This window comes from Streptomyces sp. NPDC057280 (assembly GCF_042668605.1).
Lineage (GTDB): Bacteria > Actinomycetota > Actinomycetes > Streptomycetales > Streptomycetaceae > Streptomyces.
In genome coordinates, this window is record NZ_JBHUYR010000002.1 from 741,990 (window position 1) to 799,660 (window position 57,671).

Consider the following 57,671-nt stretch of genomic DNA (forward strand, 5'->3'; position numbering starts at 1 on the left):
TCGTACGGCCCTCCCGTTCGCCGAAACCGCAGAGCATGCCGGGGTCGGTGCCGCCGCAGCGGTCACCTGAGAGTGGTAGGCGGTGGGTGAAGTAGGCGTCCAAGTAGGCGACTGCGCGTGGGCGTTGCGGGGAACGGGCCCGGCTCACCGCCTCCCAGCCGGTCGCGGGCAGGTCCGGTGCGCCGAGCGGGGCTGGCACCGGGGCCGGGGCATCGCTCGGGCACGTCAGCAGCCGCAGCCAGCGGCCCAGCACCTCCCGCAGCTCGCCCGGGGGTACGACCGCGTCCACCGCGCCCGCCGCGAACTGCGCCTCCGCCGTGTACGCCGCCGGGTCCGCGTCCGCCGGACGGACCCGGGAACCGGCGAAGCCGACCTGGGCGCCGGGCAGGGCGAGGGTGACGTCCGCACCGGCGCCGAGGGTGGCCCAGCCGCCACCGGTCGTCGGGTCGCGCAGCACGGCGATCTGCGCGAGGCCCGCCTCCCGCGTCAGCGCCGACTGGCGTGCCACCCGCTGGAGTTGGGTCAGCGCGAGCATGCCCTCCTGCATGCGGCTGCCGCCCGTCGCCACCAACGGGACGACCGGCAGCCGGTGTTCGCGCGCGTACGCGTACGCCGCCTCCAGCCGGTCACCGGTGCGGACGCCGAGCGAGCCGCCGAGGAAGCCGAACTCGAAGGCGATCAGCACGGCCCGGGTGCCCTCGACCCGCCCCGTGCCGCACACGACCGACTCCTGCTCGCCGGTGCGCTCGGCGGCGCGGGCGCGCGAGGCGTCGTAGCCCTGCCAGCCGAGCGGCCCGTCGGGCGGGACATCGCTTCCAGAAACCGGGAGTTCGGTGAAGGTGAAGTCGTCGGTGACGAGGGCGAGGGTCTCGCGGGCGGAGAGGCGCTCAGGCATGCAGTGCCCGCTTCATGATCTTTCCCATGTCGTTTCGGGGGAGGGCGTTCAGGTAGTGGACGACGCGAGGGCGCTTGTGGGGGGCCAGGCGGTGGGCCACATGGTCCGCCAACTCGTCCGTCTCCGGGGGCGATTGAGGATCGGTCGGCACGATCCAGGCGACGATCCGCTCACCCAGGTCCGCGTCCGGCTCGCCTGTCACCGCCGCCTCCCGCACTCCCGGGTGTTCCAGCAGCGCGTTCTCGATCTCGCCCGCCCCGATCTTGTAACCCCCGCTCTTGATCAGGTCGGTGGCCTTGCGGCCGACGATCCGGACGTACCCGTCAGGGTCGCGCACCGCCATGTCCCCGGTGCGGAACCAGCCGTCCGCCGTGAACGCGGCGGCCGTCGCGTCGGGACGGTTGAGGTACTCCGTGAACAGGTTCGTCCCGCGCACCTGGATCTCGCCCACCGTCTCGCCGTCGTACGACGTGATCGGCGTCCCGTCCTCCTCCACCAGCCGCAGCTCGACGCCCGGCAGCGGCACGCCGACGGTGCCCGCGCGCGGCTCCCCGTCCGCGCGCACGCTCGTGTTCATCAGGGTCTCGGTCATGCCGTACCGCTCGATCACCCGGCGGCCCGTCGCGGCCGTGATGCGCTCGTGGTCATGGACGGGCAGGGCGGCGGAGCCGGAGACCAGGAGGCGGGCTCCGGCCAGCGCCTTCGTCAACTCCAGGTCCTCGGGGAGGGCTTGGGCGATGCGGTGGTACATCGTCGGCACCCCGAACAGCATGGTCGCGCCGGCGTTCAGCTCACGCGCCACGCCTTCCGTGGTGAACCGGCCCAGGTGGCGTACCGAACCGCCGCGGCGCAGTGGGCCGAGGATGCCGAGGACCAGACCGTGCACATGGAACAGGGGCAGCCCGTGCACGAGCACGTCCTCGCCGGTCCACTGCCAGGCGTCCGCGAGCGCGTCCAGGGTGCTGGTGATCGCCCGGCGGGGGAGGACCGCGCCCTTCGGCGGGCCGGTGGTGCCGGAGGTGTAGACGATCAGGGCGGGGTCGGCCTCGGTAGCGTGCTCGGCGGGGCGGGAGCCGGTGGCCCGTACGTCGACGTCCGACCGGGCCAAGTCCCGGAGCGGGGCCGGGAGTTCGTCATCCGGGGCCGCGAGCACGAGACTCGGCGCGCTGTCGGACAGGATGTGCCCGAGTTCCTTCTCCCCGGACTTGGGGTTGAGCGGTACGGCGGCCACACCGGCCTCCAGCGCCGCCACCACCGCCACCGCGGTCTCCAGTGCCGGGGTCGCCCAGACGGCCACCCGGCCCGCCCCGCCGATCCGCGCCGCCAGGGCACCGGTGGCGGCGGCGAGCTCGCCGTACGTCAGGGAGCGGTCGCCGAAGCGCAGGGCCGGCCGGTCGGGCGGGCTGTCGGTCAGGGCCGGGAAAAGGGAGGGCACAGGGCGTACTCCTTCACTGTTGCCGTACGTCGTCACGATCCCTCCGTACACCATCGGCCACCGGAAGAAACGCCGCGGCGGCGGTCAGGCCCCCAGCGCCCTCACCACGTCCGCCACCACACAGCTCACGTTGTCCGGGCCGCCCGCCTCGTTCGCCGCGCCGATCAGGGTGTGGACGGCCTCTTCCGGAGAGGTCGCGGTCGTGAGGGCCGTGCGGATGCGGGCGTCGGGGACGACGCTCGACAGGCCGTCGGAGCACAGGAGGTAGCGGTCGCCGGGGGCAGCGTCATGGACGCGGAGGTCCGGGGCCGCGGTGCCGAGGGCCTTGAGGAGGAGGGTGCGCCGGGGATGGGAGCCGGCCTCCTCCGGGGTCAGCCGGCCCTCGTCGATCAGGGACTGGACGAGGGTGTGGTCGTGGGTGATGCGGAACAGGGCACCGTCCCGCAGGAGATAGGCGCGGGAGTCGCCGATGTGGACGAGTGCGAGACGCGAGTCCGTCCACAGGAGGGCGGTGAGGGTGGTCCCGGAGTCGTGCGCCACGGCTTCCCTCGCGCCGCTCACCGTCTCCTGAAGGAGGTTGAGCACGTCACCGGCCGGGATCTCCCGGGTCTCCAGCGTCTTCAGCGCTTCCACGGCCGCCCGGCTCACCGGCGCGCCCCCGGGCCCGAAGCCGTCCGCGACGGCGAGCAGACGGGTGCCCGCGTACGCCGTGTCCTGGTTGTGCGGGCGGACCCGGCCGATGTCCGAGTGGGCGGCGTAGCGCAGTTCCAGCATGGGGGCCTCGTCCCGGCGTCCGTCCGTCGTGAGGTGGTCGATCAGGAAGGCGGCCAGGTCCCGGCGCTGGGCCGTCTCCGCCTCCACCCGCTGCCAGTACGCGCGGATCTCCCCGGCGGCGGCCTCCGGCGACAGCGCGCACACCTCGCGGATACGGGCCAGCGGCATCCCGATCCGCCGCAGCCACGCCACCAGCCGGGCCTGCTCCAGCTGCGCCGCCGCGTAGTAGCGGTACCCGGTGTCCGGGTCGACCCGGGCGGGCCGCAGCAGGTCCAACTCGTCGTACAGCCGCAGGGCCTTGGGCGACAGCCGGCACGCCTTCGCGAAGGCGCCGATCGTCAGCACGCGCCACCACCTCCCCTTCCGGTTCGCGTCCCCGATGCTGGGGCTTCACCGTGGGGGAAGGTCAAACGGGTTGCCGCGGTTGCGTGCCCTCCGGTTAGCCTGCCGGGACTGTGCAGGACCCATCTGCAAAGCCCATCCGCAAGACCCGTCCGAAGGGACCCACCCGTGCCCCGAGTCGCCCTCGCCACCTACGACCCCCGGCCCGAGCCCTCCCGTGACCGCGACCTGCCCGTGCTGGTGGACGCCCTGCGGGCCGCCGGGGCCGACGCGGAGGCCGTGTTCTGGGACGACACCGAGGCCGACTGGGCCGGCTACGACCTGGTCCTCATCCGGTCGACCTGGGACTACAGCTGGCGGGCCGCCGAGTTCACGGCGTGGACCGAGCGGGTCGGGAAGGTGACCAGGCTCGCCAATCCCGCCGAGGTCGTGCGCTGGAGCAGCGACAAGCGGTACCTGGGAGAGCTGGCCGCGGCCGGGGTGCCGACCGTGCCCACCTCGTATCTCGCGCCGGGTGACGCCGTCGCGCTGCCGGATGATCACGAGTACGTCGTGAAGCCGACCTCCGGGGCCGGGGCGCGCTATGCCGCCCGGTACACGGCCGAGCAGCGCGACACGGCCGTACGGCATCTGGAGCGGATGCACGCGGAGGGGTTCACCGCGATGATCCAGCCGTACATGCGGGGCATCGACGCCGGCGGGGAGCGGGCGCTGCAGTTCTTCGGCGGGCGGCTGCTGCACGCCAGCCGGAAGCGGGCCGTCCTCGCGCCCGGCACGGCCTTCGACGCGGACAAGGTCGCCCACCCGGGCCTGGAGCCGTGGACGGCGACACCCGCCGAGCTGGCCGTCGCCGAGCGGGCCCTGGCCGCCGTACCGGACGCTCCCGAGCTGCTGTACGCGCGCGTGGACCTGGTGGACGGGGACGACGGGGCGCCGGTGGTGATGGAGCTGGAACTCGTCGAGCCCAACCTCTTCCTGTTCCTGCACCCGGGATCGCTGCCGCGGGTGGTGGAGGCGGTGCTGAGGGCGGCCGGGGCCCCGTCCGCAACCCCTGGTCACCCGTAGTGGCGGCAATTCCGCGAACCGCGCCTCACCCGGTCGGCAGGTGCCTACCCTGCGGGGGACAACAGCGCGTGCGGGGACCACTACTAAGGGCGTGACTGGTCGTGGGCGGATCGGAGGCGCGGCGGACGTCCGGCTTCCCCACGGAGCTGACGAGCTTCGTGGGGCGGCGGGACGAGGCGGCGGAGGTCAGGCGGTTGCTGTCGGCGGGCAGGCTGCTGACGCTGACCGGGCCCGGCGGGGTGGGCAAGACGCGGCTCGCCGGGCATGTGGCGCGGCAGGTCGCCCGGGTCTTTCCCGACGGGGTGTGGCTGGTGCCGCTGGCCGCGTTGCAGGACGAGGCGTTCGTGCCGCACGCCGTGATCGAGGCGCTCGGGGTGCGCAACGAGAGCGTACGGCCGCCGCTGGACGTCCTGGTGGAGTATCTGCGGGAGCGGCGGCTGCTGATCGTCCTCGACAACTGCGAGCACGTGCTGCGCAGTTGTGCCGTGCTCGCGGCGACCGTGCTGGCCGCGACCGAGGGGGTGCGGGTGCTGGCCACCAGCCGGCACCGGCTCGGGCTGGTCGGCGAGCGGCTCTTCGAGGTGCCGCCGCTGTCCGCGCCCGCGCCGGAGGAGGTCGCCGCGGGTACGGTGGCCGCCGAACGCTTCCCGGCACTCCGGCTGTTCGCCGACCGGGCGGCCGCGGTCGTCCCCGGCTTCACCGTCGGCGAGGGCAATCAGGCGGCCGTGGCCCGGCTGTGCCGGCGCCTCGACGGGCTGCCGCTCGCCATCGAACTGGCCGCCGTGCGGGTCCGCTCGCTCGGTGTGGACCGGCTGGTCGAACGGCTCGACGACCGCTACCGGTTGCTCACCGGCGGCAGCCCCGCCTCCGCGCCCCGGCACCGCACCCTGCGCTCCGCCGTCGACTGGAGCCACGAACTGTGCACGGCACAGGAGCAGTTGGTGTGGGCGTGGCTGTCGGTGTTCGTCGGCAGCTTCGACCTGGCCGCCGCGGAGGCGGTCTGCGCGGGCGAGGGCATCGACTCCGCGGACGTGCTCGACGCCGTCGCCGGACTGGTCGACAAGTCGGTGCTGGTGCGTGAGGAGACCGGCGGGCAGGTGCGCTACCGGCTGCTGGTCTCCCTGCGCGACTACGGCCGGGAGAAGCTGGCGGAGCTCGGCGAGGTCACCGCGACCCGGCGCCGGCACCGGGACCACTTCGCGCGGCTGGCCGCCGAGTACGAGCGGAGCTGGTTCGGGCCCGACCAGGCGGAGATCACCGACCGGTTGCAGGCCGACCGGCACAATATCGGCTCCGCCCTGGACTTCTGCCTCACCACCCCGGGCGAGGCCCAGCACGGCCTGCGGTTCGCCTCGTCGCTGTGGTTCCACTGGGTCGCCGACGGCATCTGGGGCCAGGGCCGGCACTGGATGGACCGGGCGCTGGGCGCCGGGGCGCGGCCGGACGACGCGCTGACCCGGGCCATGTGGGCGGGCGCGATCATGTCGCTGGTGCACACCCGCTCCGCCGCCGTCCTCGCGGGCACCGCGGCACCCCGCGCGGCGGCCGACGACGAACTGCCGGTGCCCACACCGCCGCCCGTGCCGGCCGGGCTGCTCACGCCGGGCAGGTCCCGTGCCACGCTGGCCAGTTTCGTCGTCCTCACCCGCATCGAACTGGCCTGCACCCTGGTCAGCCGGGGCCGCCCGGAGCAGGCCGTGCCGCTGTGCCGGGAGGCGATCGCGCTGTGCGAGGCGTACGGCGAACAGTGGGCGCGGGGCTGGGCGTTGCGCACCCTCGCGCTCGCGCACTGGGCGACGGGGGAGTACGACAGCGCCGCCGAGCAGGCGCGGGCCTGTCTGCGGCTGCCGTACACCGTCAAACAGCACCAGAGTCTCGCCCGCACCCTGGGCCTGCTCGCCGCGGCGGAGGAGTCGGCGTCCGCGGGGCCGGCCGAGCGGGTGGGGGTGCTGCGGGGCGCGGTCGACCGGATCTGGCGTGACATCGGCGGCAATCCGGTGGAGCCCTTCCCGCCGGGCCGGTTGCGGTGCGCCGGGCGGCGGGCCCGGGAGGCGCTGGGGGATCCGGCGTACGAGCGGGCGCATCGGCGGGGCGGCGGGCTGACGGCGGACGAGGCCGTCGCCTACGCCCTGGGAGAGGCGGCGCCGCAGGTCCCCCGGCAGGGGAGCGAAGTCCCGCCGGACGACGTGGTGTTGACGCCTCGGGAGACCCAGGTCGCCGAGCTGATCACGCAGGGCCGGACCAACAGGCAGATCGCCGACGCCCTGGTCATCGCCCAGCGCACCGCCGAGGGGCATGTGGAGCGGATACTCGTGAAGCTGGGGTTCAGCAACCGGTCGCAGGTGGCGGCGTGGTTCAGCGCGCAGGGGGAGGGGGCGGCGGGGTAGGGGGCGGTCGCCGCTGAGTGCTGAGTGCGGCGCCGTCGTGGCTGGTCGCGCAGTTCCCCGCGCCCCTTGGCGGGGTTGTCCGACCGCAGCCGACTTCGCTCCGCCACGTCAGTGTCTGCGCAGGCAGACCCGGCCCCGCCGCCATGACCGGGTACTCCAACATGCGCGCCACCACGTGTAGTTCGACCGCGTCGCATCCTCCCCCGTGCACCACCGCACGTACGAACGCCCGCTCACACCGCCACCTCATCGCCCTCCACGCCGATCACCAGCTGCGGCACCTCGTCGGCGCCCAGCTGCCGTAGCACCATCCCGAGCAGCTCCCCGCACCGCACGGTGACCTCGCTGCCGGCCGGCAGCGAGCCGGCGAGGCTGATCAGCTGCCAGGCGCAGTGCGCCTCCATGAAGCACAGGTCCCGCAGGTCGAGGACGTGCCGGACGGGCCCGGAGGAGTTGCCGTGGCTCAGCGCCTCGCGCAGGGCCTCGACGAACTCCGTGCGGGTGTCGAGGCCCGCGGACCCGGCGATCCGGCCGCCGTCCGCGGTCCGGGTGACCTCCAGCTCGTCGAGGTTCTCCATGACCCGCAGCGGATGCACCTTGCCCATGTCGTGCAGGAGCCGGTCGCCGAAGCGCTCGCGGTCGTACCAGCAGATGGCGGTGAACAGCGGATCGGCGAACAGCGGGGCCACGGAGGCCTCGTAGTCCAGCAGCCGGTCGTGGCCGATCCCGACCCGCGGCGCCCAGCTCATGTCGGCGGTGAGCCGCAGCCCCGCCCAGCCCTCGCTCTGGGCGCGGTTGACCTCGTCGGTGTAGCGGCCGATCGTGCGGTCCTCGCGGAAGCGACCGTCGGGGACGTACATCTCGGTGTTCCGTCCGAGGGCGAGCTGGCCGCTGTTCCGGGCCTCGGCGACCCGGCCGTCGCCGCCGTCCAGGAGCGAGACCACCTCGTCGTCGGCCAGGTCGTCCGGGTCCATGACGAGGAGGACCTTCTCGCCGCGGGCCAGGCTGGTGCGGGTGTAGGCGGTGAAGACCTTCCACGGCGGCTCGCTCCCGCGCAGGGCCATGCAGGCATGGTCGCCCAGCTTCAGCCGCTCGACCGGCACGGTCCGGCCGGGAGGGTCCGGATGCTCGGTCGTCTCGGTCATCGGGTCGCCTCCCACGGTTTGCCTCGGCTCAGAACTCACCTTCGGACCGTAGGGCGATGTGGAGCGAGGGCTGCCGCATGTCCGGCATTGTCCGTTTTTCTTGCCCGTTCGGGAGCGGACATGGGGCAGAGGTGATCGAATACGTCCGTACGAGGGCTGCGCGTGACCATGCCGGTATGGTGCTCAGCGCACCGCCAGCCGTTGCAGCAGGCCCCAGGTGAACTCCGCCGCGCACTCCCGGCGTACGCCCCTCGCGTCCGGCGCCGTGAACGCCAGCCCCCACCTCGTCGGGGCGGTGCCCTCCAGGGGGCGGGCCGGGGCGAAGGCGCGGGCGGCCTCGTCGACCGTGCACGACCAGGGGGTGAGGTCCTCCAGGGTGCGCAGGGCCGGGCCGGGTGCCCCTGGTGCCCGGACCAGCCACTCGTTCCACACCGCCGATCCGGTCGGTGCCAGCAGCACCTCGAAACGCAGGTCGGGCCAGAGCGGCAGCGGCCACAGCCAGGCCTCGCACTCCATGTCGCCGACCTTGCGGGTGAGGACCGACTCGGGGGTGCCGAGGACGGAGCGGTAGCGGGAGACGGCGGCGCGGGCGCGTGGGGAGCGCAGCATCGCCTGCCAGCGCTTGTTGGCCTCGCGCATGTCGGCGAGCGAGGCGCCGAGTTCCCGGCGGGCGTCCTCGACCAGGTCCGGGTTGTGGTCGGCCATGCGGCGCAGCAGGACCAGCTGGAAGTCAGCGGGGCCGAAGGGGCTGGCGGGACTGGCGGGGCGCTTTGCGGAAGGCATGCGTCCCATCGTCGCCGACGGGACCGGCGGGACGGCGGCCGTCCGGGAGAAACAGGACCGAGTTGACGTACCGCGGGCCCCGGAACGGCAGCACGCGCCGCAGCAGCCCGTGGGAGACGACGTACGAGGCGCCCTCCTGGTGGGCCTCCAGCGGGAAGGAGCGCAGCGGCACCCAGGTGTCGCCCGGCAGCACCCAGCCCTGGTAGTCCAGCAGCTCCAGATACGTCACCACCGGCCCGATCGGCTGGATACGGGACTCCAGCTCGACGAAGAGCGCCGGGCGGTCGCGGGCCAGGATGCCGGTCGCGCCGCGCAGCACCGCCAGCTCGCTGCCGTCGACGTCGACCTTCATGAACCCGACGTCCTTCAGGCCGAGTTCGTCGAGGGTGACACAGCCGACGTGCAGCGCCCGCTGGTGGATGTCCCGGCGGACCAGCGAGGACACCCCGCGTTCGCCCGTGTCGTCCGGGGGCAGCCAGAGCCGGGCGGTGCCGGGGCGTTCGGCCGCGGCGGCCTGCACGACCCGGACGTTGGACGGGGCGGTGGCGGCGAGCAGCCGGGCCAGCCGCGGCACCGGCTCCACGGTCACCACCCGGCTGGCCCGCCCCGCGAGGCGGCGCGTCCAGGGGCCGTACCAGCCGCCGACGTCCACGGCCGTGCCGCACCCTTCCGGGCACAGCTCGGGCAGCCGGGCCAGCTCCGGCTCGAAGCGCGGGTACACCGCCCGGGCGACGGCGGCCACCAGCCGGTCGGGCAGCAGCGGGGCGATCCTCGCGGCCAGTGTCATGAGGCCGTCCCCGTCGTCCCCGTCTCTCCTGCTGTTCGCGCCATCCGCTTGATCAGGTCCTCGTGCTCGTCGTCCGACACCTGCTCCCCGGAGGCGGGCAGCAGCTGCGGGATGCCGTCCACGATCGGGTAACGGCGGCGCAGCCGCGGGTTGTACAGGACCTCGTCCGGTGCCGCCGGGCCGTCCGGCAGGACAAGGTGCAGCGGGCCCTTGTCGAGCGGGCACGCCAGTATCCGCAACAGCGGGTCATCGGGATTCATGGGGGTGTCAACTCCTTGGCACCGATGGGGGGTTGAGGGTCGAGTTGCTGGTCGTGCCGGGGCATGGACAGCAGGACGGCGACGGCGAGGACCGTGCCCGCGAGACGCAGCGTGAGCCGCAGCGGGTCGTGCGGCAGCGTCTCGCCGAACGACAGCGTGCCGAGCACCGCCGTGAACAGACACGTCACCGTCGTGCACACCGGCACGATGAGCGAGGCACGGCACCGCTGCAGCGCGGCCTGCGACATGACGAGCCCGAACGCGCCGGTGAACAGCAGGAGATACGGATAGGGAGAGCGCAGGACGTCAACCACCGCCGTCCCTAGCCCACGTGAGGTCAGCCGCGTCGACACCCCCTTGATGGCCAGTGAGCTCACCCCATAGAGCAGGCCCACCGCCACGCCGTACTCGACGCCGGTCGTCGGCAGCCGGTGCCGGTGCCGGGAACGGCGCTCCGCCGCCCCGTACAGCCACACCCCGCCCGCCAGCGACGGCACGCACACCAGCAGGATCAACTGATACGGCGCGGCCTGGCTCACGGAGTCCGCGCGCTCGTCCAGCGACAGCACCACCATCAGCAGCGCCCCGAGGATCGCCCCGAGCGCGTACCGCTCCCGCCCGGTCGTCTCCTCGCCCAGCAGCCGCGCCGACAGCAGCACCAGCAGCACCAGACCGGAGACGAAGATGCCCTGCGCGGCGGCGATCGGCAGCGTCCGGTAGACCACGAGCTGTGCCCCGAACCCGGCGGCCAGCGCGAGCGAACCGCCGATCCACAGGGGGCTGCCGAGGACGAGGCGCAGCAGCCGGGCGGGCTGCCGGATCGACACCTCCGGCAGAGCGCTCAGCGCCCGTTTCTCCAGGACGAAACCGATGCTGTACAGGGTGTTAGCCAACAGGGCCGCCGCCACTCCCCACCACATCGTCCACGCCCCCTAGGTCTTCCGCGCGTGCAACAACAGGATCGAAGCGAGCGACGGTCTGCGACACGCCAGCCGGTCCAACGGCCGCAGCGGACGCGGTACGCCGTGGAAGGGGGCCCCTTCCAGCCGTACGACGGTGAAGCCGGCCGCGGCGACGAACTCCCGCAGCGCGCGGGCGGTGTAGAGCCGCAGATGCCCCACGACCTCGCGCCCCGGACGCCCGTGGATCGCCCGCAGGCTCACCTCGGAGAACACCGGCTGGACCCCGGCCAGCAGCAGGGCGCGGTTGTACCAGGCGGCCAAGTTCGGGGTGGACAGCATGAGATGACCGCCCGGGCGCAGTACCCGGCGGATCTCGTCCATCGCCGCGTCCGGGTCGACGAGATGCTCGACGACCTCGCTGAACAGCACGGCGTCGACCGAGCCGGACCCGAACGGCAGCCCCCCGCCGGTGAGTTCACCGCGCACGGCGTACGGGATCCGGGTGCGGGCGCGGCGCAGGGCGTCCTGGGACCAGTCGACGCCGACGAGGCGGTGACCGGGGAGGAGGGGCGCGGCGGTGGCCGCGGCCGTTCCGTCGCCGCAGCCGATGTCCAGGATCGTCTGCGCCGGGCGCGTCCGCAGGGCCGTCGCCAGCATGCGGGCCTGGCGGAGGCTGCGCGGGGTGCCGGAGGCGACCGGGACGGCGGGGTTCTCGTAGAAGTCGCGCAGTTCACGGGGCTGGGCGGCGGCACGGTCGGTCTGGGCGGTGGTCATGACTGCTCCACGTCCGTGGTGTGCAAGTAGTGCTCGAACAGGTCGCGCAGATGGGCGCCGTCGCCGTGGCTGAGCAGGGACCGCGACCAGCGCAGGGCGAGGTGCAGCCGGCCGGCCGTGGACGCGGTGGTGACCGTCAGACCGCGCGGCATCCTGGCCGGCGCCGAGAACCACACCGCGTGCGCGCGGCCCGCCTCCTCGCCGAAGTCCAGGGGGTACGGGATGCGGCCGATGTTGCTGAGCAGGGTGGTGGACGTCCAGGGGGCGGCGGCGCGGCGCAGGCCGCGGGTGAGCGCCGCTCGCCAGGCCACGGGGGTGACGGGGGCGGTGAGGAGGGCGGCGCCGTGGCCGAGTTGGGGGCGGGGGAGGGACTTCAGGGTTCGGGTGCGGGTGGCGGTGCGGGTGAGGAGGCCCTGGATGTCGGAGGTCTTCAGCTCCTCTGGCGCGAAGGGGACTTCCACCAGGCGGGTGCCGTTGCCGATGGGCATGGTGAGGTCCCGGGGGCGGTCGTCCACCGGCATCGTGATGCGGAGGGGGCGGGGATGGGCGCCGTGTTCCCTGTTCCAGTGGGCGATCGTCAGGGCCGTGGTGACCATGAGCTGGTCGTTGACGGTGTAGGGGGCGCCCTTGGGGCGGTGGGGGAGGGGGAGTTCGGTGACGAGCAGGCCGTTGCCGGGGGAGGGCTCGGGGGTGCCGGGGGCTACTCGGGCGGGGGGTGACCAGTTGGAAGGGGTGTCCGGGGAAGCGGGTTGGGGGTCGGGGGCGCGGGTGGGGGGTGCGGCGGGGGAGTTGTCCTTGCCGCCGTAGATCTCGGCTGCGGTCGCGAGGACGCGGAGGCAGGCTGGGCCGTCCAGGGCGGTGTGGTTGACGGTGAGGAACAGGACCGTGCCTTGGTGCTGGGCGGGGGTGGGCTCCGCTTGCCCGCGCTTGCGGGGTGCCGCTGCGCCCACCCGTGCCGCCCCAGCGGCACGACTGCCCGCAGCTACGGCAGCGGGGTCGGCAGGTGCGGACGCGGAGCCGGCGGAGCCGACGGCGTCGGTCGCCTCGCTGCCCTCGACTCGGCCCGCCCTCTCCACCACCTCCAACCGCACCGGCGGTGAATCCGTGAGCGGCGGAGCCGTCGTCAGTGCCCGCGTCCGCGCGTCCCTCAGCGTGTCCCTCCCCGGTGCCGGGAACGTCACCACCTCCACGTCCGGGCGCTCGGTCAGCTCCCACTCGTAGCGGCGCCGGTACCACCGCCCCCGCGCCTCCCGCATGAGGATGCGCGGGTGGCGCAGCAGGGCCTCGTGGAAGGCCTTGCGCAGGCCCGCCGGGTCCAGACGGCCCGGGAGGTGGACCTCGATGTGGACGGTCTCCGGTTCCTCCTCCTGGAGGCAGTGCCGGGCGACCTCGTCCACGACCGGGAACGGAATGGTCCGCACGTTCACGCCTTCTCTCCCCCCTCGGCCCTGGGCAGCACCCGTGTCGGTGCCTCCGACCTGTCCGCGCCCCCGTCGTCGTCCGGTTCGCGCACGCTCACCACCGCCGCGAACAGGCTGATCAGCGCCAGCAGTTGGGCGACGCGGCTGAACGCGCCGTCGCCCGCCGCCACCGGCTCACCCGCCCCCGTCGCCGCCGCGATCCCCGCCCCCGCGAGGGCCACGAACGCGATCGGCACCAGCCAGGCGTGGCGTCGGTGTGCCAGCAGCGCCAACGCCGGGACCAGCAGGGCGAACCAGCCGGCGATCACCACGCCCACCACCGTCAGCGCGACCGTCCCCAGCCACAGCCCCGGCGGCGGCGCCACCGGCTGCGGCTCGTCGGGGTTGGGGGCGTGCCGCCGCCACAGGGCGAGGCTCAGCAGGAGCAGCAGCGCCACGCCACTGCCGATGAGGGCACCGTCGTAGGTCACCGCCGGTTCGTAGGACAGCTTGACCGTGCCGCCCGCCCCGGCCGGTACGCGCCAGCCCTGCTGCCAGCCGTCGAGCCGTACCGACGACAGTTCCTTGCCGTTCAGCGTGGCCTTCCAGCCGTCGTTGTAGTTCTCGTACGTCGTCAGATAGGTGGCCGCGCCCGAGCCGACCGTGACCTCGCGCCGGTCGCCGAGCCAGTCCCGTATCCTCAGGTCCCGGCCCGCCGGGGTGGGCTCGGTGACCGTGCCGCGGGTCAGGGTCAGGTCGGTGAGGGCCAGGGGGCCGGCGTCGCCGCCCTCGACCCGGTGCGTACCGGCGGTCAGCTCCAACCCGGCCTCAGAACGGCCTTCTTGACACAACGTCACCGACACCGGGCGGCGCTCGCGCAGGTCCGCCACCGTCCCCTTCACGCTCGTGCGGTACAGCTCGCCGTCCACCGAGACCACCGGTCCCTCGCCGCACGGCAGGGAGAACGTGCGGGTGTCGCGGGGCTGGGGCGTGCGGTACTGGTCGAGGGAGGGGATGTAGGCCTCGGTCAGGCCCACCGGGAGACGCAGGTTCTCGTCGACGACCGGGTTGTAGAGGGTGACCGGGGCCGCGTCGGTGATGGTGATGTCGAGGCGGTCGGTGGTGATGGCCGGGAAGCGGACCCAGCCGTTCTCGTCGACGCCGGCGGTCGTGGAGCCGTCGGGGGAGCTGATGTCGACCTGGGTGGGGCGGGTCGCGAGGCCTCCGGCGGGGGCCAGGACCAGCTCGCTGACCGGCTGTTTTCCGTCCCAGCTGAGGTGGATGGTGGGGCGGTCGCCCGCGATCCACGCCGTGGTCAGGTCGCCGTCGGTGAGGTTGCGGGCCGACAGACCGGTGCCGAGGGCGGCGGTGGAGTCGGCGGTGGCGACGATGCGGTTGTCCTGGTCGGGGGCGACCTCGTACAGCAGCTTGTCGAGCTCCGCGCCCGGCACGGTGGTCGCGCTCGCCTTCACCTCGTACGTACCCGCCGTGGCCGTCGAGAAGCGGCGGTGCAGGCCGGCCTCGGTGCCGTCGGCCGCGCGGTGCAGGGAGATGAGGTCCGCGCCCGCGTCGGTGTCCTCGGCGTCCGTGGGCAGCCGGAGGAGCCGGGTCACCTGGACGTCCGGCAGGCCGATCTCGGAGAAGCCCGCGCCCAGCAGGCCGGAGCGGCGTTCGACGGAGTCGAGGATGGTCAGCTTCATCCAACTCGTCGGCCCTGGCGGTGCCTTGACGCTCTGTGTCATGCCGTCGGGGCGCAGGAAGCTGGTCCGCGAGCCGTTCTCGGTCTCCACCCGCACCTTGGTCGGCGCCGCGCGCACGCTCTCCTGCGGCAGCGGCGTCACCTTGAACGACGACGGCATGTCGTACGCGTCGTCCGTGAACCCGATCCGCAGCCACTGCCCGTCCGCCGAGCCCAGCGAGCCCTCCACCCACGCGGTGTCGGGGTTGCCGTCGAAGGCGTTGACGGGGTCGAACTGCGGGAGGTGGAAGAGCCAGTTGCCGTACGAGGACGCGGTCACCGAGCGCGCGCCGCGCAGTTGGGCGACCGTCTGGTGGTCGAGGCCCTTGGTCGGCAGGATCTGGTGCGGTTTCTCCCCGGCGTCCTCGGACGCGTCCGCCGCGTTGCGCTCGTCACTGGTGTACGTGTACGACGTGTTGGAGTCGACCAGCCCGAACCGGGTGTCGGCGCGGCGCAGTCCGTCGCCGGTGATCTGGAGCTGCGGAGTGCCGAGCCCGGGGTGGTTGTCGCCGGTCAGGACGGTCGCCCGGCCGCGCAGCTCGGAGGCCAGCGGCAGCAGCGACTCGGGGCCGCCGGAGACGGTGGCGGTGTCCGCGACCGGCAGCAGTCCGGCGTGTCCGGGGTTCGGGGTGCCGTCGGGCGGCATGTAGATCTCCACCGCCCGCTGCCTCGGGTACAGCCCCTCCACCGCGAGCGGCGCGTCGTGCACGATCCGGCCCCCGGTCATGATCGGGCCGTAGCCGATGACCCGCTTGTACCCGGACTGCTCCAGGGTCCGCTTGACCACGGTCGTCGGCACATAGCCGATCTGGTCGGGGTCGAGGTCGTTGCGGACGACGACGTACCGGATGCCGGAGCGGGCCAGGAAGTCGGCGAGCCCGGGGACCTCGCCGCCGCTCGTCAGGGCGTCCTCCACGGCGTCCATGGCGCGCCGGTTGCCGGCCGTGCCGAAGGGGACGTAATCGCGCTGCGCCCAGCGGGACTCGGCGACCACGTCGAGGGGCTGGTCGATGGTCGAGCCCCAGGTGTAGATGCCGTGCGCGGTCGCCGGGACGACGAGGGCACGGGCGTCAGGGGAGAACTTCTCCAGCCAGGTCGCCGTCGACTTCCAGTACTTGGGGATCTCCTGGAAGGAACCCGGGTTCAGGATCGACCCGTTGAGGTACGGCCACATCAGCCCCGGCAGGATCAGCACGGCGGCGACCAGGGGGGCGAACCGCCGCCCCCGCACCGGCCGCGCCCCGCGCGTCTCGGCGGCGACCCCGGCGAGATGGGCGAGCCCCAGCACCAGGGCCAGCGCGAGCCCCGTCTGGAACTTGTAGATGTTCCGGAAGGGCGCGAGCCCCCCGTTCAGCCAGTCCTGCACGACCCCGTGGAAGGGCGCCCCGAACCCGCCGCCGTACCCGGCGAGCAGGATCAGCGCGGCCACGATCACCGTGAGCGTCAGCCAGCGCCGCTCCGGCAGGTCCCGCCGCGCGAGGCCCGCGAGCCCGAGCCCGGCGGCCAGCGCCGAGCAGACGATCACGATCACGGACGACGCGACCGTCCACCCGGCCGGCAGCCACGCCTCACCGAAGTGCAGATAGGCGACCCAGTTCCCGGCGCCGCGCAGCGCCTCGGTCGCCGACATGGTCTCGGTCGTGGTCTGCGCGCTCTCGACGTACGGCAGGAAGTTCTCCCCGTAGACGCCGAGCAGCAGCAGCGGGATCCACCACCAGGCGGTCGCCAGGATCACCCCCGGTGTCCACCAGGCGAGCAGCTTTCTCTGCCGTGGCCCGGACGGCCGGGTGAGCAGATACAGCCCGACGGGCAGCAGGGAGGCGAGCGTGGCGGCCGCGTTCACGCCGCCCATGAAGGGGACGACCAGCACCGACCGCACGGCGGCGACCCGCGCGCTGTACCGCTCGTCCGCCAGCGGCAGCAGCACCCAGGGCAGGAACGCCCCGGGCAGCGCGGCGGCGGACGTCGACCCGACGACGATGGTGAAGACCGGCCACAGCGCGTACGCGACGGCGGCGAGCAGCCGGGAGGACGCGCTGCCGATCCGCAGCCGCTCCGCGAGCCGCAGCGCACCCCAGAAGGCGACCGACACGATCAGCGACAGCCACAGCCGCTCCGCCAGCCACACCGGCAGCCGTACGGCGTCGGCCAGCCAGTAGAACGGCAGCATCGGCCACAGATAGCCGGTGTACTGGTCGGAGATCCCACCGAAGGACCCCTGGTCCTGCCACAGCTGCCCGAGATCGTCGAAGAACCGGCCCGGGTCGACGGTCACACCCAGCTTGGTGTCGAAGGTCTGCCGCCCCGGGTGCACCGCCAGCAACAGCACGAACACCACGGCCCAGAACCCCACCAGCCACCGACGTGACCGCGGGCCCTCCGGCGGGCCCGACATGCGCGCGGTGGAGGGGACGGCGGCCGGAGGAGGGGCCTGGACCGTGGATGTCGTCATGGTGGACACCGCCGGAGAATGAGGAGGAGGTTCCAGGTGGCCACCTCACGGATCCCGGGCGCCTTCACCACGGTCTCGGCGAGGAACGGCCAGTAGCGGGAGCGCGCCGAGACGATCCGTACGTCGTCACGGGCGCGCACCTGCCGCAGGGTGGGGCCGATGTGCACGGCGAACAGGTTCTCGCCGAGGGTGTGCTTCGCGGCCCTGCCGGTACGGCGCCGATAACGGGCCCGCGCCCGCTCGGCGCCCAGATAGTGCCAGGGCGCCCACTCGTGACCGCCCCACGGGGACAGCCAGTTGGTGAACGACAGATAGATCAGCCCGCCGGGCCGTGTCACCCGCACCAGCTCACTGACGAAGGTCTGCGGATCGGCGACGTGCTCGAGGACGTTGGAGGAGAAGGTGACGTCCGCGACCCCGTCGTACAGCGGCAGCAGATACCCGTCGGCGATCACGGCCCCGTCGGGCGGCTTGGCCCCGAGCTCTTCCACGTCCGGTTCGAAGAGGTAGGCGTGGGCCCCGCGCCGCCGGAACTCCTCGGTGAAACACCCGCTGCCGCCCCCGACGTCGACGACGGTCCGGCCGGCGACGGGCCCGTCGTAGGCCTCGACTTGGTTGACGGAGTCGCGGGCGAGGAGGGAGTAGCAGGCCTCGGGGTCGTCCTGTTCGTGGCGGAAGGCGCGGAACAGGGCGAGGGATCTGCGGAACGACGGGTCTTTGAGAGCGGTGCCTGTCATGGCGCCCAGCTCCTCACCGCCTCGGCGGCCACCGCGCGAAACTGTCTGACGGTCCGGTCCCAGCGATAGCGTGCCGCGTGTTCCCGGGCGCTCTTGCCCATCAACTCCCGCCGCTCACCGGACAACGCGAGCGTGCACCAGGCGGCAGCGAAGGAGGACTCGCCCCGCGCCAGCACACCCGTCTCCCCGTCCACGACGGAATCCCGAAGCCCGGGCACGTCGAAGGCGACCGTCGGCGTCTCGCGGGTGGCGGCCTCGGTCACGACCAGCCCCCACCCCTCCACCGCCGACGGATGCATCAGCAGCCACGCCTCGCACAGCAGCCGGTGCTTCTCGGCCTCGGAGACATGACCTCTGAACTCCACACCAGGACCGGCGAGTTGCTCCAGCCGCTCCCGTTCAGGACCGTCACCGACGATGACGAGCCGCCCACCGGTCACGGGACGCACCCGCTCCCACAGCCGCAACAGCAGATCGATCCGCTTGTACTCGACCAGCCGGCCGACGGCCACGAACAACGGCTCCGGCGACCGGTCGGCCCGCGGCCCCGGCTCCTCAACGCCGTTGTGGACGACACGAATACGATCACGCTCCACGCCGATCGCCCGCAGGGCGTGTGCCGTGGACGGTGAGACGGCCACCAGCAGACTCCGGTGCTGCGCACCGGTCAGCGCCCAGTGCTCGAGTCTTCGGCCGAGCCGCGCGGCCGGGGCCATCGGCCCGCCGAACCGCATCTTCCACAGGTCGGTGTGGACATGGTTGACCAGGCACAGCGTGGGACCGCGATGCCAGACGGGCGCGAAGTACGGCATCCCGTTGCAGACCTCGACCAGCAGATCGCAGTCGCCGACCTGACGGGAGAAGGCGGAGCGGGCGCGCAGAAAGTGACCGAGCTCGCCGCCCGCGGAGACGACCCGGTAGTCGCGGTACGACGCGGGACCGCCGCACAGCAGGGTGACCTGGTGGCCGAGACGGGTGAGGCCGTCGGCGAGCCGGTCGACCAGGAGCTCGGAGCCCCCGGCGGCCGGGTTGCCCAGGTCACGATGGGCGAGGAAAACGATTCGGCGCGGAGGTGGGGGGAGCGCCGAGGGGTGCTGCGATGCCGCGGGGTGCGTGGCGTGCAGCGACGAAGGCACGTGCTGGGGCATGCGTGCTCCAACTCGTCTCAGGGTGCGGAACTCGAAGCGTGGGGAAGTGCTTTACGTTCCTGTGGGGGATTTGAGTGCTTCCTACGAGGAGGGTGTGGGCGGACTGTGCTGGGGTGGGGGTGGACAGTTTTCGCCCACCCGTTCCTCATTGCTACTCACGAGGATGACAATTTCCGGGCTTATTAGAGCTGACGTCACGTCACATCGTGAGCACGGGATCGGGCGTATCGGAATTACCGGGATGCCGCCTCCCCCGTACCAACAAAACGGAACCGGCCACCACCAGGATGAACCCGCCCACAGCCGCCCCGATCGGCACCGTCACGCCGATCGCCTTCAGCTGACCGCTGTCCCGCTTGGCCAGCCGTACGGCCTCCTTCTGCGTCGCCGTGGTGAACGCGATCTTCTCGCTGTCCAGCAGCACCACCGCGTCCTTCTTCGAACCCGGCGCCCGCAGCGTGCGCTTGGGGCCGACCTGCGCGTAGATCACCCGGCCGGTGCGCTGGTCCACGACCAGCTCGATGCCGTGGTTGGAGTACCACTCCTCGGCCAGCACCTGCGGCTGGTTCTTCAGGCCGACGAGCGTGCCCGGCACCAGCCGGGTGCCGACCTTCGCCGGGGCGACCGTGCCGGTGAACCGGTAACCCGTGTACCCCTGGATCTTCCTGGTATCCCGGTAGCTCAACACGACCGTGGAACCCAGCGAGTTGTCCCACCACTGGTACGAGCGTTTCTGCACGTCGAAGGGGAACTTCAGATAGGCCTCCCCCTCGATGTACGGCTTCTCGCCGCAGCAGTGCACCGGCTTGGTCGTCTTGCGGTTCATCACCCAGCGGTGCGGGATGAACTCCAGCGCGTCGTGCGGATCGGCCGCCGGCAGCGACTTGTCGGTGTCGACCGTGGTCGTCACGTCCCAGACCGCGTCGCCGCTGCGTTCGCTGTCCTCGACGTTGCCGCGCACCCGCTGGGTGACGGTGATCTCCTGGTCGGGCACGGTCTCGACCTTGTCGGTGTCGAAGACGCTGCCGGTGCCCTTGTAGACGGCGGTCTGGTCGATGTCGATCGGGTTCACGGCGGCCCGCGGGGTCACGTACCACGCCAGCAGGGGCGCCAGGACCAGCAGGAACGTGCCGAGTCCCAGCAGAATCAGGGAGAGTGGTGAGGCTGTACGGCGCATCCGGGCACTCCAGGGGCGTGAGGTTACGGAGTTCGGGCCGCTCTATGGGCCGGGAACCGTAGAGCCGTCTTGACGAGGTGTCAATCTCATGTCGACACTGGGGCGGACCGACAGGGTGGGACGCCGGGGTGGGGACAACCGCCGGAAGAGAGCCACTGAGAGGCTGACCCTGCGATGTCCAGACTGCTCGCCGCCGCACTGACCGTCGCGGCCGCCGCCGTGCTCGCCGTGGGTGCCGCGCTCGGCATCGTCGCCCTGCTCGACGCCACACCCGACCAGCCCAACACCCCCTTGATCACGTACGAGCAAGCGGGCCAGGGGAGTTGAGACGTGACGGCCCGCCCGGCAACCGTCAACTCCCGCTCGGCCTGGCTCGACGTACCCCGCCTCCAGGTGCGCCGGTTCGCGGCGATCGCCATGGCCGAGGCCCCCGAACTCGCCGACGAGATCCTGCGCGAGATCCGCCGCGAGTACCCCCATCTGCCCGTCGTCCTCGACGAGTCCGGCGAGCCCATGGCCCTCGTCGGCATCCGCCGCGCCATCGAGGTCTTCGTCCAGCACCTGGAGACCGCCGAGGGCCGCCCCACCGTGCCGCCCGGTGTCTTCCAGGAGTTCGGCCGCGGCGAAGGCCTCGGCGGCCGCAGCCTGGACTCCCTCCAGGCGATCTACCGCATGGGCGTACGGCTCGCCTGGCGCCGCTTCGCCGAGATCGGCCAGCGCGTCGAGATCCCGCCCCCCGCGATGTACGAACTCGTCGACGCGGGCTACGAGTATCTCGACGGCCTCGTCGACCAGTCGGTCCGCGGTTACGCGGAAGCGGCCGCGCGGCAGGCCGGCGAACGCCTGCGCCTCCAACGCGGGCTGATGGAACTGCTGTTGGCCGAACGCCACCGCGGCGGCAACCCCGACGACCTGCTCACCGAACGCGCCGCCCGGATCGGCTGGGCCCTTCCCGAGAAGGTCGCCGTCGGCGTACTGCTGCGTCCGGCCCGCGAGGCCATGGCACCCGCGGTCGGCCAGGGCGTCCTCCTCGACATGGAGTACGAGCAGCCCCGCATGGTCGTCCCCGAACCCGACTGCGCGGGCCGCCCCGAACTCCTGCACCGCGCCCTGACCGGCTGGGCCGGCGCCATCGGCCCGCCCGTCCCGCTGGCCGACGCGGCGAAGTCGCTGCGCTGGGCGGAGGCGGCGGTGAGCCTCATGGAACGCGGGCTGCTGCCGGCCGGTGAGGTCCTGTACTGCACCGAGCACACGGAGGCGCTGGTCCTCCTGCAACCCGAGGAACTCATCGACGACCTGGCCCTGCGCTGCCTGGCCCCCCTCGCCCACTGCGGCCCCACCCACGGCCGCCGCCTCGCCGAAACCCTGCTGGCCTGGCTGGAGACCCGCGGGGGCGCCCCGGAGGTCGCCGCCCGGCTCGGCGTCCACCCCCAGACCGTCCGCTACCGCCTGCGTCAGATCCGCGAACTCTGGGGCGCCGAGATCGACGACCCGGACCGCCGCTTCGAACTGGAACTGGTGCTCAGGGCGCAGCGACTGAGAGGGGCGCTGGGCATGACGGGGCGTGCCCAGGACAGGCCCTAGTCCCGTCCCTTGAACTCCACCGGCCCGGCGTTCATCTCGATCGTGCCGTCCGGATGCAGCACCGGGCGGCGCTCGGTCATCCGGCCGCTGTACGCCTCGATGTGGTGGATCGCGGCGCCGTCCGGCGAGGTGAAGTCGACGAGGGCGATGGCCACCCAGTAGCGCGTCTTGGTGTTCTCGAAGAGCGGGACCGTGACGTTGGAACCGCGGCCGTCGTCCACGACCACCTGCGCGCCGAAGCTCTTGAAGGACCCGAAGCCGTTGCTGAGGGCGGAGTACGCGCACAGCAGCACGAATCCCTGCTGGTCCGGCCGGACGATCCGGACGGTCTCACGGCCGGGGGCCTTGGAGTCGCCGTCGAGCTGGATGTAAGGAGCCTGCTTCAGCGAGCCGAGGTTCTTGTAGTAGACGACGTCGGCCTTCGGGCCCTTGTCGTCCTTGCCGACCTTCTCCGGCGGCTTCTTCGCCAGGCCGGTCTTCACGATCGTGCCGGGCGCCTCGGACCCGCCCCGCTGCACCTTCGGCGCGGGCACGAACAGGGCGTACAGATCGAGGTCGGCACCGCGGCGGCGCCGCTGGTCGCTCCCGCCGTCCCACTCCAGGGTCACGGTGACGACCAACTCGCGGTCCTGCTTGTCCAGGCTGATCGCGACCTGGCCGCCCTTGTCGAGGCTGACCTTGCCGAGCGGGGGTTTGACGAGACTGGTGGGTGTGGGTGTGGATGCGGGGGCAGGGGCGGGTGTGGGTTCGGGCGCTGTGTCCGCTGGTGACTCCGGCTCCGACACGTCGATCCCGAAGTCCGTCGCCAGGCCCGCCAGCCCCTCCGCGTACCCCTGCCCGATGGCCCGCAGCTTCCAGCCGTCGCCCCGCCGGTACAGCTCCATCAGCAGGACGGCCCGCTCCCCGTCGACCAACGGCGGCTGCCGGAAGACGACGGGGTCGGCGGGACCGGCACCGTCCTGGACGCCGCGCACCTCGACGTCGGCCACCGTGCGGAACGTACGCGACAGGTCGTCCGGATCACAGCTCGCGACCAGCACCACCCGGTCCACGTCGGCGGGCAGCGCGCCGGGGTCGACAGCGATCCGCTCGGGCGCACCGGCGTCCGCGGCGAGGTGGCGGACGGCACCGGACTCGACGGTGGGCTGGTTGTAGAAGACGAGGTCGGCGTCGGACCTGACCCTGCCGTCGGCGCCGACCAGCAGGGCGCTGAGATCGACCGGATCGCCCGCGGAGCGCAGTTCGACGGTCAGCGGCGCCGCCCCGACCGTGGTGTTCCCGCCCTTGAGAAGTTCCGGCACAGCTCCTACCCCCACCTCGTCGACGTGACGTCACCTTGTCACATCGGAGGTGGCGGGCAAGGGGGTGCGTCGGTGGACGGGCCCGTCCAGATGGATCACGACGGTCTTGTGGAAGCGGTGGACGGCGTCGTCCACACTGCGGATGAAGCCGGACTCGGCGTTGCCGCGGGTGCTGCCCATGCTCTTCAGAAGGGACAGCCGGAAGCCGGTGATCTGCGTGCCGTTCCTGGGCAGCAGGTCGGCGGGTTCCGGGCGGAGCCTTTCCAGGGTGCCGCGCGGCCCCAGGGCGTCCCCCTCGACCAGGGTCTCCACGTGCAGGTCAGCCGGTGCCTCGGCGAGGCGGCGGACCAGCCGCTTGACCCAGGTGAGGGGATACCCCTGCTCGGGTGCGGGGATCTCGATGGACGTGCGCAGCCTGCCGGTGCGCAGATCGGCGCCGACGGTGAGCAGGCCGGGCGCCTCCTCGACGCGCAGCTGCGCCTGCAACCGGCCCTCCAGGCACAGCTGGTCGGCCAGTTGGGCCCGGCGGGTGCCGTGATCGGTGCCGCGCCTGACGCGCTGCGCGGGCAGCACTTTCTGGCCGAGTTCGCCGCCGAGCCTGAGGCACACCTGGCGGATGAGCCGCTCCCAGTTCTCGACGACTTCGAGGGCCCGTGGGTCGCCCTGGCAGAGGGTCTCGTCGTTGATGCCGTTGCGTACCGGTACCCAGGCGGAGCCCATGTTCTGGAAGCCGTGGCAGCCGGAGTTCTCGTGCTGGAGGTAGTGGAGCAGTTCCTGGAGCAGGAAGGTGCGCGCCGCGTTGCCCACCCCTTCGTGCCGGATCAGGAGCTGTGCCTGGTGGGCCACCTCGGCCCAGGACAGGTGCCAGAGCGCCACCTGGTGCTTGCGCCGCCGGTCGATCCTGACGTCGACCAGCGGGCTGCCCTCCAGCGCGACGTCGTTCGACAACGTGATCACGGCTTCGTAGCCGCGCCGGGCGGCGATGTCCATGTAGGCCTGCACCTGGTCGGCCTTGAGGGCGTTGCCGTTCGTCTTGGTCTCGACGAGCGCCGTCCAGAGCTTGCCGGCCCGCTCGATGCGGATCACTCCGTCGGGCCGCCGGGGTGTGTCACCGTGCGGCAGGGTGACCTCGGTGAAGGTCTCCATACGGCCCGAGGGCGCGCCGAACGCGGCGGTGAGCCGCCGGCCGAACCGCGGTACCTGGGTCATCACCGACAGCAGCACCGAGGTGGCGCGCATCTCCCGGTCCCGGTCGCTCTTCAGCGTGGAGAGCGGAAAGAGCCTGGCGGGACGCCAGGAGTCGTTCTCCCCCAGGGACTTCTGCGGGGCGCTGGGCGGGGCCGCCCGCTTCTTGGCGGTGCGGGGCCGGGCGGCCGGTTTGCGCGGCTTGGCTTCGTCGGCGGTCCGGCGCGGAGCCGGTACGGCGTTCAGGGCCCCGGCCGGCTCCGGCTCGGGGGCCGGCTCCGGGGGCGGGGCCGAGGGCGGGCCGACCGGCTCGTCGTTCCCGGTCGGTTCCGGCGTCGCCGGGGCCGCCGTCCCCTCCGCCTCTTCGTCCTCGTCGTCGATGTCGACCCCGAAGTCCGTCGCGAGGCCGGCGAGCCCGGAGTCGTACCCCTGCCCGACGGCTCGGAACTTCCATTCCCCGGCGCGGCGGTACAGCTCGCCGAAGATGATCGCGCTCACCTTGCCGGGGTCGTCGACGGCGAAGCGGAGGATGTTCTCGCCCACCGCGTCCGACAGGGTCACCCGGAGGTCGTCGAGTTCGCCGAAGTGCGCGTCGCCGTAACGGCTCGCGGCCACGACGACACGGTCGACCCCGGGTGGCACCACGGTCAGGTCGAAGCTGATCCGGTCCTCGTTGCCGTCCTCGGTGGGCGTCTTGTCCAGCAGGTGCACGCTTCCGTCGGCGGCCACCGGGTTGTTGTAGAAGTAGAAGTCCGCGTCGCTGCGGACCTTGCCGTCCGGGCCGAGAAGTAAGACGGACACATCCGCGTCGCCGTCCCCCGCCGGGCTGCTCCAGCCCAGGCTGACGATCACCGAACCGGTGTTGTCACTCAGGGCCGACAGGGCAGCATTGGACCCCTTGGTCATGTCGCGCACGAGATTCCCCCCAGGAACCGCATCCCCCAAGACCCGCCACGCACTGTGACGCGTCACACACGGACACAGTAGTACCGGCGGCTCCCACACGTGCCGTTCCTGCCGAAACGGACCGGCCGCGCAATGCCCGACCCGCAGGACCATTGCCGGGGGAAACTCCCGTTGAGTAGCCTGTGTTCGCTATTCCGATCGCCTGTTGAAATTTCGAACACCGTGAAGGATGCTCGACAGGCGCCGAACTCCACCGACACCTCACAGGGAGGGGGCCGAACGTGGGACGTCTCGTACCTGCCGTGACCCGGGCTCTCGACATCCTCGAGCTCTTCCTCGACGGCGACGGCACGCTCTCCGCCCCGGACATCGTGCGCAAGCTCCAGCTGCCGCGCACCACCGTGCACGAGCTGGTCACCACGCTCGCCGCACGGTCGTACATCGTCCCGGTGCCGGGTCAGCCGGGACGCTACCGGCTCGGCGTGCGTCCGTACCAGCTCGGCAGCCGCTACGCCGAGCAGCTCGACCTCGCCGCCGAGGGCCAGCAGGTCGCCCGCTCGGTCGCCGAGACCTGCGACGAGACCGTCCACGTGGCCATCCTCGAGGGCACCGACGTCATCTACATCGCGAAGGTCGACTCCACGCACGCGGTGCGCATGGTGTCCGCCGCGGGACGCCGGCTGCCCGCCCACTGCACCTCCGTCGGCAAGATGCTCCTGGCCTCGCTGCCCGACCCGGAGCTCAGCTCCCGCATCCCGGACGACGCGGACCTGGCCGCGATGACTCCGAACAGCATCACCGACCCGGCCGCTCTGCGCGAGGCCCTCGCCGAGATCCGTGAGCGGGGTCTCGCCGTGGAGCGCCGCGAGTCCAACCCGGACGTCTCCTGCGTGGCCGCCCCGGTCCGCGACCGCACCGGCCGGGTCGTGGCCGCGCTGTCGATCTCGGTGCCGATGATCCGCTGGAGCGAGGACCGCCGCGAGGAGCTGGAGCAGCTCGCCGCGAAGGGCGCCGTCGAGCTGTCCGAGCGCCTGGGCCACCGGAGCGTGGGATGACCTCGAAGACGTACGACTACGAGGTCGCCGTGCGCGCCGAGGCGACCCTCGGCGAGGGACCGACCTGGGACGCGGCGACCGGCCGGCTGCTCTGGCTGGACATCCTGGGCGCCCGCCTGCACACCTACGACCCGGCGACCGGGCACCGCACGGTCCGCGTCACCGACCAGCACGTGGGCGCGGCGAAGCCGCGCGCGAACGGCGGCCTGGTCCTCAACCTGCGCGACGGCGTCGCCCTCCTCGACCCCGACGACACCTTCCACTGGCTCCACCACGAGCCGGTGCCGGGCCGCCGCGCCAACGACGCGGCCATCGCCCCCGACGGCTCCCTCTGGGCCGGCACCATGCGCTACGACGAGGCGCCCGGCGGCGGCACCCTGTCCCGCTTCACGGCCGACGGCACGGTGGAGACGGTCCTCGACGACGTGGCGGTCAGCAACGGCACGGGCTGGAGCCCGGACGGCCGCCTGATGTACTACATCGACTCCCCGACCCGCCGCGTCGACGTCTTCGACCACGAGGCGGGGAAGGTGTCCAACCGCCGCCCCTTCGCCGAGATCGAGGACGGCGCGGGCTTCCCGGACGGCCTCACGGTCGACGCGGACGGCTGCGTGTGGGTGGCCCTGTGGGACGGCGCAGCGGTACGCCGCTACACGCCTGCCGGCGAGCTGGACCGCGTGATCACCCTGCCCACCCCGAGGGTGACGGCGTGCGCGTTCGGCGGCGCGGACCTGACGGACCTGTACATCACGACGGCCAGGGTGGGCCTCGACTCCCCGCATCCGGTGGCGGGTTCACTGCTGGTCGTGCCCGGCGCGGGCAAGGGTGTGAGACAGCCTTCGTTCGCCGGGTAGGGGTAGCCGGACGCTCCTTGCCGAAGTCTGTGCCAAGGAATCTTTCCATCAACTTCCTTCTTTAAAGGGGCAGTTGGTGCAGATGGGTTCTTGAAGAAGACTTTATTCAGCCCTTACCTTCCTTGTCTGTCGATCTGTGTCGGACCTGTGGTCGGGGGGCGGGGTTTGTGATCCGGAACAGACTTGGGCGAAGACTGGGCGTGCTGCTCGTGTCGACGGCCCTGGTGTGCGGGGTGGTTCAGTCCGGCGGCGTGGCCGCCGCGGCTGACGCGCTTCCGTTGGAGGGGACGGTCGAGGCGCCGAAGTCGGTAGCCTCGACGGACCGGTCGGAGCCGTTGAGCGAGGCGGAGGCCTCTGCGAACGACGGGAGTTCGGAGGCGGCGCGGGACGCGCTTGCGGCCGCGGTGTCGACCGGCGCACAGGTGGAAGTGCCCGCGCTGCGGACCGAGTACGCGACGACGTACGCCAATCCGGACGGGATCTCCTTCACCCTGGAGAACTCTGCGGTTCCGGTGCGTGTGAAGACCGACGACGCCGACGACAACGATGGCTGGGTGGCGCCCGACGCCACGCTGGAGACGCGCTCGGACGGCTCGGTCGGCCCGAAGGCGGCGGCCGTCGGCATCGCGTTCTCCGGCGGCGACGGTTCCGACCTGGTGTCCGTGACCCGGGACGGGCGCACCCTGGCACTCGGCTGGCCCGGTGAGCTGCCGGAGCCCACGCTGGACGGGGACTCCGCGCTGTACAGCGAGGTGCTGCCGGGCGTCGACCTGAAGCTCACCGCTTCCGTCGAGGGCTTCCACGAGGTACTGATCGTCAAGTCGGCCGAGGCGGCGGCGAGTGATGAACTGGCCCGGGTGTCGTTCGCGCTCGACACGACGGGCCTGGACGTCCAGGAGACCGCCAACGGCGGCATGCAGGCGGTCGACGGTGATGGCGTGTCCGTGTTCCGCTCGCCGCAGGCGCAGATGTGGGACTCGGCGGGTGTCGCTGAACAGTCCTCGGCCGGCCCGCAGTTGATGACCGCCGCAACCGAGGAGGAGGACGCAGGCGAGGCCCCCGCCGACCCTTCCGACGGCCCCTCCGACGGTTCCGCTCTCGCCTTGCTCCCCCTCGACGTCACCGACGACGAGTTGACCCTCACCCCGGACGCGGACCTCATCGAGAACGCGACCTACCCCCTCTACATCGATCCCACCGTCACCTGGTCCGAGGCCGAGCGCACCCTGCTCCGCAGCGACGGCTACGCCGACTACGCGTGGGGCAACGGCGATGACGACGAGGGCAAGGGGATGGGGTACTGCGGTACCTATGTGACCGGCGGCTACGCGTACTACTGCGGCTCGGGCTACAAGCAGCGGCTGTACTTCGAGTTCTCGCCTGCCTCCCTCAAGGGCAAGCACATCCTGGACGCGACGTTCCGGGCCACGGAGAGCTGGTCGATGTCGTGCACGGCGTCATGGGTGGACCTGACCCGCACGGACGGGATCTCGTCCTCCTCGGACTGGCCCGGCCCCACACACCTGGACCTGATGGTCGACCGCTATGTCTCCGCGGGCCGGGGCAGCGCCTGTTCCCCCTCGCAGCCGACCGCCGCCATCGAGTTCAACGACAACCCGGAGGAGACGAACGAGAACCTCACCGCGACGGTGAAGAGCTTCGCGGCGGGCAAGTTCTCGCGCCTCCCGCTGATGCTGAAGGCGCACGACGAGACCGATCCGAACTCGTGGAAGCGGTTCAGGAACGACGCCGTGCTGGCGGTGAAGTACGTGGGGCTGCCCGCGACGCCGACCGGTGTCGGCATCGTCACGGGCGACGGCACGGTCTGTGAGAAGGACGCGGCCGACCCGGCGATCGTCTCCGACCCGACGCCGACGCTTGCGGCGACCGCGCAGACCAAGTCGGGCGGCGAGAACGACGCGAGCCTGCGGATCGCCTTCGACCTCGACCAACAGGCGAGCGGCAGCAGCACCTGGGCGGACACCACCGCGGGCAACGGGGACGTGCGGCCCTCCAGCGGGTACGCCGGTGACAACGCCAAGGTGACGCTGGCCTGGTCGACCCTGAGGGAGGGCGTGCTCTACCGGTACCGGGCGTGGGTGAGGTCGTACTACAACGACGGGGACAGCTACCTGGCCGGCTCCTCCAACGCCTCGACGACCGGCTGGTGCTACTTCCAGGTCGACCCGACGCGGCCGAAGGCTCCGACGATCGCGATCGGCTCGCCGTACTCGGCGTGCACGGCCAACGCGTGTGCGTCCGCGGGCGGACCGGGGATCGCGGCGTCGTTCACGTTCAGCCCGGCGAGTGGGGACACGAACTCGTACTACAAGTACAAGCTGTCCACGGACACCGCCTGGTCGGACCCGGTCACCGGCAACAAGGTCACGGTCTCGGTGACACCCGATGCGGAGGGCACGTACCGGCTGTATGCCATGGGCTACGACAGCCTGAACCGGCCGGGCGCGCAGGGTCTCATCGACTTCAAGGTGTCCGACGGTGAAGCCCCGCAGTCGGAGTACCACTTCGACGAGACATCCGGGGCCGCCGTCGACTCCGGCACCGGGGTGGACGCCGACGCGGACACGCTCACCCTGTCGTCCACCGGCGCCACCCGCGACACACGCGCGCGCCGGGGCACGGACGCGGAGACCGGCGTGGAGGACACCAGCCTCCTCCTGAACGGCAGTTCAGGATATGCGGCCACGGACGACGCGGTCCTCGACACCACCAAGTCGTACACGGTGTCCACGTGGGTCCGCCTGGACGACGTCAGCAGGACGCAGATGATCCTTTCGCAGAGCGGCTCGACCTACAGCCCCTTCTACGTCTACTACGCCTCTGGCGGCTACTGGTCGATGCTGACGACCGGTGTGGACAGCACGTCCAACTTCACCTACTCCGTGTCGAACATGGCCGTACCCGTGCCCGCGAACACCTGGACGCACGTGGCCTTCGTCTACAACGCCACCGCCAAGACGATGCGGTTGGTCGTCAACGGCAAGTGGTACATCGAGAAGACGGCCGCCAACGCGTGGAAGTCCTCAGGGAGCTTCCAGGTCGGACGAGCTCTGTACGGGGGCACGAACAACTACTACCTGGATGGCTCCGTCGACGAGGTCCGGACCTGGCAGCGGGCGCTCACCTGGAGCGAGTCCGTCCGTGAGGCCCGCGCGCTGAATCCGACCACGGGTGACCAGTACGTCGAGCTGACCGCGCACTGGGACGCGTCCACCGCGGCCGGCGGTGCCACCAGCCTTGCCGATACGTCGGGGTACGGGCGCACGCTGGCCCTCTCCGGAGGCGGTGTCACCGACGGCGAGGCGATCGTGCTGGACGGCACCGACGACGCGGCCTCCTCGGACGCGGTCGTCGACGACACGGGTTCGTTCACTGTGACGGCCGTGGTCGATCCCGATCTCGAAGCGCTGGCCGCCAAGGGCACGGGATACGTCGCCCAGGTCGTCGGCAAGCGTGACAAGGACGGGAGGTCGAACTGGGGCATCTTCTTCGAGGTGACCGGGAAGACGACGGTCGCGGTCGAGACCACAGACGGCGACATCGTGGAGAAGACGGTCGCGACGGGCTTCTGGCACTTCGGCCGCTACAACGACAACGGCACTCTCACCTCGCAGGTCAGCGAGGAGGCCACGACCGAGAGCGGCGAGGTGCGGGTCACCGGTGTCTTCAACCAGCAGGACCGCACCGCGGCCCTGTATCTCAACGACAACGTCCAGTACACGACCGTTTCCTATACGACCGAGTCCGGCAAGGAAGCCCTCGCGGTCGGCAACGGCTACACCGCCGGGGCCTGGGGCCACTGGCTGCCGGGCGCCCTGAGCGAGCTGCGGCTGTGGACCGGGGCGGCCTCGGACACCGATCAGATCACCTCGATGCTCGGCGAGTAGCGCGGACAGCGGTCGTCCGGGAGATGGTGCCTCGCACCATCTCCCGGACGCCGGCGCGACGGTAATTCCTTGATCTCTTTCACGCGACATGACGGGGCTACGACGTGAGACATGGCATGCGCACATCATCCATATGGAGAGCAGGACTGGTCGCTGTCACCGGGACGCTGATGGCCTCGCTGTTGACACCGATGGCCTTCGCGGCTGGCGCGGATCCGCTGGGCAGGCTCGCGACCCAGAAGGAGCGGGTCAGCGAGGTGTACGAGGTCGACGGCCTCGGAGCGAAGAAGGCGCGGGCCAAGGTCGCCGATGCCAAGGCGGAGAACCAGGCGCAGGCCATGCGGGCGCGTGCCGAGCAGGACGCGACCTGGCCGAAGGCGGGCCAAGCCGCCTTCGACCTCTCCACCGGCAAGGCGGCCAAGGCCGAGCCGGGCGGCCTGCCGATATCGCTGAAGGCTGGGAGCGGCAGCGCCGCCGTCGAGGTCCTGTCCCGCAAGGCGACCGAGGCAGCCGGGGTTTCCGGCGTCCTGCTGTCCGTCGCCGGTTCCGGCAAGGCCGAAGTCTCCCTCGATTACGGCGAGTTCGCCTCTGCCTATGGCGGTGGCTGGGCGGGCCGCCTCCGCCTCGTCGAACTTCCGGCGTGTGCCCTGACCACTCCGGAGAAGGCGAAGTGCCGTACCCAGACCCCGCTGGACTCCGCCAACAACATCAAGGCCCAGCAGCTCTCGGCGACCGTCGAGCTGACCGGCGACGACACGGGCGTCTCCACCCAGCTGGTGCGCGAGACCGGCACCGCCTCCGCGACCGTCCTCGCCGTGACCGCCGGCTCCGGCGCCTCCGCCTCCGGCTCCGGTGACTACACCGCGACCCCGCTCTCCCCCTCCTCGACCTGGTCGGCGGGCGGCTCCTCCGGCTCCTTCACCTGGTCCTACGGCATCACCACACCGCCCGCCGCGGCCGGACCGCAGCCGCCGCTGACCCTGTCGTACGACTCGGGCAGCATCGACGGCAAGACGGCGTCCACGAACAACCAGGCCACGCAGATCGGCGAGGGCTTCGACCTGACGTCTTCCTACATCGAGCGCAGTTACGGCAGTTGCAAGGACGACGGGCACGACCAGAAGTACGACCAGTGCTGGAAGTACGACAACGCCTCGCTCGTCCTGAACGGCAGGTCGACCGAGCTGGTCAAGGACGACACAACCGGCCAGTGGCGGCTCAAGGACGACGACGCGTCGACCGTCACGCACTCCACGGACGCCGACAACGGCGACAACAACGGCGAGTACTGGACCGTCGTCACCGGTGACGGCAAGAAGTACGTCTTCGGCCTCAACAAGCTGTCCGGCGCGGGGGGCGAGCGCACCAACTCGGTGTGGACAGTGCCGGTGTTCGGCGACGATTCCGGTGAGCCGTGCTACGACTCGACGTTTGCGTCCGCGTACTGCACCCAGGCCTGGCGCTGGAACCTCGACTACGTCGAGGACACGCACGGCAACGCGATGACGTACTGGTACACCAAGGAGTCCAACTCCTATGCCAGGAACGGCGCCGACACCGCGACGGCGACCTACACCCGCGGCGGCTACCTCACCAAGATCCTCTACGGGCAGCGCTCCGACACCCTCTTCACCGCCGACGCGTCGGCCAAGGTGACCTTCGACTACAGCGAGCGCTGCACCGCCGACGACTGCTCGTCCCTGAACGACGGCACCTCCGACAACTGGCCGGACGTCCCCTTCGACGCGATCTGCGCCGCCGACGCCGACTGCGAGGAGAACCCGTCCCCGGCCTTCTTCACCCGCAAGCGCCTGACGGGCATCGACACCTACACCTGGTCGGCGTCGACCAGCGCCTACACGGCCGTCGACTCCTGGAAGCTGACCCAGCAGTTCCTGGACGGCGGCGACATCGGCGACACCTCCGACCAGACCCTGACCCTCAAGTCCCTGACCTTCACCGGCAGGAACGGGGACGACGTCAGCCTGGACCCGGTCACCTTCACGTACCAGATGCGGGAGAACCGGGTCGACGCGACCGACGACATCCTCCCCCTCACCCGCCCCCGCATCGAGACGATCACCTCCGAGACCGGTGGCATCACGGACGTCACCTTCTCCGAGCCGGAGTGTGTGCGAGGCTCGGCCATGCCGGCCGCGGAGGACGACAACAGCCTGTCCTGCTATCCGGTGTACTGGAACATCAACGGCTCCGACGAGGCGTCGCTCGACTGGTTCCACAAGTACCGGGTGACCGCTGTCCTTGAGGCCGATCCGACGGGCCAGAACGAGGCGGTCGAGCACTCCTACGAGTACTCCGGCCCCGGCTGGCACCACAACGACGACCCGCTGACCCCGTCCGACGAGCGCACCTGGTCGCAGTGGCGGGGCTACCGCAAGGTCACCGAGTACACCGGCAGTTCGGACGTCACCCAGTCCAGGAAGGTCTCCCTGTACCTCCGGGGCATGGACGGCGACAAGACGGAATCCGGCACCCGCTCGGTCACCGAGGCGGGCCTTGAGCCGAACGGTCTGACCGTGGCCGACATCGCCGACTCCGAGCCGTACGCCGGGTTCCTGCGCGAACAGATCACCTACGACGGTTCGACCCCCGTCGCGGTCACGGTGAACACCCCGTGGAAGTCCAGGACGGCGACCCAGCACAAGAGTTACGCGGACATCGAGTCCTACTTCGTCCGCACCGCGCAGACCGCCACCCACACCTACCTCACCGACACGGACACTTGGCGCACGGCCGCCACCGAGACGACGTACGACGCCTACGGCATGGCGACGACGGTTCAGAACAGCGGAGACACGGCCGTCGACGACGACCAGACCTGCACCCGCACCTGGTACGCCCGCAACACCGCCAAGGGCATCAACTCCCTTGTCTCCCGCACCCGTACCGTCGGCAGGGTCTGCTCGGCCGCTGAAACGGACCTGTCGCTGCCCACGAACAGCAACAGCCGTGGAGATGTGCTGTCCGACACGGCGACGGTCTACGACAACACCTCCGCCACCGCCTGGACGGCCTCCCAGACCCCCACCAAGGGCGAGCCGTCCTGGACCGGTCGGGCCACGGCCTACCCGGCCTCGGTCACCAGTGGCGAACGCCATCCCACCACCTGGCAGACCACGACGAAGTCGACGTACGACACCCTCGGCCGGCCCCTGACGGCCACGGACGCGGGCGGCAACACCACGACCACCACGTACACCCCGACCGCGGCGGGCCCGCTGACCCGCACCAAGGTCACCAACGCCGTCGGGCACTCGACGTACACCTACCCGGACCCGGCCACCGGTCAGCCCGTCAAGATCTACGACGCCAACCTGAAGAAGACCGATCTCACCTACGACGCGCTCGGCCGGCTCACCGCGGTGTGGCTGCCCAACCGCTCCAAGGACGGGGGCCAAGGGGCGAACCTCACGTTCGCCTACCACGTGAGCAATGACGAGCAGTCCTGGACGTCGACGTCGAAGCTGAAGGGGGACGGGACGTCGTACGACACCACCTACACGATCTACGACGCCCTGCTGCGGGAGCTCCAGGTCCAGTCCCCGGCGGCCACCGACGGCCGTCTGCTCACCGACACCCGTTATGACACACGGGGGTTGGCGTACGAGACGTTCGCCGACATCTACGACACCACCAGCAAGCCCAACGGCACGTACACCCGCGCCGAGTACGGTGAGGCGCCCAGCCAGACCGAGACCGTCTTCGACGGCGCGGGACGGCCGACGAGGTCCACGTTCCTGACCGGCGGCCTGGCGCAGTGGTCCACGACGACCTCGTATACCGGGGACGAGACAGCGACGTCCGCCGTGGCGGGCGGTTCCGCGACCCGGGTGATCACCGACGCACAGGGCCGGACCACCGAGCGCCGGGAGTACGCGGGCACCTCACCGACCGGCAGCTCGTACACCTCGACCACGTATACCTACACCCGGGACGGGCAGCAGAAGACGGTCACCGGTCCGGACGGCGAGCAGTGGTCCTACGGCTACGACCTGTTCGGCCGCCAGACCTCGGCGACAGACCCCGACACCGGCACGACCGCGACCACCTACACCGCCCTCGACCAGAAGGAGACCACGACCGACGCCCGCGGCCAGAAGCTGCTGTACACCTACGACAAGGTCGGCCGCCCCACGGCGACCTACCAGACGTCGGTGTCGGACGCGAACAAGCTGATCGCGTATGCCTACGACACCCTGGCCAAGGGTCAGTTGGACTCCACGACCCGGTACGTGGGCGGTACCGGCGGTGACGCCTACACCGACGCGATCGTCTCCTACGACAGCCTCTACAAGGCCACGGAGTCGTCACTCAGCCTGCCGTCCGACGACCCGCTCGTCACCTCCGGCGCCGTCGCCGCCACGCTGACCTTCAAGACGGACTACAACGTCGACGGCACTGTGGCCTCCAGCTACGAGCCCGCCGCGGGCGGCCTGGACGACGAGTACATCTCCACCACCTACACCGACTCGGCCCTGCCCAAGACCGTGTCCGGCACGTCGGGTTATCTGCTCGGCGCCTCCTACTCCGCGCTCGGCCAGACCGAACAGCTCACCCTGGGCGCGTCGGCTGCGGCGAACACCCCGAAGGCGTACGTGACCAACACCTGGGAGGAGGGCACCGGCCGGCTCACCGAGTCGAAGGTCACGGACACGGCACACGCCTACATGCTCCACGACCTCCAGTACGACTACGACGAGGCCGGCAACGTCCTGTCGATCGCCGACCCGACCCTGCTGGGCGGCGCCGGCAAGGCCGACAACCAGTGCTTCGCCTACGACGGTCACCGCCGCCTGACCGAGGCCTGGACCCCGAAGACCGACGACTGCGCCACCTCCGGCCGCACCAGCGGCAACCTCGGCGGGGCCTCCCCGTACTGGACGTCGTACACGTACAACGCCTCCGGACTGCGGCAGACGGAAACCGAGCACGCCACGACCGGGGCGACCACCACCGACACCTACTGCTACGACTCCGACACCCCGCACGCCCTCAAGGCCACCACCACGAGCGGCAACTGCCTCACGGCGGCGCAGGAGTACGAGTACAGCGGCACCGGCGCCACCACCACACGCCCCGACGGCACCACCACCCAGACCCTGACCTGGAACAGTGAGGGCAAACTCGACTCGCTCACCGAGGCCGGCGCCGAGACCGGATACGTCTACGACGCGGACGGCAACCTGCTGGTGCGCCGGAACACGGCCGGCGAGAGCGTCCTCTACCTCGGCGCCACCGAAGTCCACTACGATGCGGCCACCGGTGACATCTGGGGACAGCGCTACTACAGCGCGGGCTCGACGCAGATCGCCGTCCGCAGCAACGAGTCCGGCACCGAGAAGGTGTCGTTCCTTGCCGGTGACTCCCACGGCACCTCCACCCTTGCGCTCGCCGCCACCGATCTCGCCGTCAACAAGCGGTACTTCACCCCCTTCGGCGAGTCCCGCCAAGGCGGGACCGGTACCTGGGTGGACGACAAGGCGTTCCTCGGGATGACCGCTGACGACGACACCGGGCTCACGCACATCGGCGCCCGTGAGTACGACCCGGCGACCGGCCGGTTCATCAGCGTCGACCCGAAGCTCACGCTCGACCAGCACCAGTCCCTCAACGGCTACAGCTACGCCAACAACAACCCGGCCACCTTCGCGGACCCCACCGGCCTGGAGATCGGATCGAGGCCCAACTCCTGCCAGTACGCCCTGGCCAACTGCTCCAAGGCGGTCCAGAAGTCCGTCGGGTACAACCCGAAGACAGGACTGGCCGACCCGGCCAAGGGCACCGTCGTCTCCAAGGGCGGCGGAGCGGATCTGACCCCTGTCATCGGAACACCCACGTACAAGGGAAGTGCCGCCGACGCGAAGAAGCTCAACCTGCAGACCGTCGCCTACGGAATCGCGTACGCGCGGAAGTACAACGTCGACGAGACGCTCGTCATGGCGCTGCTCATGCAGGAGCAGCCATTCTACACGGCATGGCCGAATTCGCTGTCATCCCTGGCGAAGGTGGCACTTTCCGCGCTGGGGAAATGGACCCAGCGTGCCGTGGGCAAGGACCCGAGCGTCGGTCCCGTCCAAATGAAATCGGCGACCGCCCGCGATGTGCTGGTGAAGGCCGGGTACGACGATTTCAAGAAGGTCTCGCTGGATGTGATCCGGCAGGCGCTCTCGGTGAACGAGGAATTCGCGATCTCGGTCGCCGTGCTGAAGCTGAAGGTCGACATCAGTTCGGGTGCCAGTAAGAAACAGGCGTATCTCGGGTATTCGCTCAGTGACGACCAGGCCGCCCGTCTCCGGGTGCCGGGGGACAGCCTGGTGCAATCCAGTCCGATCCTTTCCAGGAGGTCGGCGCGGTACGACGCGAATGTGAAATACCTGTCCAGCAGTGGCCGGTCGATGTCCGAACAGTTCGGGGTATCATCGCTGCCGGCTACTCAGTACGGCGATGCGGGCGGATTCTGCTCCAGCGTCGCGAGGGGGTGTGGATGATGCGGCAAAAGGCGGGCGTGATCCGTATTGCTGCAGCGGTGCTGACCGCCGTCACCCTGGCCGCCGGGTGGATTCTCCTTCGCGACTGGATGGAATTGCCCGGGGTGCCTGCCGATGTGGTCAGAACCGTCGAGTCGGGACAGGTGCGCATCCTGGCCGAAGGGAACGGTGCGAGTCCGGGAAACGACTGGGAGAACGCGTACGCCCTCATTTCGGTGTCGTCACCGGACGACCCCGTCGAGGGCATCGAGGCGGCGCTGCGGGCGGCCGGATGGACCACGCGTCCGGGCGTCTCGGAGCCGCTGCTCCTGGCCGGGGACTTCCCGCGGGAGAACCCCGGGTACGGCGTGACGGTCCAGACGTACGAGAACTTCGACTGCCTTGACCGAGCAGGTGTCTGCGGCACTTTCGGCAAAGCCGCGGACGGCCAAGGGCAGAACCTGTTCGTGGCGACCTTCATGCCGTACGTCTGAGCACCCGCCGCGCTGCGGGGGAGGTCACTGCAGACCCGCCCGCTTCAGCTCCTCGGCGGTCAGCGGCGGAGCGGTGAGGGCCGGCTTCAACGGCCCCACCGCCGCCGCCAGCAACACCCCCGGACTGAGCAGCACCTCCGCCCGCCGCTCCAGTGACGTCACATCCGTCACCCGGCGGGCGATCCGCCCGTTCCCCGTGGCCGTGTACATCAGCCGATCCACGTACGCGGCCACGAGCCGGTCCCGCCCCGTGGGCCCCTCCTCCGTCGCCCCGGGATAGAACACGTCCTGCCCGGTCGCGAGGTCCCACGCCGCCCCCACCGGCCGGGCCACCGCCTTCTGCACCCGACGGGCCACCCCCGGCGCCCCCCAGCCGTGCCGCCGTACGACATCCCGGAGGATCACGGCGCTCTGCGCCCCCACGGCCAGCCCGTGTCCGTACACCGGGTTGTACGCGGCCAACGCGTCGCCCAGGACGGTGAAGTTGTCGGGCCAGGCCGGCATCCGCTCGTAGAAGTACCGCCGGTTGACCGTCGTCCGCGTGAACGCCACCTCGGACAACGGCTCGGCGCGGGCGAGGAGCTGGCCGATGAGGGGGTGGCGCAGCTCCTCGCGGGCGAAGCGTGCGAAGTCGTCGCCGGAGGCGTTCGCGGAGGTCGGTTCGCCGCCGCGGGTGCCGTTGAGGGTGACGATCCAGCGGCCGTTCTCGATGGGCAGCAGGAAGCCGGCGCGGCCGGGACCGTCGCCGCGGGCGTCGGACTGGACGTTGACGACCGGGAAGCCGTCACGGGCCTGCTCGGGGGCGAGATAGAGCCGGCTCGCGTAGGCCAGGCCGGAGTCGACCTCGCGCTGCTCCGGCGCCGGCAGTCCGAGGCCGGTGAGCCAGCGCGGCGCCCCGGAGCCGCGCCCGCTCGCGTCGACGACCAGCCCGGCGTCGAGGGTCCGCTCCTGCCCGTCCCGTCCGCGGACCCGTACCCCGGTGACCGCCTCGGAGCTGCCGGCCAGCTCCAACACCTCGGTGCCGTCGAGGAGTTCGACGCGTTCGTCGGCGAGGACCCGGGCCCTGAGCGTCGCGTCGAACAGGTCGCGCCCGGCGAGGACGACGTGGTGGGACTCCGGCCAGCGGCGGAACCAGCCGTGCGCCGACAGCACGACCATGTCCGTGGTGACCGGCGCCCGGCGGGCCCCGGCGGCGCGGAGTTCGGCGGTGACACCCGGGAGGAGCTTCTCCAGCGCGTGCACACCGCCCGACCACAGCATGTGGGCGTGCCGGGCCTGCGGCAGCCCCTTGCGGGGTGCGGGCGCCACGGGCAGTTCGTCGCGCTCGACGACGACGACCCGCTCGGCGAGCCCGGCCAGGGCGGCGGCCGCGAGCATGCCGGTGTGGGATCCCCCGAGTACGACGGCGACTCTGACAGGGGAGGAACTATCGCTCATGCGCGGACATGCTCTCTGCCGGGACGGCCGCGCGGGCGCGTACCGCCTTGATCTCCTCGGGCTTGCGCAGGGCCTGGGACACGGCCTGGATCTCCTGCAGCAGGTAGGTGGTGTCGGCAACGCCCTGAAGGGGCGCGGGGGACTGCGCGACCGGCCACGACGGCTCCGCAGCGGACCGACGACCCGTCACCGCGCTCTCAGCGGAGCGCTCGGCCTCCACCGCGTCCAGGATCGTCACGGCGGCGGCGAGGGCCTGCGCGCGGCCGGGTGGGAAGCCGAGGGCGAGGGCGGCGTCGTAGGACCGGGTCCGCAGGCTCTCGTCGAGGCGGCGGGCGAGCTGGAGGAGGGTGTCGCGGATGAACGTCTCGCGGCGGATGAGCCGCATCTCGGGGGTCGCCCGCAGGCCGAGCGGCTCGCGGCTGCCCGCGACGGTCCGCATGAGGCGGGCCAGCGGCGCGAGGCCGCGGTGGCGGCGGCGGACCAGCCAGCGCTCCTGGAGGTACTGGCCGGCGTGCGGCACGATGAAGCCGACCGCGACGAACGTGGCGGCGATGCAGGCGGCCGAGGGCGCCACGTTGGTGTTCAGCCAGTCCAGGTCGTGCCCGGTCCAGCGGGCCGCCACCGCCGTGAGCTTGGCCGCGCTGAACAGCAGGTTCGTCGCGAAGCCGATGCCGAGGAAGCGCAGTCCCCAGCGCAGCCAGGCGTCGAGGCCGTCGGTGCGGATCCAGTTCCACACCAGCCGGGACGTGACCAGGCTGGCCACGGTGTGCGCGGTCAGATAGAGGAGGATCAGCTCCCGCATGAAGGGCGTCGAGGCGTAGTACGTGTCCAGGTCCCGGATCTGTTCCACGGGCACGTCGGCGAGCGCGAACAGGATCCACAGCGCGGCGACGACGGCCGCGTACACGGCGATCACCCAGCGGGTCGCGCGGCGGGTCTGGGCGTGGCGTTCGGTACGGCCGTTGCGCCAGTGCACGACCAGCAGCAGCCAGGACGCGCACAGCGCGGTCAGCAGCGAGTACACCCAGGGCGCGGCGATGTTGGGGACGCCGGTGACGCGGTTGGTCCAGGCGATGGTGGAGGGGGCCGCGAAGACGAACACCGCGCAGGCGAACAGCAGCAGGCCGCCGACGGCCCGCAACAGCGGGTCCCGCCACAGTTTGAGGATGCTGGGCAGCTTGATCGCCAGGGCGGCGGTCAGTACGGCGGTGGGCAGCCAGAAGGAGACGTACATGCCGCTGAGGAGGTTTCCGGCGGCCAGGGTGCTGTCGCTCACCGGTCCGTGCCCCGGCGTCCGCGATAGCCCAGGGACCGCTCCAGCGGTGCGAGGGGCTGCCGGCCGCCGTGGCTCGACAGATAGGGCCGGAAGACGGCCGCGAGCCGGTGTCCGAAGTCGTCGGCCTCGGCCTCGTCCGTCTGCCGGGAGCCGTCACGGGCGGCGACGGTCAGGGCGTCCTTCCAGTCGGGCTCGCCCGCCAGCGCGCGGGCCGCGGCCGGGCCCACCCCGTGCCGGTGCCCGGCGTGCAGATGCCACAGTTCATGGCCGAGGATGACCAGTTGCTGCACCGCCTCGGCCCGCTCCTCGACGATGACCAGGTCGAAGTCCTGGAACTCCACCCACAGGCCGGTCACTTCGATCTCGTCGGGAAACCGCTCGAAGCGCAGCTCCACGGGCCGCCCGCCCCGGCGGACGCTCATCGCCTCGCACAGGGCCCGGCACACCTCGTGCACCCCGGCCGGGGGCCGCGGCCTGGCCCGCACGGCGGCGCCGAGCTCGCCCGCCAGATCACGCATCGCGGAACCGCTTCTCGCCCGCCGCAGCGCTGCGGCGATCCGCCCCGCTCTGGTGCGCGCGCCCGCGATGTCCATCGATCCCCCTTCTCACCACCGCACGGCAGTTCGTCCGAGAGTACGCGGCGGGGAGTGCTCACGTCATGGGTTCCGATGACGGTTCAAGTAAGCGAGAACGATTGACGGGCAAGGGCTTCCTTTCTACGGTTCCGTTCGAGTTTGCGAGCATCTTTCGAAATGCCGAACAAGCCCTGAAAGGCGACCATGCACACCGCCCGCTTCACCCTGGACCCCGCCTTCACCGTCGGCGAGGTCGACCCCCGCCTCTTCGGCTCCTTCGTCGAACACCTCGGCCGCTGCGTCTACACCGGCATCTTCGAACCCGGCCACCCCGCCGCCGACGAGGACGGCATCCGCCAGGACGTCCTCGACCTCGTCCGCGAACTCGGCGTCACCGCCATCCGCTACCCCGGCGGCAACTTCGTCTCGGGCTACAAGTGGGAGGACAGCGTCGGCCCGGTGGAGGACCGCCCCCGCCGCCTCGACCTCGCCTGGCGCTCCACCGAGACCAACCGCTTCGGTCTGTCGGAGTACATCCGCTTCCTCCGCAAGGTCGGCCCGCAGGCCGAGCCCATGATGGCCCTCAACCTCGGCACCCGCGGCGTCGCCGAAGCCCTCGAACTCCAGGAGTACGCCAACCACCCCTCCGGCACGGCCCTCGCCGAGCTCCGTGCCGCGCACGGCGACAAGGAGCCCTTCGGCATCAAGCTCTGGTGCCTCGGCAACGAGATGGACGGTCCCTGGCAGACCGGTCACAAGACCGCGACGGAGTACGGCCGCCTCGCCGCCGAGACGGCCCGCGCGATGCGCATGATCGACCCGAACGTCGAACTCGTCGCCTGCGGCTCCTCCAGCCAGTCCATGCCGACGTTCGCCGAGTGGGAGGCGACCGTCCTCGCCGAGACGTACGACCTCGTCGACTACATCTCACTGCACGCCTACTACCAGCCCGAGAACGGCGACATCGACTCCTTCCTGGCCTCCGCCGTGGACATGGAGTCCTTCATCGAGAACGTGGTCGCGACCGCCGACCACATCGGCGCGAAGCTGAAGTCGAAGAAGAAGATCAACCTCTCCTTCGACGAGTGGAACGTCTGGTACATCTCCAAGTGGCACGAGATCGAGAACTCGGACGCGCGGGACTGGGCGGAGGCCCCCCGCCTGCTGGAGGACAACTACAGCGTCACCGACGCCGTCGTCTTCGGCTCCCTCCTCATCGCCCTGCTCCGGCACGCCGACCGCGTCACCGTCGCCTGCCTCGCGCAGCTCGTCAACGTGATCGCCCCGATCCTGACCGAGCCGGGCGGCCCCGCCTGGCGGCAGACGACGTTCTTCCCGTTCGCGCAGGCCGCCCGGTACGGCCGCGGCGAAGTCCTCGACGTCCGGGTCGACTCCCCGACGTACCCCACCGAGAAGTACGGCGAGACCGACCTGCTGCACGCCACCGCCGTGCGCGCGGAGGACGGCTCGGTCACCGTCTTCGCCGTGAACCGCGGCCGGACGCGGGCCCTGCCCCTCGAAGTCGCCCTGGGCGCCCTGAACCTGACGTCCGTCGTCGAGCACAGCGCCCTCGCCGACGCCGATCCGGACGCCCGCAACACCCTCGCCGAGCCGGAGCGGGTCGCCCCGCACACGGTCGAGGGCACCGCCCTCACGGACGGCACCCTGACCGCCGTACTCGAACCGCTGTCGTGGAACGTGATCCGCCTGGCCTAGAGGGCTGCCGCCGGACGCGGGGTACGGCTCAGACGTCCTCCACCGGCACCCCGCCCGCCGCCGCGCCCAGCAGGGTCAGCCGTACGTCCCTGGGGCCCGCCTCCGTCGTGCCGTCCGAAAGGACCGCCAGGGCGAGGGAGTTGGTGCCCCGGGTGCGCAGGATGCCGTTCGGCAGGACGAAGGGGCGGTGGGGGCCGGCGTCGTTGACGTACTGGCCCAGGTTCCAGCCGTTGAGGAAGACCTGCACCCGGTAGGCACGCTTCGGGTCGTCGTCGAGAGTGAGTCCGATCGAGGCGTCGACGCCGGTGGGGACGGAGAGCCGGAAGCCGGTCCGGTACCAGGTCACTCCCTGGCGGCGGTCGGCGCGCGGCAGCTTCACGGCCTCCCACGCCCGGTCGTCGAAGGCGGGCAGGTGCCACCCCTCCCGCTCGCCGTACAGCCCGCCGTTGTTGAGCGGCCCGCGCACACGGTCGACGGCACCGGACCCCTGGAGACGCCAACTCACCTTCGCGGACGCCCCCTTGAAGCGCGCCGACGTCAGTCCGCGGGCCGCCTTGTGGGTGTCGAGGGAGGTGTCGTCCACGTCGTGTGCCATCCGCCGGACGAGCACGGACAGCACATGCTTCCCGCGCTCGCGCAGCTTCTTCGGTACGTCGAAGGTGGCCGTGCCGGTCCAGGTGCCCTTCCGCGCGGACCCGGCGTCCGGCACCGGCATCCGGTGCGTGCCGAGCGGCTTCCCGTCGAGCCAGGCCATCAACAGCCCCTGCGTGCCGGTGCTGTAGCCGAGGGAGACGGCATCGAGGCCCTCGGCGTCGGTGACATGTCCCCGGTACCAGACGTCGCCGTAGTGGAAGCCGTAGTCGTCGGCGAAGAGGACGGGCTGTCCCTCGGGGACGGGGGTGGTGCTGAAGGAGGTCTTCTTGTCGGCCTCGACCCACGCCGAGTCGTCGAAGTCCGGTGCGGACTCGGGGTTCTCGTCCTGCCGCCGCCAGCCGCCGAGGGCCGGCAGCGGCACCGGGCCCTGGCCGGGCAGGGGCTTCAGGGCGAGCAGACTGAACGTGGCGCTGATCCGGGAGGGCACCGGCCGCTCGTTCCAGGTGACCTGCTCGATGCCGCGCGGACCCCACACCTCCAGGCCGGTCAACTTGGTCGTGTCGCCGGTGAGATGGACCGTGTCGTCCTTCAGCCGGACGTCCCGCACCAGCGAGGGGCCGTACACCAGCACCGACCCGGACGGCGTCTCGTACGGCCACAGCCGCAGCGCGGTCGTGTCGTCGGCGAACAGCAGCAGCAACGGCCGGTCGGAGCCGCCGTTCTCGACCTTCACGCGGGCCAGCTCACCGACACCGAGCGGGCAGGTCACCCGCAGCAGCCCGCGGTCGTAGATCCACGCCGGTTCCGCGTCGAGCCGGGTCGCCGTCGGCTCCTCCGGGCACTCCACGACGACCTGGGCCATGTCGCCGTACCGCCCCGAGAACACGGCGATGTCCTGCCGCCCGGCGGAGACGAACAGCATGAGCTGGGCGGTGGCGTACTTCAACGTCCGCCCGCCCAGCCTGAGTTGGGTGCTCAGCACCTTGGTGTCACCGGCCCGGACGTTGACCGGCACCTCGATCCCGGCGCGCGGCAGCGGGGTGGACACCGCCTTGGCGGAGTCGTTGCGCACGACGTAGGTCTGGGCGTCGGTGTCCCGGTTGACCAGGTGCTCCACCTCGAGCCGGCCGCCGGGGGAGGCGACGTTCCGCCTGCGGTCCAGCTTGGCGAAGTCCGGTACGGTCCGCAGCAGTTGGCCGAGCTGGTGGACCGGCGCGAGCGCGGCGCCGGGCAGCCGCCCCGCGCCGAGGGCCGCGTCGCCGTCGTACGAGGTGGCAGCGGCCTGCGGGGCGGGCAGCCAGCCCCAGGACGCCCCGCCGTACGCCAGGGCCGGGCGGTGGAGCCGGCTGAGGGGGGTCTGCGGCACGGACAGGGGTACGTCGATGCCGTCGGCCCGGACCTTCTTGCGGAGGTGGGTGACGTAAGCGGTGTCCGGTGCCTTCTCCAGCTCGTACAGCAGGACCGTGCCCCTGCCCTTGGTGTAGAGGTGCCGGGCGGCGATGGCGTTCACCCGCGTCAGCCACTCGTCGGCGTGCGCCAGATAGGCCGGGTCGGTGGTCCGGGCGCGTCCCTCGGTCGCCGTCAGCCAGCCGGGGAAGCCGCCCGCGTCGATGCCGGCGCCGAGGTGGGGGCCGGGGCGCAGCACGACGTACAGCCCGGTGGCGGCGGCCGTGCGCAGGAAGCGGTCGAGGTCGCGGACGCCCGTGAAGTCGTACGAGCCCGGGGCGGGGGAGTGGTAGTTCCAGGCGACGGAGACGGTCACCGCGTTGTAGCCGTGCGCCCGCAGTTTCTCCAGCACGTCCCGCCACAGCGACGGGCTCGGCAGCCGGAACAGCTGCATCTCGCCCGGCCACAGCGCCAGCCGCCGGCCGTCGACGAGCAGGGAGTAGCGGTCGTGGCCGACCGTGTGCACGGCGCCGTCCGCGACGGGCGGGGCCGGCGGCGGCCCCGTGGGCACGACGCGGGGCCCCGTCCGCGACGGCAGCACACCGCCGCTGCCGGTCAGCGCGAAGCCGAGCGCGGCCGTACCGGCGAGGGTGCTGAAAGTTCGTCTGCTGAGCTCCACGCGAGCGTCGCCTCCTGTTGTGCCTGCGTTTCCCGGGACGCGAGTGAGGGACCATTCTCCATGCCCGGGGCGGCACGCCTCACAATGGTCCTCATGAGGATCTCGGCACGGGCGGACTACGCGGTACGAGCGGTACTCGAACTCGCCGTACGACAGGGCGAAGGGGCCGTGAAGACTCCCGTGAAGGCGGAGGCCATCGCCCTCGCCCAGGACATTCCGCACAAGTTCCTCGAAGGCATCCTCGGTGACCTGCGCCGCGGCGGGGTCGTCGACAGCCGGCGCGGCGGCAACGGCGGCTACACGCTGGCCCGGGACGCGGCCGAGATCACGGTGGCCGACGTGATCCGGACGGTCGACGGCCCGATCGTGTCGGTACGGGGCGAACGGCCCACGGGCCTCGCCTACACGGGCTCCGCCCAGCCCCTGCTGCCCCTGTGGATCGCCCTGCGGGCGAACGTGCGCCGCATTCTGGAGGGCGTGACGATCGCGGACATCGCGGCGGACGCGCTGCCGACGCCGGTGCAGCAGCTGGCGGCGGAGCCGGCGGCCTGGGAGAACCCGTAGGGCATTTCCGGCCGGTCCCTGTGAGTGTCCTCATCCGGGTCCAAGGCTGTACCCAGCTTGACGCCCTACCGTCGCCTCCCGTGGACGACGGACGGAACCTCCCCCTATGCGCACGCTGATACTGCTCGCCCTCGCGGGCCTGGGCGCCCAGCTCGTGGACGGCAGCCTCGGCATGGCCTACGGCGTGACCTCGACCACGCTGCTGCTGGCCATGGGGACGAATCCGGCCGCGGCATCGGCGACGGTCCACCTCGCCGAGATCGGTACCACGCTGATGTCCGGGGCCAGCCACTGGCGCTTCGGCAACGTGGACTGGAAGGTCGTCGCGAAGATCGGTGTGCCGGGCGCGGTGGGGTCCTTCCTGGGCGCGACGGTCCTCTCGGCGCTGTCGACGGAGGTCGCGGCGCCGGCGATGTCGCTGATCCTGCTCGGTCTCGGCCTGTACGTCATGTCCCGCTTCACCTTCCGCGGCCTGCCGAAGGACCGGCTCGGCCGGCCGCTGCGGAAGCGGTTCCTGGCGCCGCTGGGCCTGGTCGCCGGGTTCCTCGACGCGACCGGCGGGGGCGGCTGGGGCCCGGTCGGCACGCCCGCCCTCCTCGCGAGCGGCCGGATGGAACCCCGCAAGGTGATCGGCTCGGTCGACACCAGCGAGTTCCTGGTGGCCCTGGCGGCGAGCCTCGGTTTCCTCGTCTCCCTCGGCTCCCAGGGCCTCGACGGGACGTGGGTCCTCGCCTTCCTCCTCGGCGGCGTCGTCGCCGCGCCGGTCGCCGCCTGGCTGGTCCGCCTGCTGCCGCCGCGGGTGCTGGGCTCGGCGGTGGGCGGAGTCATCATCGTGACGAACGTCCGCACGCTGCTGAAGAGCGACTGGCTCGCGGCGAGCGACGGCGTGAGCACGGTGGTGTACGTCGTGCTGTACGCGGTGTGGGCCGCGGCCCTCACGTACGCGATCCGCGCCCACCGTCGGGAGACGGCGGCGGAGAGCGGGCACGTGGAGCCGTGTGCCGCTGTGAATGACCAGCCGGCGGGAACGGCCAACTGCCGCACGTGTCAGCGGCGTTCGGAAACTGTGAAGATGATGTGAAAACCGCAGGTGTGAATGGCTTGAGTTCATCCTGTCGGCGGTGTCGGTCTGTCCCTACCGTCCGGTTGGCACATCAGCCACCCCCCAACGGTTACGGAGAGACCATGACTCGTGGGCTCCTGCTGAGCGGTGCGTTGGCCGCTCTGCTCACCACGGCACTGCCGGCCCAGGCCGCCACGTCGTCCGGCGGGTTCGAGGACCCGCCGCCGGACAAGATCGTCATCAAGGTCGCGACCGTGAACGGCAGCGGCTGCCCCGCCGGGACGACGGCGGTCGCCGTCTCCGAGGACAACACGGCCTTCACGGTGACGTACAGCGACTACCTCGCCCAGGCGGGCGGCGGCTCGGACCCGACGGCGTTCCGCAAGAACTGCCAGCTGAACCTCATCGTCCACGTCCCGCAGGGCTTCACCTACGCCATCGCGAGCGCGGACTACCGCGGTTTCGCGGCCCTCCAGTCCGGCGCGACCGGCACCCAGAGAGCCTCGTACTACTTCCAGGGCTCCCCGAACACCGCGTCCCGCTCCCACCCCTTCAACGGCCCCTACAACGACAACTGGCAGGCCACCGACACGACCGACTGGGCCCAGCTGGTCTGGGCGCCCTGCGGCGTCCAGCGCAACTTCAACATCAACACGGAGCTGAGAGTGGCCGCGGGCTCGACGTCCGCGAACAAGGTCAGCTTCATGACGATGGACTCGACGGACGGGGACATCAGCACGGTGTACCACCTGGCGTGGAAGGAGTGCCCGGAGTCCTGACGCCGGCGCGGGCCGTCAGGGCGAGGCGGTCGCCCCCTGCGCGTGTGCAGGGAGCGGCCGCCGTGTCGCTCGCGTGCCGGGTCAGACCTCCACCCCCAGCGTCAGCGTCCCGGTGTACCCCGACGACGGGGAGCTGCCGAGTGCTGTGAGGGTCAGGAGGCCGGACGCGGCGCCGCCGTCGTCGTAGATCGAGTCCTGGGCCAGGGTGGTGCGGGTGACCGTGTTCGCCGCGTACGGGGAGAGCGCGCCCACTCTCGACGTGATCGTCTCGTTGAAGAAGAGCTGGCCGGTGTGGACCTCGGTGCCGCCGGTGAAGGAGCCGTCCGAGGTGAGGGTCACGCCCGTGTGGACCTTGACGTGGATGTGGACGCAGCGGCCCCGGTACCAGCCCGGATACACCGTGGTGATGGTGGCGACGCCGCCGGAGTCGGTGAGGACGCCGCCCCGCAGGAACGTGCCGTTGTCGGACTCGTTGTGGCCGTTGTTGCCGACGTAGCCGGAGTACTCGCCGAGCGCGTCCGCGTGCCAGATCTCCACCAGGGCGTTGGGGATCGCCGCGCAGGTGTCGTCGTTGACGACGGTGAGCGCCAGCTTCAGCACGAAGCCGGTCTTCGTCTCGCGGATGTCGGAGCGGACGAGCGCGCCGTCCAGGTAGTAGGGGCCTTCGGTCATCTCCTTCGTGAGGGTGCAGACGGCCGCCGCGGCGACGGGGGCGGCGTCCGCCGCGTCGGCTGTGGGGGCCTCGGGCACTGCGGTGCCCACGGCAACTGCCGCTGCCGTGGCGCCGGTTGCGAGCAGAACGGTGCGGCGCCCGACCGGGGTGGGGGTTGCTTCCGAAGTTTCTGTCATGAACACGGCACCCTAGGAGTGCTTGCTGTTGATGGGCTGTCAGTTCGGCAAAGTGAGGGACCGTCAAGTTCCTTGCGAGACAGACATCTGGCTCGCGTTCCTCGATCCGCACATGGCGGAGATCGAACGGATGCGGGGAGACCTCACACTGAGCCGGATCAGGGAGCAGTGGACGACCTGGCGGGGCCGCGCGATCGAGCCTCTCGTGCGGGAATCCCTCGCCCGCCTCCTGCCGGACGGGCCGCTCCCCGCCGCCCCCGCGATCGGCGGGTACTGGACCCGCGGCAACGACATCGGGATCGACCTCGTGGGCGCCGACCGACAGCCTGTGGCCAAGGAACTCCTCTTCCTCGGCTCGGTGAAGTGGCTGGAGAACTCCGCGTTCGACCGCCACGACCTGGCCGCGCTGCTCAAGCACCGCGCCGCGATCACCGACGAGCCCGTGCCGCTCGTGGCGGTCTCCCGCAACGGGGTCAGCTGTTCCGGGCTCGAAGCGGCGTACGGTCCGGAAGAGTTGCTCGACGCGTGGCGCGTGCCGCGATCACGGTGACGCAATCGGACGCGCCCCCGTTCCGACCGATCGGGACGGGGGCGCGACGTACGTCAGTTGGCCGCGCAGGCGAAGTTCCAGGCGCCGTACGAGCCGCTCACGTACGCGCCGTCGTCGACGTGGCCGACGCGGAAGTAGAAGCAGGCGGCCTCGTTCATGTCGGTGTCGTAGATGTACGCGTTGGAGATGCTCCACCCGGTGTAGCCGCCGGTGTAGTCGACGTGGATCTTCGTGTCGCTGGTGTGCGGGCTGCCGGTGGTGGGGTTGGTGTACTGCAGGCGCACGCCCTTGCCGTCCGTGCAGACGTCGAGGATCTTGAAGGTGTCGCCGTCGTCGTAGAAGTACGCGGCACCACAGGAGTTGCTGGAGCTGGCCGTGTAGATGTCGGCGGCGAAGGACGAACCCGCCGTCCCGACCACGAGGGCCCCGGCGGCGAGGGCGGGCACGGCGAGATGTCTGAGCTTGGGCATGCTTGAACTCCTTGTGGGGCGAAGGGGGTTGAGCGTGGGGGGAGTTCGCGTCGTCGACACCGTGTGAACGGACTATGCCCAATATTTGATCTCTGTACAAGAGCAGTTGGGCTGTCAACTACCTGTGCATCATGCCCCCGCCGCATTGGGCCAGGCGGCACCGCTGTTCGGCCAGCCCTGCGCCGGCGCCGGCGTCAACCCGTTCGTCCCCCGGACCTGCGCCGCCGTGAGCCCGCCCCGAGCGGGCACCCCGGGCGGCGTGAGCCCGCCGGCGGGCACTCCGTAGGGCGACTGAGCGGCAGCCGCCGGAGCGACCGGCATCGGCATCGGCTGCGGGGCGACCGGCGTCGGCATGGGCATCGGCTGGGGCTGCGGAGCGACCGGCTGCGGGGCGACCGGCTGTGCGGCGACCGGCTGTGCGGCGACCGGCTGCGGGGCGAGCGGCTGTGCGGCGACCGGCTGCGGCGCCGCCGGTACCGGCACGGGCGCCGCAGGCACCGGTGCCGCCGCCATGGCCTGCGCGGCCAGCGGCATACCGACCCCGTTGCTCATCAGGCGGTCCACGGCCGCCGTACCCGAGCTGTAACTGGTCCCGGTGGCCAGCTCGGGCACGGCGGCTCCCCTCCTGGTCCCGTAGAGCACCTGTTCCAGCGCGGACACCAGGCGACGCACGTCCGTCTGGGGGCGCACCACGAGACGCAGGAAGCGGCTGGACGAGCCGATCTTGTTGCCGCACTCGCGGACCAGGATCCGGTGCTCGGAGAGCAGCCGGTCCCGGACCACGGTGCCTTCGGCGCCCACGGGGAGGCGGACGAAGAGGAAGTTGCCCTGGGAGGGATAGACGGTCAGACCGGGAAGGGCGGAGAGCTGGCTCGACATGTCGAGGCGGTCCCGGCGGACCTGCTGGAGGCTCTGCGCGTACTCGGCGCCGTGCTCCTTGAGCATGAACACCACGTACTCGGCGAAGGCGTTGAGGTTCCACTTCGGCAGCATCGAGCGGACGCGGCCCGCGAGCGCCGGGTTGGCGACCAGGTAGCCGAAGCGGATGCCGTGCAGCCCGAAGTTCTTGCCGAGGCTTCTCAGCACGATCACGTTCGGGCGCAGCATGGCCTCCTGCACCACGCTCGGCTCCGCCTCCGCGTCGGCGAACTCCAGGAAGCTCTCGTCGATGACGATCAGGTCGAGGTCGGCCATCGCGTCCATGAACTGCACGATCGCGTGCTTGTGGAGGAAGCCGCCGTCGGGGTTGTTGGGGTTGCAGATCACGGCCGCCCGGGTGCCGCGGGCCCGTATGAACTCGGCGTACTGGGCGAGGTCGAGGGCGAAGCCGCTGGACTCCTGGAGCGGGAACATGTCGACCCGCTTGCCGGTCTCCATGGGCTGGTCGGTCCACCGGCCGAAGGTGGGCACGGGGACGGCGAGGGACTCACGGACCAGCAAGTGGTCGATCCACGTGATCAGTTCGGTGGAGCCGTTCCCCATCGCCACGGCCTGCGGCGGGAGCTGGAGAAGGTTGCACAGTTCGGCGGTGATGGTGTCGGCGCTGGACGGGTAGTACGTGATGATGTCGCGCAGACGGCCGGCCATCTCGTCCCACATCCCCGGCGTGGGGAAGTAGGGGTTCACCGGAATACAGAAGTCGATCGGGCCGGCCCCGTCTCCCGCTGCCCGCGTCAGCGCCGCCATGGACGGGCTGTGTGCCGCGGTGCTGCGGAACAGCGAGGTGACGTTCTCGGCCATGGAACCTCCGTATGGGGCGGACCCGGTGGGGACGGCCGGGTCCGTCGTCTTTGGGTGGCCCGCGCGGGGGAGCACGGGCCGCTCATACATACGAAGGCCGGCGGGGCACTGTTCAACCGCTGAGAAATCGGTAAGAAGTTGTGCCCCACCTGTGAAGGAGTGTCAGGAGGGGAAGGAGTGCACGGTCGTGGACCGGTAGGTCTCCCCGGGCCGCAGCACGGTCGACGGGAAGTCCTCGTGGTTCGGGGAGTCGGGGTAGTGCTGGGTCTCCAGGCACACGGCGTCGCCCTGGCGGTAGGTGCGGCCGGCGGGGCCGACCAGCGTGCCGTCGAGGAAGTTGCCCGAGTAGAACTGGATCCCCGGCTCGGTGGAGGCGATCCTCAACACGCGGCCGGAGTCCGGGTCCCGGAGCGTGGCCACGTGCTCCGGCTCCGCCGTGCTCCCCTTCTCCAGCACCCAGTTGTGGTCGTATCCCTTCGCCGCGAGCAGCTGCGGATGCCCGGTCCGCAGATCCCTGCCGATCGGCTTGGGCTCGCGGAAGTCGAACGGCGTGCCGTCCACCGGTGCCAGTTCGCCGGTCGGGATCAGACCGGCGTCCGTCGGCGTGAAGTGAGCGGCGGGGATGGTCAGTTCGTGGTGCTCGATCGTGCCGCTGCCCTCGCCCGCGAGGTTCCAGTAGACGTGGTTGGTGAGGTTGACGACCGTGGCCCTGTCGGTGGTGGCCTCGTAGTCGATGCGCCAGTCGCCCCCGGCGGTGAGGGTGTACGTCACCCGCGCCGTCAGCGTGCCGGGGTAGCCCATCTCGCCGTCCGGGGAGGTGTACGACAGCCGCAGGCCGACGTCGGTGCCCCGCTGGAACGGCTCGACGTCCCAGACCACCGTGTCGAACCCGGCCTCGCCCCCGTGCAGGCTGTTCTCGCCGTCGTCGACGGAGAGCTGGTACGTCTCCCCGTCCAGCGTGAACCGGCCCTTGCCGATGCGGTTGCCGTACCGGCCGATCAGCGCGCCGAAGTACGGGCTGGACGTGACGTAGTCCTCGAGGTGGTCGAAGCCCAGGGAGACGTTCGCGTACCGGCCGTGCCGGTCGGGGACCTCCAGGGACTGCACGATCCCGCCGTACGACAGGACCTGCATACGGGTGCCGCCGTTCTCCAGCGACCAGCGGTGGACGTCGGTGCCGTCGGTGAGCTTGCCGAAGAGTTCCTTCACCGGATGTCTCCTCCCATGGGAAGGGCCCCGCCTTCCGACGGGGCCCGACCGGTCAACCTGTGTGCTACGAGCCGGACTTGCGCTTGTTCCACACGTCGAACCCGACCGCGGCCAGCAGGGCGAGGCCCTTGATGACCTGCTGCCAGTCGGAGCCGACGCTGAGAAGGTTCATGCCGTTGTTGAGAACACCGAGGACGAGACCGCCGATGATCGCGCCGAGCACGGTGCCGACACCGCCGCTCATCGACGCGCCGCCGATGAACGCCGAGGCGATGGCCTCGAGTTCGTAGTTCAGACCCGCCTTCGGCGACGCCGCGTTCAGGCGCGCGGCGATGGCCAGACCCGCCAGGGCCGCGAGGGCGCCCATGTTCAGGAAGACCAGGAAGGTGACCTTCTTGTCCTTCACACCGGACAGCTTCGCGGCCGGCAGGTTGCCGCCGATCGCGTAGATGTGCCGGCCGAAGATCGAGTTGCGCATCAGGTAGCCGTAGCCGACGACCAGGCCGCCCAGGATGAGCAGGACGATCGGGGCGCCCTTGTAGCTGGCGAGCAGCATGGTGACGACGAGGATCGCGGCGACGATCGAGACGAGCTTGAGCAGGAAGAGGTTCCTGGGCAGCACGTCGAGGGAGAACTCCTGCTGGCGCCTGCGGTCGCGGACCTCCTGGACGACCACGAAGACGATCAGGGCGAGGCCGAGCAGGAGCGTGATGTTGTGGTAGTTGGTCTCCGGGCCGGTCTCCGGCAGGAAGCCGTTGCCGATCTTCTGCAGGCCGCTCGGGAACGGGCCGAGGGTCTGGCCCTCCAGCAGGATCTCGGTGAAGCCGCGGAAGACCAGCATGCCCGCGAGGGTGACGATGAACGAGGGTATGCCGAGATACGCGATGAGGAAGCCCTGCGCCGCGCCCGCACCGGCGCCGACCACCAGGCACAGCACCACCGCGAGCGGCCACGCCACGTCGTGCTGGACGGTCAGTACGGCCGCGAACGCGCCGACGAACGCCGTGACCGAGCCGACCGACAGGTCGATGTGGCCGGCGATGATGACCAGCATCATGCCGATCGCGAGGATCAGGACGTAGCTGTTCTGCAGGACCAGGTTGGAGACGTTGCGCGGCAGCAGCAGGTCGCCGTCGGTCCACACCGCGAAGAGCGCGACGATCAGGCCGAGGGCGATCAGCATGCCGTACTGGCGCATGTTGCGGCGCAGGCCGTCCAGCATCAACTGAAGCAGGTTCTCGCCGGAGGCCGATCCGCTCTTGCCCGGCGGCGCCGGGGCCGGCGTCTTGGCGGTCACATCCGTGCTCATCGGGTTACCTCTTTGTCCTTGGTCATCTGGCGCATCAGCGATTCCTGCGAGGCCTCGGCGCGGGAGAACTCGCCGGTCAGCCGCCCGGCGGCCATCGTGTAGATGCGGTCACACATGCCGAGCAGCTCCGGCAGCTCGGACGAGATGAAGACGACCGCCTTGCCCTGCGCGGCCAGCTGGTCGATGACGGTGTAGATCTCGTACTTGGCACCGACGTCGATGCCTCGGGTGGGTTCGTCCAGGATCAGCACCTCGGGGCCGGCGAAGATCCACTTGCTGAGGACGACCTTCTGCTGGTTGCCGCCGGACAGCTTGCCCACCGGCTCGAAGACGGTCGGCGCCTTGATGTTCATGGACTTGCGGAAGCCCTCGGCGACCTGCCGCTCCTGGTGCTCGTCGACGACGCCGCGCTTGGCCACCTTGCCGAGCGCGCTCAGCGAGATGTTGCGGTTGATGGTGTCGATGAGGTTGAGGCCGTAGTGCTTGCGGTCCTCGGTGACATAGGCGATGCCGTGGTCGACCGCCTCGGCGACGGACTTCGTCCGGATCTCCTTGCCGTCCTTGAGGACGGTGCCGCCCGCGTGCCGCCCGTAGGAGCGGCCGAAGACGCTCATCGCGAGTTCGGTGCGGCCCGCGCCCATCAGGCCCGCGATGCCGACGATCTCGCCGCGCCGGACATGGATCGACACGTCGTCGACGACCTTGCGCTGCTGGTCGATCGGGTGGTGCACGGTCCAGTCGCGGATCTCCAGCGCCGGAGCGGCGTCCGACTCGCCCTCGTACGCGGTGCGTTCGGGGAAGCGGTGGTCCAGGTCGCGGCCGACCATGCCGGAGATGATCCGGTCCTCGGTGGTCTCCTCGGACTTCACATCGAGGGTCTCGATGGTCTTGCCGTCCCGGATGATCGTGACGGAGTCGGCCACCTTGCGGATCTCGTTGAGCTTGTGGGAGATGATGATCGAGGTGATGCCCTGCTTCTTCAACTCCAGGATGAGATCCAGGAGTTTGCCGGAGTCCTCGTCGTTCAGGGCCGCGGTCGGCTCGTCCAGGATCAGCAGCTTCACCTTCTTGGAGAGAGCCTTGGCGATCTCCACCAGCTGCTGCTTCCCGACACCGATGTCAGCGACCCGCGTTTCGGGGTGCTCACTGAGCCCCACCCGGCGCAGCAGCTCGCTCGCGTGCCGCAGGGTCTCGCGCCAGTCGATGAAACCGCGCGAGGCGTGCTCGTTGCCGAGGAAGATGTTCTCCGCGAGGGAGAGGTAGGGCACCAGCGCCAGCTCCTGGTGGATGATGACGATGCCGCGCGCCTCGCTCGCCCGGATGTCCTTGAACTCGCAGACCTCTCCCTCGAAGAGGATCTCGCCCTCGTACGTGCCGTGCGGATGGACGCCGGAGAGCACCTTCATCAAGGTGGACTTGCCGGCGCCGTTCTCCCCGCAGATGGCGTGGACCTCGCCCTGCCGGACGGTCAGTGTGACGTCCGAGAGCGCCTTGACGCCGGGAAAGGTCTTGACGATCGAGCGCATTTCCAGGACGGGTCCCGCCATGGTCGTGCCTTCCAATCTCTGTCTGGTGCAGACGACTACAGCCGGGGGCTGATTACTTGAGCTCGCCCTCGGTGTAGTAGCCACCGTCGACCAGGACCTGCTTGTAGTTGGTCTTGTCGACGCTCACCGGCTTGAGCAGGTAGGCGGGGACGACCTTGGAGCCGTTGTCGTAGGTCTTGGTGTCGTTGGTCTCGGGCTTCTTGTCGTTGAGGACCGCGTCCACCATGTTCGCCGCGACCTTGGCGAGCTCACGGGTGTCCTTGTAGACGGTCTGCGTCTGCTCGCCCGCGATGATCGACTTCACGGAGGCCAGCTCGGCGTCCTGACCGGTGAGGACCGGCAGCGGCTTGGACTTGGTGCCGTAGCCGTCGGACTTCAGCGCCGACAGGATGCCGATGGAGATGCCGTCGTACGGCGAGAGCACCGCGTCGACCCGGCCGGACTTGTAGGAGCCGGTCAGGATGTCGTCCATGCGGCGCTGGGCGGTGGCGCCGTCCCAGCGCAGGGTGGTGACCTTGTTGAGGTCGACCTGGCCGGACTTGACGACGAGCTTCTTGGAGTCGATGTACGGCTTCAGGACGCTCATCGCGCCGTTGAAGAAGTACTTGGTGTTGTTGTCGTCGTTGGAGCCGGCGAACAGCTCGATGTTGAAGGGGCCCTTGCCGCTCGCCAGGCCCAGCTTCTCGACGATGTAGTTGGCCTGGAGCTCGCCGACCTTGGTGTTGTCGAAGGAGGCGTAGTAGTCGACGTTCGGCGTGCCGAGGATCAGGCGGTCGTAGGCGATGACCGGGATGCCCGCGTCCTTGGCCTCCTGGAGGACGTTGTTGAGCGACTTGTTGTCGATCGCGGCGACGATCAGCGCCTTGACGCCCTGGGTGATCAGGTTCTCGATCTGGGAGACCTGCTGGTCGGGCTCGTCCTCGCCGTAGACCAGCTTGGTCTTGTAGCCCAGCTTCTGCAGGTTGCTCTCGACGTTCTTGCCGTCGGCGATCCAGCGCTCCGAGGACTTGGTCGGCATCGCGATACCGATGGTGCCGCCCTTGGCGTCGCCCTTGCTTTCCGCGCTGCCGCCTTCGCTGTCCTGGCCACAGGCGGTCAGGGAGAGGGCGAGGACGGCCGAGGTGGCTATGGCGGAGAGTGCAGCTCTGCGGTTAAGCATGATCATCATCCTTGATGGTCTAGGGGAGTGGCCAGGGCGATCCGCGGTGCGAGCGCCTGTCCAGTGGTGCGAGGTCGAACCGAGAAGTTGTGTCGGAGTCTGTTCGACTCCGTCGGCTTCTGTGAAGGGGCGTTGTCCGGAACGTTATGCAGGCGTTTCGAACCGCTTCAGCGCGCCCGGCAGCCGCGAGCCGAGCGGCGCCATGGCGCCGTCCGCTCCGTGCCGCGCGAGCAGGTCCAGGGCGAGCCGTCCGCGCCGCACTCTTTCCTTGGCGGTGGACAGCGTGAGCTCGCGCATGTGATGGCCGTAGGGGTAGATCCCCGGGGCCTTCGACAGGCCGAACTTCAGATAGAGCGGGGCGCCGCGCCGGATCAGCTCGGCGACCTCGTACATCCGGACATAGCCGCCGAGATCGTCGGGCGCCTCGATGTACATGTCCATGGGAGCGCCCGACACCCGTCGGATCTCCGTGAGTTGATCGAGCGTCAGATCGCTGGGCACGTTGATCGAGTCGCCGCCGAGGTTCTCGTAGACGGCGTACGCGGCCGGGTTCACCGGGCCGATCAGTGCCGACACCTTCAGCGTGGTGTCGGCCGGGATGATCCCGGCGACACGCGCCCGGTGCAGCGTCCACAGCACGCCCTCGTCGGCGACGAGCAGGCACTTCACGCCCAGCTCCGTGGCCCGGACGGCGTCTTCGACGCACCCGGCGACCGCGTCGTGGCCGCGGGCGCGCAGCCCGCCGCCCTTGGAGTCGGTGCGGGTGGAGCCGCCGATGTCCCAGGTGCCGCGC

41 protein-coding genes and 1 pseudogene (2 of these 42 cut by a window edge) are annotated in these 57,671 nt (G+C 70.9%); 14 read left to right on the top strand and 28 right to left on the bottom strand.

Going from position 1 to position 57,671, the window contains the following annotated elements:
• The 3 genes from ACFUO4_RS13875 to ACFUO4_RS13885 all read right to left on the bottom strand — a co-directional run.
• On the bottom strand, positions 1–895 hold the 5' portion of the coding sequence (locus tag ACFUO4_RS13875; protein WP_383483779.1) for a carboxyl transferase domain-containing protein. It extends 464 nt beyond the left edge of the window; the window shows 895 of its 1,359 coding nt (coding positions 1–895); it begins with the start codon at positions 893–895; its stop codon lies off the left edge, out of view.
• Positions 888–2,330 (bottom strand): acyl-CoA synthetase, encoded by a 1,443-nt coding sequence (locus ACFUO4_RS13880; RefSeq protein ID WP_383483782.1) that lies wholly within the window; start codon positions 2,328–2,330, stop codon positions 888–890. The genes ACFUO4_RS13875 and ACFUO4_RS13880 overlap by 8 nt, the downstream gene beginning before the upstream one ends.
• Before the next feature lie 84 nt (positions 2,331–2,414).
• The gene (locus ACFUO4_RS13885) at positions 2,415–3,449 is read right to left on the bottom strand and encodes a MerR family transcriptional regulator (protein ID WP_383483785.1); all 1,035 of its coding nucleotides are present in this window, start codon (positions 3,447–3,449) and stop codon (positions 2,415–2,417) included.
• Between the two features lie 165 nt (positions 3,450–3,614).
• On the opposite strand from ACFUO4_RS13885, the gene ACFUO4_RS13890 reads away from it, so the two are divergent.
• Together ACFUO4_RS13890 and ACFUO4_RS13895 are read left to right on the top strand one after the other, a co-directional pair.
• Positions 3,615–4,511: a RimK family alpha-L-glutamate ligase gene (locus ACFUO4_RS13890; RefSeq protein ID WP_383483788.1), complete on the top strand. Its 897-nt coding sequence runs from the start codon at positions 3,615–3,617 to the stop codon at positions 4,509–4,511.
• 101 nt (positions 4,512–4,612) lie between these two features.
• The gene (locus ACFUO4_RS13895) at positions 4,613–6,898 is read left to right on the top strand and encodes an ATP-binding protein (protein ID WP_383483790.1); all 2,286 of its coding nucleotides are present in this window, start codon (positions 4,613–4,615) and stop codon (positions 6,896–6,898) included.
• A gap of 233 nt (positions 6,899–7,131) precedes the next feature.
• On the opposite strand, the gene ACFUO4_RS13900 is transcribed toward ACFUO4_RS13895, so the two are convergent.
• From ACFUO4_RS13900 to ACFUO4_RS13950, 11 genes are all read right to left on the bottom strand, one after another.
• Positions 7,132–8,043, bottom strand: a complete 912-nt coding sequence (locus ACFUO4_RS13900) for an MEDS domain-containing protein (protein ID WP_383483793.1) — start codon at positions 8,041–8,043, stop codon at positions 7,132–7,134.
• A gap of 183 nt (positions 8,044–8,226) precedes the next feature.
• Positions 8,227–8,835: a hypothetical protein gene (locus tag ACFUO4_RS13905; RefSeq protein WP_383483795.1), complete on the bottom strand. Its 609-nt coding sequence runs from the start codon at positions 8,833–8,835 to the stop codon at positions 8,227–8,229.
• Complete coding sequence (locus ACFUO4_RS13910) at positions 8,774–9,613, bottom strand: FkbM family methyltransferase (RefSeq protein ID WP_383483798.1); 840 nt, start codon at positions 9,611–9,613, stop codon at positions 8,774–8,776. Before ACFUO4_RS13910 ends, ACFUO4_RS13905 begins: the two co-directional genes overlap by 62 nt.
• The gene (locus tag ACFUO4_RS13915; protein ID WP_059191579.1) at positions 9,610–9,873 is read right to left on the bottom strand and encodes a Trm112 family protein; all 264 of its coding nucleotides are present in this window, start codon (positions 9,871–9,873) and stop codon (positions 9,610–9,612) included. The genes ACFUO4_RS13910 and ACFUO4_RS13915 overlap by 4 nt, the downstream gene beginning before the upstream one ends.
• Complete coding sequence (locus ACFUO4_RS13920) at positions 9,870–10,781, bottom strand: hypothetical protein (RefSeq protein ID WP_383485667.1); 912 nt, start codon at positions 10,779–10,781, stop codon at positions 9,870–9,872. The genes ACFUO4_RS13915 and ACFUO4_RS13920 overlap by 4 nt, the downstream gene beginning before the upstream one ends.
• Positions 10,782–10,805: 24 nt before the next feature.
• Positions 10,806–11,549 (bottom strand): methyltransferase domain-containing protein, encoded by a 744-nt coding sequence (locus ACFUO4_RS13925; RefSeq protein ID WP_383483801.1) that lies wholly within the window; start codon positions 11,547–11,549, stop codon positions 10,806–10,808.
• Positions 11,546–12,970, bottom strand: a complete 1,425-nt coding sequence (locus ACFUO4_RS13930; protein ID WP_383485671.1) for a condensation protein — start codon at positions 12,968–12,970, stop codon at positions 11,546–11,548. The genes ACFUO4_RS13925 and ACFUO4_RS13930 overlap by 4 nt, the downstream gene beginning before the upstream one ends.
• 2 nt (positions 12,971–12,972) lie before the next feature.
• The gene (locus ACFUO4_RS13935) at positions 12,973–17,139 is read right to left on the bottom strand and encodes an alpha-(1->3)-arabinofuranosyltransferase family protein (RefSeq protein WP_383483804.1); all 4,167 of its coding nucleotides are present in this window, start codon (positions 17,137–17,139) and stop codon (positions 12,973–12,975) included.
• The gene (locus tag ACFUO4_RS13940; RefSeq protein ID WP_079311538.1) at positions 17,136–17,876 is read right to left on the bottom strand and encodes a bifunctional 2-polyprenyl-6-hydroxyphenol methylase/3-demethylubiquinol 3-O-methyltransferase UbiG; all 741 of its coding nucleotides are present in this window, start codon (positions 17,874–17,876) and stop codon (positions 17,136–17,138) included. The genes ACFUO4_RS13935 and ACFUO4_RS13940 overlap by 4 nt, the downstream gene beginning before the upstream one ends.
• Complete coding sequence (locus tag ACFUO4_RS13945) at positions 17,873–19,024, bottom strand: glycosyltransferase family 4 protein (RefSeq protein ID WP_383483807.1); 1,152 nt, start codon at positions 19,022–19,024, stop codon at positions 17,873–17,875. The genes ACFUO4_RS13940 and ACFUO4_RS13945 overlap by 4 nt, the downstream gene beginning before the upstream one ends.
• Before the next feature lie 199 nt (positions 19,025–19,223).
• Complete coding sequence (locus tag ACFUO4_RS13950; protein ID WP_383483810.1) at positions 19,224–20,201, bottom strand: DUF3068 domain-containing protein; 978 nt, start codon at positions 20,199–20,201, stop codon at positions 19,224–19,226.
• Positions 20,202–20,375: 174 nt separating this feature from the next.
• Between ACFUO4_RS13950 and ACFUO4_RS13955 the strand changes: the two genes are divergently transcribed.
• Together ACFUO4_RS13955 and ACFUO4_RS13960 are read left to right on the top strand one after the other, a co-directional pair.
• On the top strand, positions 20,376–20,528 hold the full coding sequence (locus ACFUO4_RS13955) for a hypothetical protein (protein ID WP_169807999.1): 153 nt from the start codon (positions 20,376–20,378) through the stop codon (positions 20,526–20,528).
• A gap of 3 nt (positions 20,529–20,531) precedes the next feature.
• On the top strand, positions 20,532–21,785 hold the full coding sequence (locus tag ACFUO4_RS13960; RefSeq protein WP_079311541.1) for a helix-turn-helix domain-containing protein: 1,254 nt from the start codon (positions 20,532–20,534) through the stop codon (positions 21,783–21,785).
• Here the strand turns inward: ACFUO4_RS13960 and ACFUO4_RS13965 are convergent.
• Together ACFUO4_RS13965 and ACFUO4_RS13970 are read right to left on the bottom strand one after the other, a co-directional pair.
• Complete coding sequence (locus ACFUO4_RS13965) at positions 21,782–23,086, bottom strand: TerD family protein (RefSeq protein ID WP_383483814.1); 1,305 nt, start codon at positions 23,084–23,086, stop codon at positions 21,782–21,784. The genes ACFUO4_RS13960 and ACFUO4_RS13965 overlap by 4 nt on opposite strands.
• A 30-nt stretch (positions 23,087–23,116) precedes the next feature.
• Positions 23,117–25,177, bottom strand: a complete 2,061-nt coding sequence (locus tag ACFUO4_RS13970) for a TerD family protein (RefSeq protein ID WP_383483817.1) — start codon at positions 25,175–25,177, stop codon at positions 23,117–23,119.
• A gap of 281 nt (positions 25,178–25,458) precedes the next feature.
• Between ACFUO4_RS13970 and ACFUO4_RS13975 the strand changes: the two genes are divergently transcribed.
• The 5 genes from ACFUO4_RS13975 (at position 25,459) to ACFUO4_RS13995 (ending at position 37,976) form a co-directional block, all read left to right on the top strand.
• Entirely contained in the window at positions 25,459–26,232 is a 774-nt protein-coding gene (locus tag ACFUO4_RS13975) for an IclR family transcriptional regulator (protein WP_383483820.1), read from the top strand.
• On the top strand, positions 26,229–27,086 hold the full coding sequence (locus ACFUO4_RS13980) for an SMP-30/gluconolactonase/LRE family protein (RefSeq protein ID WP_383483823.1): 858 nt from the start codon (positions 26,229–26,231) through the stop codon (positions 27,084–27,086). The genes ACFUO4_RS13975 and ACFUO4_RS13980 overlap by 4 nt, the downstream gene beginning before the upstream one ends.
• Positions 27,087–27,286: 200 nt before the next feature.
• Positions 27,287–30,994 (top strand): LamG domain-containing protein, encoded by a 3,708-nt coding sequence (locus ACFUO4_RS13985; protein WP_383483825.1) that lies wholly within the window; start codon positions 27,287–27,289, stop codon positions 30,992–30,994.
• 170 nt (positions 30,995–31,164) lie between these two features.
• Positions 31,165–37,503, top strand: a complete 6,339-nt coding sequence (locus tag ACFUO4_RS13990) for an RHS repeat-associated core domain-containing protein (RefSeq protein ID WP_383483827.1) — start codon at positions 31,165–31,167, stop codon at positions 37,501–37,503.
• 17 nt (positions 37,504–37,520) lie between these two features.
• Complete coding sequence (locus ACFUO4_RS13995; protein WP_383483829.1) at positions 37,521–37,976, top strand: hypothetical protein; 456 nt, start codon at positions 37,521–37,523, stop codon at positions 37,974–37,976.
• A 24-nt stretch (positions 37,977–38,000) separates the two neighbouring features.
• On the opposite strand, the gene ACFUO4_RS14000 is transcribed toward ACFUO4_RS13995, so the two are convergent.
• From ACFUO4_RS14000 to ACFUO4_RS14010, 3 genes are read right to left on the bottom strand one after another with little or no spacing between them, the layout of a single operon-like run.
• A complete protein-coding gene (locus ACFUO4_RS14000) occupies positions 38,001–39,413 on the bottom strand; it encodes an NAD(P)/FAD-dependent oxidoreductase (RefSeq protein ID WP_383483832.1) in 1,413 nt (470 codons plus the stop codon).
• Positions 39,403–40,647 (bottom strand): MAB_1171c family putative transporter, encoded by a 1,245-nt coding sequence (locus ACFUO4_RS14005; protein ID WP_383485673.1) that lies wholly within the window; start codon positions 40,645–40,647, stop codon positions 39,403–39,405. Before ACFUO4_RS14005 ends, ACFUO4_RS14000 begins: the two co-directional genes overlap by 11 nt.
• Positions 40,648–40,685: 38 nt before the next feature.
• Complete coding sequence (locus ACFUO4_RS14010; protein WP_383483835.1) at positions 40,686–41,282, bottom strand: toxin-antitoxin system, toxin component family protein; 597 nt, start codon at positions 41,280–41,282, stop codon at positions 40,686–40,688.
• Positions 41,283–41,468: 186 nt separating this feature from the next.
• Between ACFUO4_RS14010 and ACFUO4_RS14015 the strand changes: the two genes are divergently transcribed.
• Positions 41,469–42,980: an alpha-N-arabinofuranosidase gene (locus ACFUO4_RS14015; RefSeq protein ID WP_383483838.1), complete on the top strand. Its 1,512-nt coding sequence runs from the start codon at positions 41,469–41,471 to the stop codon at positions 42,978–42,980.
• A 28-nt stretch (positions 42,981–43,008) separates the two neighbouring features.
• On the opposite strand, the gene ACFUO4_RS14020 is transcribed toward ACFUO4_RS14015, so the two are convergent.
• Positions 43,009–45,639 (bottom strand): beta-galactosidase, encoded by a 2,631-nt coding sequence (locus ACFUO4_RS14020; protein WP_383483841.1) that lies wholly within the window; start codon positions 45,637–45,639, stop codon positions 43,009–43,011.
• Between the two features lie 93 nt (positions 45,640–45,732).
• Between ACFUO4_RS14020 and ACFUO4_RS14025 the strand changes: the two genes are divergently transcribed.
• From ACFUO4_RS14025 to ACFUO4_RS14035, 3 genes are all read left to right on the top strand, one after another.
• Entirely contained in the window at positions 45,733–46,203 is a 471-nt protein-coding gene (locus tag ACFUO4_RS14025; RefSeq protein WP_079311550.1) for an Rrf2 family transcriptional regulator, read from the top strand.
• Between the two features lie 106 nt (positions 46,204–46,309).
• A complete protein-coding gene (locus tag ACFUO4_RS14030; RefSeq protein ID WP_383483845.1) occupies positions 46,310–47,284 on the top strand; it encodes a sulfite exporter TauE/SafE family protein in 975 nt (324 codons plus the stop codon).
• Positions 47,285–47,388: 104 nt separating this feature from the next.
• Positions 47,389–48,045 (top strand): DUF4360 domain-containing protein, encoded by a 657-nt coding sequence (locus ACFUO4_RS14035; protein WP_383483848.1) that lies wholly within the window; start codon positions 47,389–47,391, stop codon positions 48,043–48,045.
• An 81-nt stretch (positions 48,046–48,126) separates the two neighbouring features.
• Here ACFUO4_RS14035 and ACFUO4_RS14040 read toward each other — a convergent pair whose 3' ends face one another.
• Complete coding sequence (locus ACFUO4_RS14040; protein ID WP_383483851.1) at positions 48,127–48,894, bottom strand: intradiol ring-cleavage dioxygenase; 768 nt, start codon at positions 48,892–48,894, stop codon at positions 48,127–48,129.
• Positions 48,895–48,982: 88 nt separating this feature from the next.
• Between ACFUO4_RS14040 and ACFUO4_RS14045 the strand changes: the two are divergent.
• Positions 48,983–49,444 (top strand): annotated as a pseudogene (locus ACFUO4_RS14045) (DUF234 domain-containing protein); the annotation flags it as partial.
• 53 nt (positions 49,445–49,497) lie between these two features.
• Here the strand turns inward: ACFUO4_RS14045 and ACFUO4_RS14050 are convergent.
• The 7 genes from ACFUO4_RS14050 to ACFUO4_RS14080 form a co-directional block, all read right to left on the bottom strand.
• A complete protein-coding gene (locus ACFUO4_RS14050; protein WP_079311547.1) occupies positions 49,498–49,914 on the bottom strand; it encodes a hypothetical protein in 417 nt (138 codons plus the stop codon).
• Positions 49,915–50,043: 129 nt separating this feature from the next.
• Complete coding sequence (locus tag ACFUO4_RS14055; protein ID WP_383483854.1) at positions 50,044–51,654, bottom strand: pyridoxal phosphate-dependent aminotransferase; 1,611 nt, start codon at positions 51,652–51,654, stop codon at positions 50,044–50,046.
• A gap of 162 nt (positions 51,655–51,816) precedes the next feature.
• Positions 51,817–52,863, bottom strand: coding sequence for an aldose epimerase family protein (locus tag ACFUO4_RS14060; protein WP_383483857.1), 1,047 nt, complete (start codon positions 52,861–52,863; stop codon positions 51,817–51,819).
• Positions 52,864–52,927: 64 nt separating this feature from the next.
• Positions 52,928–54,172: a multiple monosaccharide ABC transporter permease gene (gene mmsB, locus ACFUO4_RS14065; RefSeq protein WP_079309745.1), complete on the bottom strand. Its 1,245-nt coding sequence runs from the start codon at positions 54,170–54,172 to the stop codon at positions 52,928–52,930.
• Positions 54,169–55,719, bottom strand: a complete 1,551-nt coding sequence (gene mmsA, locus ACFUO4_RS14070) for a multiple monosaccharide ABC transporter ATP-binding protein (RefSeq protein ID WP_079309746.1) — start codon at positions 55,717–55,719, stop codon at positions 54,169–54,171. Before mmsA ends, mmsB begins: the two co-directional genes overlap by 4 nt.
• Before the next feature lie 52 nt (positions 55,720–55,771).
• On the bottom strand, positions 55,772–56,884 hold the full coding sequence (gene chvE, locus ACFUO4_RS14075) for a multiple monosaccharide ABC transporter substrate-binding protein (RefSeq protein WP_128112200.1): 1,113 nt from the start codon (positions 56,882–56,884) through the stop codon (positions 55,772–55,774).
• Between the two features lie 138 nt (positions 56,885–57,022).
• Positions 57,023–57,671: the 3' portion of a hypothetical protein gene (locus tag ACFUO4_RS14080; protein ID WP_079309747.1), read on the bottom strand. It continues 320 nt past the right edge of the window; only the last 649 of its 969 coding nucleotides appear in the window; the start codon falls outside the window, past its right edge — the gene reads right to left on this strand; it ends in the stop codon at positions 57,023–57,025.

Excerpts from the sequence above, each read along its gene's own strand:
- ACFUO4_RS13900 (WP_383483793.1), bottom strand. The coding sequence starts at position 8,043 with ATGACCGAGACGACCGAGCATCCGGACCCTCCCGGCCGGACCGTGCCG.
- ACFUO4_RS13905 (WP_383483795.1), bottom strand. The coding sequence starts at position 8,835 with ATGGGACGCATGCCTTCCGCAAAGCGCCCCGCCAGTCCCGCCAGCCCC.
- ACFUO4_RS13910 (WP_383483798.1), bottom strand. The coding sequence starts at position 9,613 with ATGACACTGGCCGCGAGGATCGCCCCGCTGCTGCCCGACCGGCTGGTG.
- ACFUO4_RS13915 (WP_059191579.1), bottom strand. The coding sequence starts at position 9,873 with ATGAATCCCGATGACCCGCTGTTGCGGATACTGGCGTGCCCGCTCGAC.
- ACFUO4_RS13925 (WP_383483801.1), bottom strand. The coding sequence starts at position 11,549 with ATGACCACCGCCCAGACCGACCGTGCCGCCGCCCAGCCCCGTGAACTG.
- ACFUO4_RS13935 (WP_383483804.1), bottom strand. The coding sequence starts at position 17,139 with ATGACGACATCCACGGTCCAGGCCCCTCCTCCGGCCGCCGTCCCCTCC.
- ACFUO4_RS13940 (WP_079311538.1), bottom strand. The coding sequence starts at position 17,876 with ATGACAGGCACCGCTCTCAAAGACCCGTCGTTCCGCAGATCCCTCGCC.
- ACFUO4_RS13945 (WP_383483807.1), bottom strand. The coding sequence starts at position 19,024 with ATGCCCCAGCACGTGCCTTCGTCGCTGCACGCCACGCACCCCGCGGCA.
- ACFUO4_RS13950 (WP_383483810.1), bottom strand. The coding sequence starts at position 20,201 with ATGCGCCGTACAGCCTCACCACTCTCCCTGATTCTGCTGGGACTCGGC.
- ACFUO4_RS13955 (WP_169807999.1), top strand. The coding sequence starts at position 20,376 with ATGTCCAGACTGCTCGCCGCCGCACTGACCGTCGCGGCCGCCGCCGTG.
- ACFUO4_RS13970 (WP_383483817.1), bottom strand. The coding sequence starts at position 25,177 with ATGACCAAGGGGTCCAATGCTGCCCTGTCGGCCCTGAGTGACAACACC.
- ACFUO4_RS13980 (WP_383483823.1), top strand. The coding sequence starts at position 26,229 with ATGACCTCGAAGACGTACGACTACGAGGTCGCCGTGCGCGCCGAGGCG.
- ACFUO4_RS13990 (WP_383483827.1), top strand. The coding sequence starts at position 31,165 with ATGGCCTCGCTGTTGACACCGATGGCCTTCGCGGCTGGCGCGGATCCG.
- ACFUO4_RS14000 (WP_383483832.1), bottom strand. The coding sequence starts at position 39,413 with ATGAGCGATAGTTCCTCCCCTGTCAGAGTCGCCGTCGTACTCGGGGGA.
- ACFUO4_RS14005 (WP_383485673.1), bottom strand. The coding sequence starts at position 40,647 with ATGTACGTCTCCTTCTGGCTGCCCACCGCCGTACTGACCGCCGCCCTG.
- ACFUO4_RS14010 (WP_383483835.1), bottom strand. The coding sequence starts at position 41,282 with ATGGACATCGCGGGCGCGCGCACCAGAGCGGGGCGGATCGCCGCAGCG.
- ACFUO4_RS14015 (WP_383483838.1), top strand. The coding sequence starts at position 41,469 with ATGCACACCGCCCGCTTCACCCTGGACCCCGCCTTCACCGTCGGCGAG.
- ACFUO4_RS14025 (WP_079311550.1), top strand. The coding sequence starts at position 45,733 with ATGAGGATCTCGGCACGGGCGGACTACGCGGTACGAGCGGTACTCGAA.
- ACFUO4_RS14030 (WP_383483845.1), top strand. The coding sequence starts at position 46,310 with ATGCGCACGCTGATACTGCTCGCCCTCGCGGGCCTGGGCGCCCAGCTC.
- ACFUO4_RS14035 (WP_383483848.1), top strand. The coding sequence starts at position 47,389 with ATGACTCGTGGGCTCCTGCTGAGCGGTGCGTTGGCCGCTCTGCTCACC.
- ACFUO4_RS14040 (WP_383483851.1), bottom strand. The coding sequence starts at position 48,894 with ATGACAGAAACTTCGGAAGCAACCCCCACCCCGGTCGGGCGCCGCACC.
- ACFUO4_RS14050 (WP_079311547.1), bottom strand. The coding sequence starts at position 49,914 with ATGCCCAAGCTCAGACATCTCGCCGTGCCCGCCCTCGCCGCCGGGGCC.
- ACFUO4_RS14055 (WP_383483854.1), bottom strand. The coding sequence starts at position 51,654 with ATGGCCGAGAACGTCACCTCGCTGTTCCGCAGCACCGCGGCACACAGC.
- mmsB (WP_079309745.1), bottom strand. The coding sequence starts at position 54,172 with ATGAGCACGGATGTGACCGCCAAGACGCCGGCCCCGGCGCCGCCGGGC.
- mmsA (WP_079309746.1), bottom strand. The coding sequence starts at position 55,719 with ATGGCGGGACCCGTCCTGGAAATGCGCTCGATCGTCAAGACCTTTCCC.
- chvE (WP_128112200.1), bottom strand. The coding sequence starts at position 56,884 with ATGATCATGCTTAACCGCAGAGCTGCACTCTCCGCCATAGCCACCTCG.